This window comes from Rhodovulum sp. PH10 (genome assembly GCF_000293785.1).
Taxonomy (GTDB): Bacteria; Pseudomonadota; Alphaproteobacteria; order Rhizobiales; family Xanthobacteraceae; genus Rhodoplanes.
Window position 1 is genome coordinate 1 of the sequence record NZ_AKZI01000019.1, and the last position, 56211, is coordinate 56211.

The 56211-nt window shown below is 71.1% G+C and carries 52 protein-coding genes, 1 other RNA gene and 1 riboswitch (1 of these 54 only partly in view); of the genes, 34 read left to right on the plus strand and 19 right to left on the minus strand.

Annotation, left to right across the window (positions count from 1 at the left end; all coding sequences use genetic code 11):
* On the plus strand, nt 1–1493 hold a 1493-nt coding region (locus A33M_RS03715; RefSeq protein WP_237718265.1), incomplete at its 5' end, for an ammonium transporter.
* 131 nt (nt 1494–1624) lie between these two features.
* Here the strand turns inward: A33M_RS03715 and A33M_RS03720 are convergent.
* Both A33M_RS03720 and A33M_RS03725 read right to left on the minus strand, forming a co-directional pair.
* A complete protein-coding gene (locus tag A33M_RS03720) occupies nt 1625–2362 on the minus strand; it encodes a hypothetical protein (RefSeq protein ID WP_008383663.1) in 738 nt (245 codons plus the stop codon).
* A complete protein-coding gene (locus tag A33M_RS03725; RefSeq protein ID WP_052026832.1) occupies nt 2325–2861 on the minus strand; it encodes a DUF488 domain-containing protein in 537 nt (178 codons plus the stop codon). Before A33M_RS03725 ends, A33M_RS03720 begins: the two co-directional genes overlap by 38 nt.
* 199 nt (nt 2862–3060) lie before the next feature.
* Here A33M_RS03725 and A33M_RS03730 point away from each other — a divergent pair, with 199 nt between their 5' ends.
* The 4 genes from A33M_RS03730 to A33M_RS03745 all read left to right on the plus strand — a co-directional run bounded on the left by A33M_RS03730 (nt 3061) and on the right by A33M_RS03745 (nt 9271).
* Nucleotides 3061–4272 (plus strand): aminotransferase class I/II-fold pyridoxal phosphate-dependent enzyme, encoded by a 1212-nt coding sequence (locus A33M_RS03730; protein WP_008383665.1) that lies wholly within the window; start codon nt 3061–3063, stop codon nt 4270–4272.
* Nucleotides 4273–4290: 18 nt separating this feature from the next.
* The gene (locus A33M_RS03735) at nt 4291–6807 is read left to right on the plus strand and encodes an FtsK/SpoIIIE family DNA translocase (protein WP_008383666.1); all 2517 of its coding nucleotides are present in this window, start codon (nt 4291–4293) and stop codon (nt 6805–6807) included.
* Nucleotides 6808–6897: 90 nt separating this feature from the next.
* Nucleotides 6898–7557, plus strand: coding sequence for a cob(I)yrinic acid a,c-diamide adenosyltransferase (gene cobO / locus A33M_RS03740; RefSeq protein ID WP_008383667.1), 660 nt, complete (start codon nt 6898–6900; stop codon nt 7555–7557).
* Nucleotides 7558–7792: 235 nt separating this feature from the next.
* Nucleotides 7793–9271, plus strand: coding sequence for a cobyric acid synthase (locus A33M_RS03745; RefSeq protein ID WP_008383668.1), 1479 nt, complete (start codon nt 7793–7795; stop codon nt 9269–9271).
* Here A33M_RS03745 and cbiB read toward each other — a convergent pair.
* The gene (gene cbiB / locus A33M_RS03750; protein WP_008383669.1) at nt 9261–10241 is read right to left on the minus strand and encodes an adenosylcobinamide-phosphate synthase CbiB; all 981 of its coding nucleotides are present in this window, start codon (nt 10239–10241) and stop codon (nt 9261–9263) included. The two genes, A33M_RS03745 and cbiB, sit on opposite strands and share 11 nt — an antisense overlap.
* 42 nt (nt 10242–10283) lie before the next feature.
* On the opposite strand from cbiB, the gene cobD reads away from it, so the two are divergent.
* Nucleotides 10284–11306: a threonine-phosphate decarboxylase CobD gene (cobD, locus tag A33M_RS03755; RefSeq protein WP_040619206.1), complete on the plus strand. Its 1023-nt coding sequence runs from the start codon at nt 10284–10286 to the stop codon at nt 11304–11306.
* Here the strand turns inward: cobD and tcuB are convergent, their stop codons facing one another.
* Together tcuB and tcuA are read right to left on the minus strand one after the other, a co-directional pair.
* Entirely contained in the window at nt 11307–12458 is a 1152-nt protein-coding gene (tcuB, locus tag A33M_RS03760) for a tricarballylate utilization 4Fe-4S protein TcuB (protein WP_008383671.1), read from the minus strand.
* The gene (gene tcuA / locus A33M_RS03765; RefSeq protein ID WP_008383672.1) at nt 12442–13818 is read right to left on the minus strand and encodes an FAD-dependent tricarballylate dehydrogenase TcuA; all 1377 of its coding nucleotides are present in this window, start codon (nt 13816–13818) and stop codon (nt 12442–12444) included. The genes tcuB and tcuA overlap by 17 nt, the downstream gene beginning before the upstream one ends.
* Nucleotides 13819–13975: 157 nt before the next feature.
* Nucleotides 13976–14186, plus strand: a riboswitch (cobalamin riboswitch).
* 204 nt (nt 14187–14390) lie between these two features.
* Between tcuA and A33M_RS03770 the strand changes: the two genes are divergently transcribed.
* The 12 genes from A33M_RS03770 (at nt 14391) to A33M_RS03825 (ending at nt 23938) form a co-directional block, all read left to right on the plus strand.
* Complete coding sequence (locus A33M_RS03770; RefSeq protein WP_040619176.1) at nt 14391–14744, plus strand: cysteine-rich small domain-containing protein; 354 nt, start codon at nt 14391–14393, stop codon at nt 14742–14744.
* 10 nt (nt 14745–14754) lie between these two features.
* Nucleotides 14755–15273, plus strand: a complete 519-nt coding sequence (locus A33M_RS03775; RefSeq protein WP_008383675.1) for a bifunctional adenosylcobinamide kinase/adenosylcobinamide-phosphate guanylyltransferase — start codon at nt 14755–14757, stop codon at nt 15271–15273.
* Between the two features lie 187 nt (nt 15274–15460).
* Nucleotides 15461–16723 (plus strand): bifunctional cobalt-precorrin-7 (C(5))-methyltransferase/cobalt-precorrin-6B (C(15))-methyltransferase, encoded by a 1263-nt coding sequence (locus A33M_RS03780; RefSeq protein WP_008383677.1) that lies wholly within the window; start codon nt 15461–15463, stop codon nt 16721–16723.
* Nucleotides 16702–17103 (plus strand): cobalamin biosynthesis protein, encoded by a 402-nt coding sequence (locus A33M_RS03785; RefSeq protein ID WP_237718267.1) that lies wholly within the window; start codon nt 16702–16704, stop codon nt 17101–17103. Before A33M_RS03780 ends, A33M_RS03785 begins: the two co-directional genes overlap by 22 nt.
* Complete coding sequence (cobM, locus tag A33M_RS03790; RefSeq protein ID WP_008383682.1) at nt 17100–17861, plus strand: precorrin-4 C(11)-methyltransferase; 762 nt, start codon at nt 17100–17102, stop codon at nt 17859–17861. The genes A33M_RS03785 and cobM overlap by 4 nt, the downstream gene beginning before the upstream one ends.
* Nucleotides 17858–19174 carry a cobyrinate a,c-diamide synthase gene (locus tag A33M_RS03795; protein WP_008383683.1) on the plus strand — a complete coding sequence of 439 codons (1317 nt, stop codon included), beginning with the start codon at nt 17858–17860 and terminating at the stop codon, nt 19172–19174. The genes cobM and A33M_RS03795 overlap by 4 nt, the downstream gene beginning before the upstream one ends.
* Before the next feature lie 205 nt (nt 19175–19379).
* The gene (locus A33M_RS03800) at nt 19380–20432 is read left to right on the plus strand and encodes a FecCD family ABC transporter permease (RefSeq protein ID WP_008383687.1); all 1053 of its coding nucleotides are present in this window, start codon (nt 19380–19382) and stop codon (nt 20430–20432) included.
* Nucleotides 20429–21214, plus strand: a complete 786-nt coding sequence (locus A33M_RS03805) for an ABC transporter ATP-binding protein (protein ID WP_008383689.1) — start codon at nt 20429–20431, stop codon at nt 21212–21214. Before A33M_RS03800 ends, A33M_RS03805 begins: the two co-directional genes overlap by 4 nt.
* Nucleotides 21199–22029 (plus strand): ABC transporter substrate-binding protein, encoded by an 831-nt coding sequence (locus A33M_RS03810; RefSeq protein ID WP_008383691.1) that lies wholly within the window; start codon nt 21199–21201, stop codon nt 22027–22029. The genes A33M_RS03805 and A33M_RS03810 overlap by 16 nt, the downstream gene beginning before the upstream one ends.
* A 73-nt stretch (nt 22030–22102) precedes the next feature.
* The gene (locus A33M_RS03815) at nt 22103–22570 is read left to right on the plus strand and encodes a DUF4112 domain-containing protein (protein WP_083850296.1); all 468 of its coding nucleotides are present in this window, start codon (nt 22103–22105) and stop codon (nt 22568–22570) included.
* Between the two features lie 42 nt (nt 22571–22612).
* Nucleotides 22613–22903: an HlyU family transcriptional regulator gene (locus A33M_RS03820; RefSeq protein WP_008383695.1), complete on the plus strand. Its 291-nt coding sequence runs from the start codon at nt 22613–22615 to the stop codon at nt 22901–22903.
* A 318-nt stretch (nt 22904–23221) separates the two neighbouring features.
* Complete coding sequence (locus A33M_RS03825) at nt 23222–23938, plus strand: hypothetical protein (protein WP_008383697.1); 717 nt, start codon at nt 23222–23224, stop codon at nt 23936–23938.
* Nucleotides 23939–24049: 111 nt separating this feature from the next.
* On the opposite strand, the gene A33M_RS03830 is transcribed toward A33M_RS03825, so the two are convergent.
* The 4 genes from A33M_RS03830 to A33M_RS24365 form a co-directional block, all read right to left on the minus strand.
* The gene (locus A33M_RS03830) at nt 24050–24628 is read right to left on the minus strand and encodes a nitrile hydratase accessory protein (protein ID WP_008383699.1); all 579 of its coding nucleotides are present in this window, start codon (nt 24626–24628) and stop codon (nt 24050–24052) included.
* A 95-nt stretch (nt 24629–24723) separates the two neighbouring features.
* Nucleotides 24724–25590: a metal ABC transporter permease gene (locus A33M_RS03835; protein ID WP_008383702.1), complete on the minus strand. Its 867-nt coding sequence runs from the start codon at nt 25588–25590 to the stop codon at nt 24724–24726.
* A 7-nt stretch (nt 25591–25597) separates the two neighbouring features.
* The gene (gene aztA, locus A33M_RS03840; protein WP_040619216.1) at nt 25598–26341 is read right to left on the minus strand and encodes a zinc ABC transporter ATP-binding protein AztA; all 744 of its coding nucleotides are present in this window, start codon (nt 26339–26341) and stop codon (nt 25598–25600) included.
* A gap of 5 nt (nt 26342–26346) precedes the next feature.
* On the minus strand, nt 26347–26502 hold the full coding sequence (locus A33M_RS24365; RefSeq protein ID WP_008383706.1) for a hypothetical protein: 156 nt from the start codon (nt 26500–26502) through the stop codon (nt 26347–26349).
* A gap of 395 nt (nt 26503–26897) precedes the next feature.
* On the opposite strand from A33M_RS24365, the gene A33M_RS03845 reads away from it, so the two are divergent.
* Entirely contained in the window at nt 26898–27269 is a 372-nt protein-coding gene (locus A33M_RS03845; protein WP_008383708.1) for a hypothetical protein, read from the plus strand.
* Between the two features lie 39 nt (nt 27270–27308).
* Here A33M_RS03845 and A33M_RS03850 read toward each other — a convergent pair whose 3' ends face one another.
* Nucleotides 27309–29585 carry a heavy metal translocating P-type ATPase gene (locus tag A33M_RS03850; RefSeq protein ID WP_157223313.1) on the minus strand — a complete coding sequence of 759 codons (2277 nt, stop codon included), beginning with the start codon at nt 29583–29585 and terminating at the stop codon, nt 27309–27311.
* Between the two features lie 98 nt (nt 29586–29683).
* Between A33M_RS03850 and A33M_RS03855 the strand changes: the two genes are divergently transcribed.
* Together A33M_RS03855 and A33M_RS03860 are read left to right on the plus strand one after the other, a co-directional pair.
* Nucleotides 29684–30202, plus strand: a complete 519-nt coding sequence (locus A33M_RS03855; RefSeq protein WP_008383714.1) for a GNAT family N-acetyltransferase — start codon at nt 29684–29686, stop codon at nt 30200–30202.
* 375 nt (nt 30203–30577) lie between these two features.
* A complete protein-coding gene (locus A33M_RS03860) occupies nt 30578–32041 on the plus strand; it encodes a RimK family protein (protein ID WP_008383715.1) in 1464 nt (487 codons plus the stop codon).
* A gap of 189 nt (nt 32042–32230) precedes the next feature.
* Here A33M_RS03860 and A33M_RS03865 read toward each other — a convergent pair whose 3' ends face one another.
* Nucleotides 32231–32572, minus strand: a complete 342-nt coding sequence (locus tag A33M_RS03865) for a hypothetical protein (RefSeq protein ID WP_008383717.1) — start codon at nt 32570–32572, stop codon at nt 32231–32233.
* A 363-nt stretch (nt 32573–32935) separates the two neighbouring features.
* Between A33M_RS03865 and A33M_RS03870 the strand changes: the two genes are divergently transcribed.
* A complete protein-coding gene (locus A33M_RS03870; RefSeq protein ID WP_008383719.1) occupies nt 32936–33970 on the plus strand; it encodes an aspartate-semialdehyde dehydrogenase in 1035 nt (344 codons plus the stop codon).
* A 262-nt stretch (nt 33971–34232) separates the two neighbouring features.
* Here A33M_RS03870 and A33M_RS03875 read toward each other — a convergent pair whose 3' ends face one another.
* Nucleotides 34233–34574 (minus strand): hypothetical protein, encoded by a 342-nt coding sequence (locus A33M_RS03875; protein ID WP_008383721.1) that lies wholly within the window; start codon nt 34572–34574, stop codon nt 34233–34235.
* Between the two features lie 175 nt (nt 34575–34749).
* Between A33M_RS03875 and A33M_RS03880 the strand changes: the two genes are divergently transcribed.
* On the plus strand, nt 34750–36516 hold the full coding sequence (locus tag A33M_RS03880; protein WP_008383724.1) for a putative bifunctional diguanylate cyclase/phosphodiesterase: 1767 nt from the start codon (nt 34750–34752) through the stop codon (nt 36514–36516).
* Between the two features lie 128 nt (nt 36517–36644).
* On the opposite strand, the gene phaR is transcribed toward A33M_RS03880, so the two are convergent.
* Complete coding sequence (phaR, locus tag A33M_RS03885) at nt 36645–37283, minus strand: polyhydroxyalkanoate synthesis repressor PhaR (protein WP_008383726.1); 639 nt, start codon at nt 37281–37283, stop codon at nt 36645–36647.
* Between the two features lie 364 nt (nt 37284–37647).
* Here phaR and A33M_RS03890 point away from each other — a divergent pair, with 364 nt between their 5' ends.
* A complete protein-coding gene (locus A33M_RS03890) occupies nt 37648–38823 on the plus strand; it encodes an acetyl-CoA C-acetyltransferase (RefSeq protein WP_008383732.1) in 1176 nt (391 codons plus the stop codon).
* A 401-nt stretch (nt 38824–39224) separates the two neighbouring features.
* Complete coding sequence (locus tag A33M_RS03895; RefSeq protein WP_008383735.1) at nt 39225–39986, plus strand: class I SAM-dependent methyltransferase; 762 nt, start codon at nt 39225–39227, stop codon at nt 39984–39986.
* A gap of 36 nt (nt 39987–40022) precedes the next feature.
* Here A33M_RS03895 and A33M_RS03900 read toward each other — a convergent pair whose 3' ends face one another.
* Nucleotides 40023–40742, minus strand: a complete 720-nt coding sequence (locus A33M_RS03900) for a glutathione S-transferase (protein ID WP_008383736.1) — start codon at nt 40740–40742, stop codon at nt 40023–40025.
* A 216-nt stretch (nt 40743–40958) separates the two neighbouring features.
* Here A33M_RS03900 and A33M_RS03905 point away from each other — a divergent pair, with 216 nt between their 5' ends.
* Genes A33M_RS03905 through A33M_RS03920 form a run of 4 tightly spaced genes read left to right on the plus strand, consistent with a single transcriptional unit; the run spans nt 40959 to nt 45212 of the window.
* Nucleotides 40959–42149, plus strand: a complete 1191-nt coding sequence (locus tag A33M_RS03905; protein WP_008383737.1) for an efflux RND transporter periplasmic adaptor subunit — start codon at nt 40959–40961, stop codon at nt 42147–42149.
* 32 nt (nt 42150–42181) lie between these two features.
* Nucleotides 42182–42877 (plus strand): ABC transporter ATP-binding protein, encoded by a 696-nt coding sequence (locus A33M_RS03910; RefSeq protein ID WP_008383738.1) that lies wholly within the window; start codon nt 42182–42184, stop codon nt 42875–42877.
* Nucleotides 42874–44034 carry an ABC transporter permease gene (locus tag A33M_RS03915; RefSeq protein WP_008383739.1) on the plus strand — a complete coding sequence of 387 codons (1161 nt, stop codon included), beginning with the start codon at nt 42874–42876 and terminating at the stop codon, nt 44032–44034. Before A33M_RS03910 ends, A33M_RS03915 begins: the two co-directional genes overlap by 4 nt.
* A complete protein-coding gene (locus tag A33M_RS03920) occupies nt 44034–45212 on the plus strand; it encodes an ABC transporter permease (RefSeq protein WP_008383740.1) in 1179 nt (392 codons plus the stop codon). The genes A33M_RS03915 and A33M_RS03920 overlap by 1 nt, the downstream gene beginning before the upstream one ends.
* Nucleotides 45213–45225: 13 nt before the next feature.
* Here the strand turns inward: A33M_RS03920 and A33M_RS03925 are convergent, their stop codons facing one another.
* The gene (locus A33M_RS03925; RefSeq protein WP_008383741.1) at nt 45226–45900 is read right to left on the minus strand and encodes a carbonic anhydrase; all 675 of its coding nucleotides are present in this window, start codon (nt 45898–45900) and stop codon (nt 45226–45228) included.
* Nucleotides 45901–46035: 135 nt separating this feature from the next.
* Complete coding sequence (locus A33M_RS03930) at nt 46036–46779, minus strand: protein phosphatase CheZ (protein ID WP_008383743.1); 744 nt, start codon at nt 46777–46779, stop codon at nt 46036–46038.
* Nucleotides 46780–47046: 267 nt separating this feature from the next.
* On the opposite strand from A33M_RS03930, the gene A33M_RS03935 reads away from it, so the two are divergent.
* Nucleotides 47047–48327 (plus strand): glycosyltransferase, encoded by a 1281-nt coding sequence (locus A33M_RS03935; RefSeq protein ID WP_008383748.1) that lies wholly within the window; start codon nt 47047–47049, stop codon nt 48325–48327.
* 4 nt (nt 48328–48331) lie between these two features.
* Here A33M_RS03935 and A33M_RS03940 read toward each other — a convergent pair whose 3' ends face one another.
* Nucleotides 48332–49288, minus strand: a complete 957-nt coding sequence (locus A33M_RS03940) for an alpha/beta fold hydrolase (protein WP_157223314.1) — start codon at nt 49286–49288, stop codon at nt 48332–48334.
* Nucleotides 49289–49591: 303 nt separating this feature from the next.
* Between A33M_RS03940 and A33M_RS03945 the strand changes: the two genes are divergently transcribed.
* Nucleotides 49592–50341: a L,D-transpeptidase gene (locus A33M_RS03945; RefSeq protein ID WP_008383752.1), complete on the plus strand. Its 750-nt coding sequence runs from the start codon at nt 49592–49594 to the stop codon at nt 50339–50341.
* A gap of 253 nt (nt 50342–50594) precedes the next feature.
* Nucleotides 50595–53075 (plus strand): tetratricopeptide repeat protein, encoded by a 2481-nt coding sequence (locus tag A33M_RS03950; RefSeq protein ID WP_008383754.1) that lies wholly within the window; start codon nt 50595–50597, stop codon nt 53073–53075.
* A gap of 342 nt (nt 53076–53417) precedes the next feature.
* Here the strand turns inward: A33M_RS03950 and A33M_RS03955 are convergent, their stop codons facing one another.
* Complete coding sequence (locus A33M_RS03955) at nt 53418–54347, minus strand: DUF2076 domain-containing protein (protein WP_008383756.1); 930 nt, start codon at nt 54345–54347, stop codon at nt 53418–53420.
* Between the two features lie 268 nt (nt 54348–54615).
* On the opposite strand from A33M_RS03955, the gene A33M_RS03960 reads away from it, so the two are divergent.
* Nucleotides 54616–54987 carry a sensory rhodopsin transducer gene (locus tag A33M_RS03960; RefSeq protein WP_008383758.1) on the plus strand — a complete coding sequence of 124 codons (372 nt, stop codon included), beginning with the start codon at nt 54616–54618 and terminating at the stop codon, nt 54985–54987.
* Between the two features lie 17 nt (nt 54988–55004).
* On the opposite strand, the gene A33M_RS03965 is transcribed toward A33M_RS03960, so the two are convergent.
* Nucleotides 55005–55907: a YihY/virulence factor BrkB family protein gene (locus A33M_RS03965; protein WP_008383761.1), complete on the minus strand. Its 903-nt coding sequence runs from the start codon at nt 55905–55907 to the stop codon at nt 55005–55007.
* Between the two features lie 229 nt (nt 55908–56136).
* Between A33M_RS03965 and ssrS the strand changes: the two genes are divergently transcribed.
* Nucleotides 56137–56211: non-coding RNA, 6S RNA (ssrS, locus tag A33M_RS22720), on the plus strand (it continues 85 nt past the right edge of the window).

Sequence of the window (56211 nt, forward strand, 5' to 3'; positions counted from 1 at the left end):
CCAGCGAGCCCGCCGCCTCCACCGCGGCGCCGAGCGCCCCGGCGGCGACCACCCCGGCCGCCGCCCCGGCCGCCGCCGAGCAGGTCTCGGGCGGCACCGCGACCGCCGCGGTGACCCCGCCGGCCGCGCCCACGGTCAACAAGGGCGACAACGCCTGGATGATGACCTCGGCGGTGCTCGTGCTGCTGATGACCATCCCGGGCCTCGCCTTGTTCTATGGCGGCCTGGTGCGCACCAAGAACATGCTCTCGGTGCTCGCGCACGTGTTCTACACGGTGTGCGTCGTCATCGTGATCTGGGCGCTGTACGGCTACTCGATGGCCTTCACCGGCGGCACCACGCCGTATGTCGGCGGCTTCACCAAGATGTTCCTCACGGGCGTCACGCCCGAGGCGGCCACCGGCACCTTCACCGCCGGCGCCAACATCTCCGAGCTCGTGTTCGTCTGCTTCCAGATGACCTTCGCGGCGATCACCCCGGCCCTCATCGTCGGCGCCTTCGCCGAGCGCATGAAGTTCTCGGCGGTCGCGCTGTTCATCCCGCTGTGGGTCACCCTGATCTACTTCCCGATGGCCCACATGGTCTGGTACTGGGCCGGCCCCGACGCGATCGTCGCGGCGCACGCCGCGGTCCAGGCCGCGACCGACGAGGCGGCCCGCACCGCCGCCCAGGCCAATCTCGACGCCGTCCTCGCCGACGCCGGCCAGATCTTCCTGTGGGGCGGCATCGACTTCGCGGGCGGCACCGTGGTGCACATCAATGCCGGTATCGCCGGCCTGGTCGGCGCCCTGATCGTCGGCCCGCGCATCGGCTACGGCAAGGAGCTGATGCCGCCCCACTCGCTGGTGCAGACGATGATCGGCGCCACGCTGCTGTGGGTGGGCTGGTTCGGCTTCAACGCCGGCTCCGCCCTCGAGGCGTCGGGCTCGGCCGCGCTCGCGATGACCAACACCTTCATCGCCACCGCCGCCGCGGCGCTGTCCTGGATGTTCGCGGAGTGGATCACCAAGGGCAAGCCGTCGCTGCTCGGCGCGCTGTCGGGCTGCATCGCCGGCCTCGTCGCGGTCACCCCGGCGGCCGGCTTCGCCGGCCCGATGGGCGCCCTGGTGCTCGGCCTGATCGCCGGCGTGGTCTGCCTGTTCTTCGTCGCCGTGGTGAAGAACGCGCTCGGCTACGACGACGCCCTCGACGTGTTCGGCATCCACTGCGTGGGCGGCATCGTCGGCGCCATCCTGACCGGCGTGCTGGTCAACCCGGCGCTCGGCGGCACCGGCATCTACGACTACGTCGCGGGTGCGGTCGCCGACTACAACATGCAGACGCAGCTGATGGCCCAGATCAAGGCGGTCGCCTTGACGCTGGTGTGGTCGGGCGTCGGCTCGGCGGTCCTCTACAAGATCGTCGACGTCGTCGTCGGCCTGCGCCCGACCCCGGAAGCCGAGCGCGAAGGCCTCGACCTCTCCGACCACGGCGAGCGCGCCTACAACATGTGAGGCTCTCCTCTCCTCGCATCACCGGAAAGGACGGACACCCGGCACCGCCCTTTCCACCGGAGGCCCCGACCACCCGTCGGGGCCTCTTTTTTTCGGAGAGGCGGACCTTCGGCGCCGGACACGATCGGGAGTCAACCGAAAAGGTCCGGCTGACGCACTTCGTCGAGCCGCAGGACGCCGAGCAACTGCCACACGTGCGGGCGTTTCGCCTGATTGCCCACCACGAATGCCATGCCGCGTCCAGGATAGTGGTCGTTGTAGACGGCAGACATCCGGCTCAAGGCGCCGGCCTCGCCATGAGACATCCGCCACTTCCAGAACATCGTGTGGGTTTCCCAGTCGCCGCTCCGGAAGCTGTGGTGTCCGTCTCCGTCCTCGAAGTCGAAAATGAATTCGAAGGGTGACGGCTCGATCTCGGCAAGTTGTTTGTCGAAGAACGCCGTTTGCTTCGCGGCACGCTTGTAGGCGGCGCGCTCGTCGGCAATGTGGCCCGGCTTCTTCGGCTTCAAACGAAAGCAGGTGTTCTTCGGGCGGATGAGGGCGAGCGACCGGCCCTGCGCGGCGGCAGACGATATCGAAGGGACAACGAGCGGATCGAGCAGTCGAGCGCGCTCTCGAGGCGGCAGGCTCCCATTTCGGGCAATGGTGTCCTCGAATACGTGGCAGCTCTCCGAGCGGCTGTCGTGCGTCGGGCGCCGGTAGCGAAACGTGATGACGTCCCACCGGCCGAAACTGTGGCGCCCTTCGAGATGGCGGAAGCGGACCGGAAAGAGGCGCTTCCATTCGCGCTGCTCGGTCACACCGGCGCAGCAGACCGTCTCGCCGTACCTCTTACTCGGCTGCGGCAGCGCCTTGACCAGGACGACCACGCGTGAGGTCGGGAAACCGTCCTGCATACCGCTCGGGCTGGTCGCCATAGAGGTGAACCACCTGGATACCTTCAACCGACAGGTTATCCAAGATGAGGGAGCGATGACAATATTTCGCGTCACGTTCGAAGCACATCAGGCACGTCCGGTTCGTTCGCATCACCTCCAGGAGCGAACCGAGCTGGGCCTGGCCCGGGCGGCCAGCGAGATGACGTCGGTAAATGCGGTGAAAATCGTCGTAACGTCCCGCGCGGGCGGCGTCCCGTCCAGGCTTGGGGTCACCCAGCCCGACGAAGTGGACGTAGCCGATTCCCGCAGTCTCCAGCTGCGCTCGCAGGCTGTTCTTGGAAAATCCCTTCTTGCGCGAGACGGCGACGGCTCTCACGTCTGCGAGGACCTCTACGCCGACCGCCTGCAGCGTGGCGATGAACCGATCGATGTCGGTCGCTTCGTACCCGATCGTGAAAACGATGGATGGTGTCGTCTTCGATGCCTTCACGATGGCTCTCCCGCGATCGATCGACCCTTCCGGCCGCCGAAGCGGCCACACCCTAGACCGCACCCTGGCATTCGTCACCCGCCACCCCCCGCCCGCCGATGGTTAATCGCGCCTTAACCTCGCCGCCGCTATGGTCTTTCCGTGATCCGCAATCCGCCCGGCCGCCGGGCGGACGCAACCGTTCGAGTGCCGTCCCCCGATGTCCAGCTCCGCCGCCGACCCCGAGATCGTCTCCGCGCCCGGCACGGCGATCGGGCGCTCGCCCTTCGTGCGGCTGAACGAGCTTCTTTCGGACGTCGCGCCCGGCAAGCCGCCGATCGTGCTCTCGCTCGGCGAGCCGCAGCACCCGGTGCCGGGCTTCGTGGCAGAAATTCTCGGCTCCGACATCGCCTCGCTCGGCCGCTATCCGGCCGGCAAGGGAACGCCCGCCTTCCGCACCGCCGCCGCGCAGTGGCTCGCCGGCCGCTACGGGGTGCGGATGCCCGATCCCGAGACCGAAATCCTGGTGCTCAACGGCACCCGCGAGGGGCTGTTTCTCGCCGCGGTCGCCGCCCGCCGGTTCGTCGCACCGCGCCGCGGCACGCCCGCCGTGCTGGTGCCGAACCCGTTCTATGCCGTCTATCCGGCAGGCGCCGACGCCGCCGGCTGCGAGACCGTCTTTCTGCCGGCGACCCGCGAGACCGGCTTCTTGCCCGACCTCGACGCGCTCGACGAGGCGCTTCTCGCCCGCACCGTCGCCTTCTATCTCGCCTCGCCCGCGAACCCGCAGGGCGCGGTGGCCGAGCTCGCCTATCTGTCGCGGCTCGTCTCGCTCGCCCGCCGCCACGGCTTTCTCGTTTTTGCCGACGAGTGTTATTCCGAGATCTACACCCGCGAAAAACCGCCCGGAATCCTCGAGGCGGCGGGCGAAGACTTTGCCGACGTCGTGGTGTTCCAGTCGCTGTCCAAGCGCTCCAACCTGCCGGGGCTGCGGGTCGGCTTCGCCGCGGGCGACGAGCGGTTCCTGAAAACCTTCCTCGAGCTGCGCAACGTCGCCGCGCCGACGGTGCCGGTGCCGGCCCAGCTGGTCGGCGCCGCCGCCTATGCCGACGAGGCGCATGTCGACGAGAACCGCCGGCTCTATGCGAGAAAGTTCGAGATCGCCGAGGAGATCGTCGGCACCCGCTACGGCTGGGTGCGCCCGGCGGGCGGCTTCTATCTGTGGCTCGACGTCTCGGCGCACGGCGGCAGCGAGCAGGCGACGCTCGCGCTGTGGCGCGAGGCGGGGGTGAAGGTTTTGCCCGGCCGCTACATCGCGCGCGATCGGGCCGACGGCAGCAATCCCGGCGCGGATTTCATCCGCGTCGCGATCGTGCAGGACGAGGAGACCACGGCGGAGGCGCTGCGGCGCCTGGTCGCCGTGCTGGGATAGAGCCACCGCCGAGGGGTCATGACCGCACTGCGCCACACCGGGTCCATCGCTCTGCTGCCGGACGACCTTCGCGCCGCGGTGGCGCGCCGCGTCCGGCAGGCCGGCGGGCTCGTGCTGCTCGGCGCGGCGGCGCTGTGCCTGGCGGCGCTGATCACCTGGTCGGTCAAGGACCCGAGCCTGAGCCACGCCACCTCGGCGCCGGTGCGCAACCTGCTCGGCGTCCCGGGCGCGATCGTCTCCGACCTGTCGATGCAGCTCTTCGGCCTCGCGATTTTGGCGCTGATCGCGCCGATCGCGGTGTGGGGCTGGCGGCTCGCCCACGAGCACCGGTTCGGGCGCGAGCGCTGGCGGCTCGGCGCTTGGGTGCTCGGCCTGCCGCTCGCCGCCGGCTTCGCCTCCTGCCTGCCGAGAAGCGCCGCCTGGCCGCTGCCGACCGGGCTCGGCGGGGTGGTCGGCGACGGCATGGTGCACGGTCCGGCCTGGATCGGCATCGGCGCCAGCGTCTGCCTGGTGGTCTATGGCGCCGCCGCCGCCGCCGCGATCCTGTTCGCCTGCGGAGTCGGCTTCACCGCGACCGCGACCGACGCCCCGAAAAAGCCCGCCGCCAAGGCGAAGCCGGCAAAGCCGGTGGCCGCCCCGCTCGCGCCCGACGATCCGGACGAGGACGAGGAGGACGGCGACCGCGCCTCGGTGTCGATCGGCCTCGTGGTGCATGCGCTCCTGAGCCTCAAGGCGCGCGCGCTGCGGCTCGCCCGCGCCGGCATCGTCGCCGGGGTGAAGGCGTTGCGCGAGCGCGACAAGGAGCCCGACACGCTCGCCCGCGACCGCCGCGAGCCGCATTTCGGCGCGATGCCGCCGGCCGCCGATCCGGTCGCACCCGATGCGGACGCGCAAGGCGACGCGGCTTACGAGGACGAGCCGTACGACGAGAGCGACGAGGAGGTCGAGGACGCGCCCGCCCCCGCTCCCCGCAACGCCAGGAAGGCGGCGCCGGCCGGCCGCAAGCCGAAGAAGCCCGCCGAGTACGAGCTGCCGTCGCTGAACCTGCTCGCCGCGCCGAAGGCGTCCGACCGCAACGTGGTGCCGAAGGACGTGCTGGAAGCGAACGAGACCGCGCTCGAGACGGTCTTGTCCGACTTCGGCGTCCGCGGCGAGATTCTCGACGCGCACCCCGGCCCCGTGGTCACGCTCTACGAGCTGGAGCCGGCGCCCGGCATCAAGTCGTCGCGCGTCATCGGGCTCGCCGACGACATCGCCCGCTCGATGAGCGCGGTGTCGGCCCGCGTCGCGGTGGTGCCCGGCCGCAACGTGATCGGCATCGAGCTGCCCAACGCCACCCGCGAAAAAGTTCTGTTTCGCGAGATGCTGGCGTCCGAGCAGTTCCACGACTGCAACGCCAAGCTGCCGCTCTGCCTCGGCAAGACGATCGGCGGCGACGCGGTGATCGTCGATCTCGCCCGCATGCCGCATCTCCTGATCGCCGGCACCACCGGCTCGGGCAAGTCGGTCGCCATCAACACCATGATCCTGAGCCTCCTGTACCGGCTGCGGCCGGACCAGTGCCGGCTGATCATGGTCGACCCGAAAATGCTCGAGCTGTCGGTCTATGACGGCATTCCGCATCTCCTCACGCCCGTCGTCACCGACCCCAAGAAGGCCGTCGTCGCGCTCAAATGGGCGGTGCGCGAGATGGAGAGCCGCTACAAGAAGCTCGCAAAAGTCGGGGTGCGCAACATCGAGGGCTACAATGCCCGCCTCGCCGAGGCGAAGGCCAAGGGCGAGCGCCTCACCCGCACGGTGCACACCGGCTACGACAAGGAGACCGGCACCGCGATCTACGAGACCGAGGAGCTCGACCTCGAGCCGTTGCCCTTCATCGTGGTGGTGGTCGACGAGATGGCCGACCTGATGATGGTCGCCGGCAAGGACATCGAGGGTGCGGTGCAGCGCCTCGCCCAGATGGCGCGCGCCGCCGGCCTGCACGTGATCGTCGCCACCCAGCGCCCCTCGGTCGACGTCATCACCGGCACCATCAAGGCGAACTTTCCGACCCGCATCTCCTTCCAGGTCACCTCCAAGATCGACAGCCGCACGATTCTCGGCGAGCAGGGCGCCGAGCAGCTGCTCGGCCAGGGCGACATGCTCTACATGGCCGGCGGCGGCCGGATCAGCCGCGTGCACGGGCCGTTCGTCTCCGACGAGGAGGTCGAGAAGATCGTCCGCCACCTCAAGACGCAGGGCGCGCCGCAATATCTCGAGGACGTCACCGCCGAGGAGGAGAGCGGCGACGGCGAGGCGGTGTTCGACGGCACCGCGATGGGCCAGGAGGGCGACCTCTATCAGCAGGCCGTCGCCGTGGTGCTGCGCGACCGCAAGGCCTCGACCAGCTACATCCAGCGCCGCCTGCAGATCGGCTACAACAAGGCCGCCTCGCTGATGGAGCGGATGGAGGCCGAGGGCGTGGTCGGCCAGGCGAACCATGCCGGCAAGCGCGAGATTCTGGTCGGCGGCGACGCCGAGGAAGAAGCCTTTTGATTCTATCGCCGTCCGGGTTCCGGCTGCGCCGCACGCCGTTGCGCTCGCGGGCCGCAATGTGATCATGTCGGCCCCGACCACGGAGCCCGCATGACCGACCACACCCCCGACACCGTTTCCACCGACACCGTTTCCGGCACCGCCGTGCCCGACCCCGCCGAGGCCGCGCGTCATCGCGAAAAAATGCGCAAGCGCAAGGCGCTGCAGGACGCAGAAATCGCCGCGCGGACGGTGGAGAAGGGCCTTCTGATGGTCCACACCGGCACCGGCAAGGGCAAGTCGACCGCCGCCTTCGGGCTCGTGCTTCGCGCGCTCGGCCACGATGTGCGGGTCGGGATCGTGCAGTTCGTCAAGTCGCGCGACACCGGCGAGCGCGTCGCGCTGCAAGCCTTCGGCGACCGCGTGGTGTGGCACACCGCCGGCGAGGGTTTTACCTGGGAGACGCAGGACAAGGCGCGCGACATCGCCGCCTGCCGCAACGCCTGGACGCTCGCCGAACGCTTGATGGACGATCCCTCGATCGGCCTTCTCGTCCTCGACGAGCTGAACATCGCGCTGCGCTACGACTATCTGCCGCTCGACGAGATTCTGTCCCGCCTCGCCGCACGGCGGAAGGAGCTGCACGTCGTGATCACCGGCCGCAACGCAAAACCGGCGCTGATCGAGGCGGCCGACCTCGTCACCGAGATGACGCTGGTCAAGCACCACTTCAAGGCCGGCGTGAAGACCCAGGCCGGGATCGAGTATTGACGATGCCGCATCTTTCGATCCGCGCATTCGTCCCGATGGCCATGCCGATGCCCCCCTCCCGCAAGAGGGACGGGAGCCGGGTGTGGCACGGCGCACAAAATTCGGCAGCCACCGAGCGAGCGGCTCTCGCTGCAGAAGCGGTCGTCAAAGTGGCGACGCATCGGCTCCGTCGTTCCCTCCCCCCTCGTGGGGGAGGGACAGGGAGGGGGGCCAGACCGTCGTTCGGCCTCGGATCATGACCCGCGCGCTGATGTTCCAGGGCACCGGGTCGGACGTCGGAAAGTCGCTGATCGTCGCAGGTCTCTGCCGGCTGCTGGCGAATCGCGGCGTCTCGGTCGCACCGTTCAAGCCGCAGAACATGTCGAACAACGCTGCCGTCACCGCCGACGGTGGTGAGATCGGCCGGGCGCAGGCGCTTCAGGCGCGCGCCGCGCGGATCGCGCCGAGCGTCGACATGAACCCGGTGCTGCTGAAGCCGCAGAGCGAGGTCGGTGCCCAGATCGTGCTGTGCGGCAAGGTGATCGGCAGCGCGGGCGCGCGCGATTATCAGTCGCGCAAGGCGCTGCTGATGCCCGCCGTGCTGGAGAGCTTTTCGCGGCTTCGTGAGAGCGCCGAGATCGTGCTGGTGGAGGGCGCGGGTTCGGCCTCGGAAGTGAATCTTCGTGACAACGACATCGCCAATATGGGCTTTGCCCGCGCCGCAAGCGTGCCGGTGGTGCTGATCGGCGACATCGACCGCGGCGGGGTGATCGCGAGCCTCTGCGGCACCGCCGCGGTGATCGATCCCGCCGACGCCGCGCTGATCCGCGGCTTTCTGGTCAACAAGATGCGCGGCGACCCGGCGCTGTTTGCCGCCGGCATGGCGTTCGTCGCCGAAAGAACCGGCTGGGCGGCGCTCGGGCTGGTGCCGCATTTTGCAAATGCCTTCCGGCTGCCGGCGGAAGACAGCATGGCGCTCGACGGTCTGCCGGCCGCGCGCCCGCCGGGCGCGGCGCAGCGCGCAAAAATCGCGGTGCCGGTGCTGCCGCACATCGCCAATTTCGACGACCTCGATCCGCTAAAGCTCGAGCCCGCGGTCGAGCTGGTGATGCTGCGGAACGGCACGCCTCTGCCGGCCGACACCGACCTGGTGATCCTGCCGGGCTCGAAGGCGACCATCGCCGATCTCGCCGCGCTGCGCGCCGCCCGCTGGGACATCGACATTCTCGCGCATGTGCGCCGTGGCGGGCGGGTGCTCGGCCTGTGCGGCGGCTATCAGATGCTGGGCCGGGCGATCGCCGACCCCGACGGCCTCGAGGGCTTGCCGGGCACCGCGCAGGGGCTCGGTCTCCTCGACGTGACGACCACCCTCGGCGGCGACAAGTCGCTGGTCGCGGTCACCGGAAAGACGGTCGCCGACGGCGTGCCGCTCGCCGGTTACGAGATGCATATGGGCCGCACCGAAGGCCCCGGCACGCGCCGCCCGCTGGTGCGGCTCGACGACGGCTCGTCCAGCCGCGACGACGGCGCGGTGTCGCCGGACGGACGGGTCGCCGGCTCCTATGTGCACGGCTTCTTCGCCGACGACCGCCAGCGCGCCCGCTGGCTCGAAACGCTCGGCGTGCCGAGTGCTGCGGGCTCCTACGAGGCGATGGTGGACGCGACGCTCGATGCGCTCGCCGATCACCTCGCCCGCCATGTCGACGTGGAAAAGCTGCTCGCCCTCAGCCGCTGACCAGAAGGCCGAGCACCGCCAAAATGCCCAGCGCGCCGAGAAACGCCGCCCGGTAGAGCGTCAGCGCGCGAAAAATGTCGGCCGGCGTCGCCTCGGCGCGGCCGTCGCCCATCCAGGCATCGTCCACCCGCACGCCGCCATACACCCGCGGGCCGGCGAGCCTGAGCCCGAGCGCCCCGGCCATCGCCGCCTCCGGCCATCCGGCATTGGGCGAGCGGTGCCTTTTCGCATCGCGCAGCACGGCGCGCAGCGCGCCCGATGCCGAGGCGCCCGGCACCACCGCGGCGGCGGCGATCAGCATCAGCCCGGTCAGCCGCGAGGCCGGCAGGTTGACGAGATCGTCGAGCCGCGCCGCCGCCCAGCCGAACGCCCGGTATCGCGCGGTGAGATGGCCGATCATGCTGTCGGCGGTGTTGATCGCCTTGTAGGCGAGCATGCCCGGCAGGCCGAGAACGAGATACCAGACGGCGGGCGCCGTCACGCCGTCGGAGGAATTTTCCGCGAGGCTCTCGATTGCGGCGCGGCACAGCGCCGGCCCATCGAGCGTCTCCGGATCGCGGCCGACGATTTTTGCGATCTCCCGCCGCCCGCCGGGCAAGCCTTCGCGTTGCAGCACCACCGCGACCGCCCGCACGTGACGATCGAGGCTGCCGCCGGCGATCAGCGTCGCCGCGGTGACCACCAGAAGCACGATGCCGAGGAGCGGCACACCCGCCGCGAACCCTTCCAGCACGAGGCCGCCGAGAAGGCCGATGCCGAGCAGCACGACCACGGTGGCGATGCCGCCGGCGCGGCGAAACGTCTCGGGCAGCGCGGGCCGATTGAGCGCCGCATCGAGCGCCGCGATCAGCCGGCCGATCCACGAGACCGGATGGCCGATTGCGCGAAACAGGGCGTCGGGATACCCCACCACCGCCTCGAGGCCGGCGGCGAGAACCAAGATCAGCAAGCGGTCGGTGAGGTCGAGCACGGGCGGACGCTTCTTTTCGCGGGTGACGTTTTGCGGGTGACGATGGAGACGAGCGAGGATTTACGCGCGCATGGCGGGCGAATCGATCGGGCGGCGCGATTGTATCCCGGCGCGCCGGTGCCGTGGGTGGACCTGTCGACCGGCATCAATCCCGAACCGTTTCCGGTGCCGGCGATCGAGCCGGTGCTCTATCATCGGCTGCCGCTGGCGGCCGATCTGTCCCGCCTGACCGAGGCGGCGGAGGCGGCTTATGGCCGCCCGGCGGGCACCGTGCTGCTGCCGGTGCCGGGCAGCGAGATATCGATTCGTCTGCTGCCGCTGGTGGCGGGCGGCCGCCGGGTCGGCATTCTCGGCCCCACCTACGGCTCGCACGGCGAGGCGTGGCGCGCCGCCGGCCGCGAGGTTGCGGTGCTTTCGGACTTGCCCGACCCGGAGACGAGCGGGCTCGACACGGTCGTCCTGGTCAATCCGAACAACCCGGACGGGCGCCGCTTCTCGCGCGATGCTTTGCTGGAGTTCGCGGACCGTTGGACCGCACGGCCCGACGGGCGGCTGGTGGTCGACGAGGCGTTTGCCGACGTCGCGCCCGAGATTTCGCTGCTCGCGACGGCGCGGCTGCCGGCGGGGGTGACGGTGCTGCGGTCGCTGGGCAAATTCTTCGGGCTCGCCGGGCTCAGGCTCGGCTTCGTCGCCGCATCCGAGCGCGACGCACTGGCGTGGCGCAACCTGCTCGGCGACTGGCCGGTGTCGGGCCCGGCCTGCGCGATCGCCGCCGATGCGCTCGCCGACGACGCCTGGACCGCCGCGACGCGCGCCCGGCTCGCCGCCGACCGTCGCCGCCTCGAGGCGCTTCTGACGCAGGCGGGCTTTTCCCTGCGTGGCGGCTGCGACCTGTTCGTGCTCGCCGATGATTGTTCCGGCCTCGACCCGATCGACCGGTTCGCCCGGCACGGGATCCTGGTGCGCGGCTTTGCCGATGCGCCCACCCGCTGCCGCTTCGGCCTGCCGGGCGACGAGGCGGCATGGCAGCGGCTCGAGACCGCCTGCGCGACAAAGCCCGGCTGATCACTCGCCGCCGCTGCGGCGGGGCGGCGCCACGATGCGGTCGATCGCGGCGCGCAGCAGCGCCACCGCGCGGAACGGCGCGTGGATCATCTTCGACATCGGCAGCGCCAGGAAGAAGCCGGTCACCAGCCCGAGATGCAGCGTCAGCACGAGGCCCATCAGGCCGGTCTCGCGAAGGAGCAGCACCGCGAGGCCGCTCGCCGCCACCAGGGCCAGCAGTGCCAGAAACACCGCGTTGTGCCGCCGCTCGGTGGCGAGGGTGGGATCGCGGTCGCCGCGCAGCTCGATCGCCGCGAGCCCGCCGATGCCGGCGAGCATCGCCACACCGCCGAGCGTGCCGGACAGCACCGGCAGGCTGAACCAGCCATAGGGCGCGGCCAGGCCTGCGAGGTGGTGCAGCGCGGCGGCCGAGACCGTGGCGACGAGCGTGCCCAAAAGTCCGCCGACCAGCAGATGGTGGCTCCAGCGGCGCTCCCGCGAGAAGCGGCCGTCGACGTCGTTGCAGCCGTGCCCGCCGCCGCCGAGATTCTTCAAGATCACGATGTCGCGCAGCGCGGGCTTCAGCGCCTTTCGCAGCACCCCGCGCTTCACCCGCGGATCGACCGCCCGCCAGAACGCCAGCGTCGACCAGGCGAGCGACACCACCGCCCACAGGAGCGAAAGCCCGGCGGCGCCGCTCATCAGCGGCAGCGGCACGATTTCGTAGAACGCCCCCTCGCCCCGATGGACCGCGAAAAGCTCGGCCGACGGCACCGCGATCAACACCCCGAGAACCATCGCCAGCGTCGTGATCAGCACCACCGCGACGGCGACCATCGGCCGGTCGAGAGCCGGCGCGAGACAACGCGGGCGCACGAAGCCGGCATAGGACGCTTCGCGCGCCGCGGCGAGCGCCTGCGGCAGGTTCACCGCGAAGGGGTGCGGCGGGGCGTATTGGCAGGCGTACCAGCAGCCGCGGCAGGCGTGGCAGAGATTGGCGAGGTGGGCGACCTCGACGAGCGAGAAGAACGCCTTGCCGGCGATCGCCGGAAACACCGCGCAGAAGCCGTCGCAATACATGCAGGCGCTGCACAGCCGCAGCACCCGCTCGGCCTCCTCGTGAGTCTCGGCCCGGCGAGTGTCCGACGTGCGCGTCTCAGACGGTCGTTGCACGGGCGGCCTCCTCGCCGGCGATCCGCCCCGACACGGCGGCGAGCGTCACCCCGAGCCCGGCGAGATAGCCGCGCCCCAAAATGTTCGCCTGCACGAGCGTGCCGGCAGCGAACAGCCGTGGCGCCGCCGTCCCGTCGCGCATCACCACCCGCATGGCGCCGTCCACCCGCACGCCGTAGCGGGTGAAGGTGAGGCCCGGCAACAGCGGCCAGGCCGCGAGCGGCGGCTCGCGCACCGGGCGGGTGGCGGGCTGCAGCGCCAGCGCCGCCGTGTTGAAGCGCTCCACCGTGTCGGCGAGCGCGGCCGCGTCGACCTCGAGCCTGCGAGCGAGATCGGGAAGCGCTTGCGCGGTCACCGGCGGCAGCGCGGTCGGGCCGGCGCGGCGCAGGCCGTCGCGGTCGACGATCAGATAGGCGATGTGGCCGGGTGCGGCGGCGATCCGCGGCCCCCACTGGGCATAATGGGTGCGGCGGGTGTCGGCGCGCTCGTCGGCGATCCGCCGGCCGGTGCGGTCGACCACGATGCCGTAGGGGATGCCGGTGATGCGGGTGACGATGCCGCCGTCGAAGCGCGGCCCGCGGGCATCGACCGCCACCATGTGGGCCGAGCCCGGATCGCCGATCGCCTGTGCGCCGAGGCCGAGCAGCAGGCGCAGGCCGCGCCCGTCGGCGTACGGCGTGCCGCGGATCACCAGCCGGCCGGCCGCCTCGCCGAAATCCTCGCGCAGCCAGTCGAGATCGGCCTGGTGGCCGCCGGTCGCCATCACGATCGTTTTCGCCCGCAGGCGTACCCGAACCCGCTCGCGCTCGCGCGCACCGTGCCGGACGATCTCCGCCTCGCACCCGTCGTCGTGCGTGCGCACCGCCGCCACCTCGGCGTCGTAGGCGACGCGCACGCCGAGCCGCTCGGCGGTCGCGTACAGCGCGTTCACCATCGCCTTGCCGCCGCCGAACAGGAAGGCGGTGCGCCGCGAATAGGGCAGCACGCCGGCGTCGCGCGATTGCAGCGCCACGCCGTTGTCGGCGAGCCACGGCGCGATGCTCGCGGAGGCGCGGACCAGATGGCGGGCGAGCGCGAGGTCGCACTCGCCCTCGGTCACCCGCTCGAGATCGGCGACGAACTCGTCCTCGCGATAGGCGTCGGGCACCCAGTCGGCCGGGCCGTCGTGGACGATGCGGAAATTGCGGGCGTGCCGGGTGTTGCCGCCGCGCAGCGCGAGCGGCGCGCGCTCGGCGAGCAGCACCGAGGCACCGCGGCGGCGGGCGGCGATCGCCGCGCACAGGCCGGCGGCCGCGCCGCCCGCGACCAGCACGTCGACCGCAACATCGTCGACCGGAAAATCTTCGGCACGAGGAATCATGAGAACGCGCCCACGGCAGACGCACGCCGTCCGGTCGCACGAGAGGTCGGAGGGCGCCGTCATGAAAGCTCCGCCCGCCGAAGTCAACGCCCCTTGCGCGCCGTCCGTGCCATCGCGGCGGCCGGCCGCTCGCCTTGCGCCGCGGCGCGCTTCGTGCTCAGGTGACGCCGTCTTCGGTGCCTCGAAAGAGGTGAAACGGGAACGCGGTGCGGCGACCGCCTTCGGGTCTCGCTCATGCCGCGGCTGCCCCCGCAACTGTAGGCGGATCGCCGCCGGTCGACGGCCACTGAGCGTTTCTCTCGCTCGGGAAGGATGACCGGCAGCCATGATCCGTGAGCCAGGAGACCGGCCGGAGACACGGGGTTCAGTTCGTTCGACGGCGGGTCGAAGGGAGAAGCCGATGCCCATCCGAAGCTGATCGTCCTTCCATTCGCCATCCGCCGGCGTGGCTCGCACGCCCGCCGAACCCGCTCGCGCCGCGATCCCCGTGGTCCGGGCGGCGGATCGTCCGTGCTCGCGTCGTCCGGCCTCGGCGTCGCGTGAAAAGCCTCGCTCCGCATCGGACGCCGTTCATGCAGCCGAAGGACACCACGACCAACGAGGCCTTCAAGGGCTTCACCAACACGGCCTGCCCGTTCCTGCCCTGCCATGCCGGGGTGCGGGGCGACTTCAACTGCCTTTTTTGCTACTGCCCGCTGATCGCTTACCGATGCCCCGGCCCCTATCAGGTGTTCACCGACCGCCACGGCCTTCACCGCAAGGACTGCTCGGCCTGCACGCTGCCGCACAACGGCTTTCGTGGCGCGTGGAACTTCATCCAGAAATGGCTGGAGCGACCGGTGGTGTGGGACGGCAGCGCGCAGACGCGGCGCTATCGCCAAAAACCCGTGCGGCCGCGCGAGACCGCCATGAAAGAAGAAGCGTGAGCGAAAGATCTTGGGCGAGCTGATCCATCTCACCGGGCCGGTGCGCAGCGGCAAGAGCCGGCGCGCCGTCGATCTCGCCCGCGGGTTCGGCGACGGCGTGGTGTTCGTCGCGACCTACCGCCGCGATCCCGACGACGCCGAGATGGCCGAGCGGGTGCGCCGCCACCAGGCCGAGCGCCCGTCGGGCTGGCGCACACTCGAGGCGCCCGAATGCGTGTCGGAAGCGCTTCTGGCGCTCGACCCGCCGCCCTCCGGCGTGGTGATCGACAGTATCGCGCTGTGGCTCGCCGACCGCATGGAGATGACCGACGACGCGGTGCTGTCGGCCTGGAGCGCCGACCTCGAGGCGTTCCGCACAGCACCCTTTCCAGTCGTGGTGATCGGCGACGAGGTCGGCTGGAGCCCGGTGCCGATGGACCCGGTGGTGCGGCGGTTTCGCGATCTCGCGGGATTTCTCGGCCAGCGCACGGCGGCCAAGGCCACCGAGGCGTGGCTGATGGTCGCCGGCTGCCCGGTGCGGCTGAAATGAGAGCTCGCTCTTTGTTACGGGAGACGCCCAAAACTCCGCTCGTTCCCGCGCAAGCGGGAACCCGGAAGGGCGTCGGCGACAGGCGCTCGTTTCGTGACGCCACTGGGTCCCCGCCTTCGCGGGGACGAGCGGATGGTGTCGCCCGGCGTATCCTTTGGGCGGCCGCACGCTTCGAAAAGGTCCTGCCATGAGCTCGCCCACCGCCCCCCTCTCCGAAGCGCGCTCGGACACGGCCGACCGGCCCGGCCGCTGGCTGTCGCTGGTCGGCATCGGCGAGGACGGGATCGACGGCCTGTCGCCGGCCGCGCGGACGCTGGTCGAGAGCGCGGTGCTGGTGGTCGGCGGCGACCGCCATCTCGCCCTCGCCGAAACCTTGGTGCACGGGGAAACGCTCGCCTGGCCGCGGCCGATGCGCGACGCCTTTCCGGCCATCACCGCGCGACGGGGCCGGCCGGTGGCGGTGCTCGCGACCGGCGATCCGTTCTGCTACGGCGTCGGCCGCATGCTCGGCGAGGTGATCCCGGCCGACGAGATCTTTTGTCTGCCCCAGCCCTCCGCCTTCAGCCTGGCAGCGGCGCGGCTCGCCTGGTCGCTGCCCGATCTCGCCACCGTCACGCTGCACGGCCGGCCGCTCGAGACGATCGTCCGGCATCTCCAGCCGGGCGCGCGCGTGCTGGCGCTGTCGTGGGACGGCACCACCCCGCAAAAGCTCGCCGAGCTTCTGGTCGCGCGCGGCATGGGCGGCTCGACGCTGCACGTGCTGGAAGCGCTCGGCGGTCCGCGCGAAAACGTTCGGTCGGCGCGGGCCGACGTCTTTCGCCTGGAAAACATCGACCCGCTGAACCTGATCGGCCTCGAGGTGGTCGCCGACCCGAACGCCCTCGTGGTGCCGCTCGCCTCCGGCCTCGACGACGATCTATTCGAGCACGACGGCCAGCTCACCAAGCGCGAGATCCGCGCCGTCACGCTGTCGGCGCTGGCGCCGCGCGCCGGCGAGCTTCTGTGGGACGTCGGGCTCGGCGCCGGCTCGATCGCGATCGAGTGGCTGTTGTGCCACCCCGCGATGCGGGCGATCGGCATCGAGGCGCGGCCCGACCGGGCGGCGCGCGCCGCCCACAACGCGGCGAATCTCGGCACGCCGGACCTGACGATCGTCGAGGGCCGCGCGCCCGACGCGCTGAAGGACTTGCCCGCCCCCGATGCCGTCTTCGTCGGCGGCGGCTTTTCCGTGCCCGGCGTGTTCGAGACGGCGTGGGCGGCGCTGAAGCCGGGCGGCCGGCTGGTCGCCAATGTGGTGACGCTGGAGGCGGAGGCGCGCCTCCTCGATCTCCACCAAAGGCACGGCGGCGAGCTGATCCGCCTCGCGGTCGCCCGCGCGGAACCGGTCGGCACGCTGTCGGGCTTCCGGCCGGCGATGCCGGTGACCCAGTGGCGGGTGAGAAAGCCGTGATGGTGGCGGGTGTCGGCTTTCGCCGCGGCACCTCCGCCGCGGCCATCATTGAAGCGGTGCAGGCCGCCTTGGCGGATGCCGGCCGGGCGGGCCAAAAACCCGACGCGCTCGCCACCGCCGCCTTCAAGGCCGACGAGCCGGCATTTTGCGAGGCCGCAGAAAAGCTCGGCGTGCCGCTGGTCGCGGTCACGACAGCGAAGCTCGAGAGCGTGGCGGAAAAACTCCTCACGCGGTCGGAGCGGGTAAAAGACGCGGTCGGCACGGCCTCGGTCGCGGAGGCCGCGGCGCTCGCCGCCGCCGGCCGCAACGCCCGGCTCGCCGGTCCGCGTGTCGCCACGAAAAGCGCCACCTGCGCGCTCGCCATCGGAGACGGCCCGTGACCGTGCATTTCATCGGCGCCGGCCCCGGCGCGCCCGACCTGATCACGGTGCGGGGCCGCGACCTGCTCGCCCGCTGCCCGGTCTGCCTTTTTGCCGGATCGCTGGTGCCGGCGGCGCTGCTGTCGCACTGCCCGAAGGGCGCGCGCATCGTCGACACCGCGCCGATGTCGCTCGACGAGATCGCCGCCGAGTTCTTTCGCGCCCACGAGGCGGGCCACGACGTCGCCCGGCTGCACTCCGGCGACCTTTCGGTGTGGAGCGCGCTCGGCGAGCAGCTGCGCCGGCTCGACGCGCTCGGCATCCCCTACACGGTGACGCCCGGCGTGCCCTCCTTCGCCGCCGCCGCCGCCGCCCTGAAGACCGAGCTGACGCTGCCGGAGGTGGCGCAGAGCGTGGTGCTGACCCGCACCTCGGGGCGCGCCTCGGCGATGCCGGAGAGCGAGTCGCTCGCCGCCTTCGCCGCCACCAAGGCGACGCTGGCGATTCACCTCTCCATTCACGTGCTCGACCGGCTGGTCGAGACGCTGATCCCCGCTTATGGCGAAAGCTGCCCGGTGGCGATCGTCTATCGCGCGACCTGGCCGGAGGAGCGCATTCTTCGCGGCACCCTCGGCACCATCGTCGCGGAGGCGCAAAAATCGCCGATGGAGCGCACTGCGCTGGTGCTGGTCGGCGAGGTGTTGGGCTCAGGCGATTTCCGCGACAGCGCGCTCTACGACGCCGGCTATCAGCGCCGCTTTCGCGGACGCACCGAATGAGCACGCCGGGCCTTTTGATCGCAGCCCCGCGCTCGGCGAGCGGCAAGACCACCGTCACCCTCGGTCTTTTGCGCGCGCTACGCAAAAGGGGCCTTTCGGTGCAGCCCTACAAATGCGGCCCGGATTACATCGACCCCGCCTGGCACGCGGTCGCGGCCGGCCGGCCGAGCTTCAATCTCGACGGCTTTTCCATGCGCCCGGCGCTCCTCGCCGATCTGCTGGGCGAGACGGCGGGCGCCGACGTCGCGGTCGCCGAGGGCGTGATGGGTTTGTTCGACGGCGCCCCGGCAGACGGGCAGTCCGGCAACGGCGCTTCCGCCGACATCGCGGCGCTCACCGGCTGGCCGGTGGTGCTGGTGCTCGACGTCTCCGGCCAGACCGAGACGGCGGCAGCGGTCGCGCTCGGCTGTGCAAGATACCGGGACGACGTGACGGTCGCCGGCGTGATCCTCAACAAGGTCGCGAGCCCGCGCCACCTCGCGGCGGTGACGCCGGGTTTCGCGAGGATCGGCCTGCCGGTGCTCGGCGCAGTGTTTCGTGACGATACGTTGGCGCTGCCGGAGCGGCATCTCGGGCTGGTCCAGGCGGCCGAGACGGAGGAGATCGAGGCGCGGCTCGACCGGCTCGCCGACGTCGAAAAGGTCGATCTCGATGCGATCTTGTGCGCCGCACGGCCGCTCGTGGCGCCGCTCCAACGACCCGGTGCCGCCGCGCTGCCGCCGCCCGGCCAAACAATCGCGCTGGCGCAGGATGCGGCGTTCTCCTTCGTCTATCCGCACCTTTTGCGCACATGGCGGGCCGCCGGGGCCGAGCTGAAAATGTTTTCGCCGCTCGCCGACGAGCCGCCGGATTCGTCCGCCGATGTCGTCTGGCTGCCGGGTGGCTATCCCGAGCTTTTTGCCGGCCGGCTCGCGAGCGCCGAAAATTTTCGCGCCGGCATGAAAGCGCTCGCGGAGAAGAGTACAAAAATCCACGGCGAGTGCGGAGGCTTCATGGTGTTGGGCGCGGGCCTCGTCGATGCGGAGGGCACGCGGCACCAGATGCTCGGCCTGCTGGGCCTCGAGACGTCGTTCGCCGTGAAAAAGCTGCATCTCGGCTATCGCCGGGCAAGCCTGCTCGCACCGTGCGTGCTCGGAGAGGCGGCCGCGCGCTTCCTGGGGCACGAGTTCCATTACGCGACCGTGCTCGCCTGCCCCGACGATCCGCTCGCCACCTGCCACGACGCCACGGGCCGGCCGGTCGCCGAGAGCGGCGCCCGCCGCGGGTGTGTGACGGGCACCTTCTTTCACCTGATCGACCGGGTGGCGGCATGAGAGAATACCCCGTTTGCCACGCCCACATCCGTCATGCGCGGGCTCGACCCGCGCATCCATCGAACGCAAGAAAGTTCTTGTTGTTTGGTTTGATGGATCGCCGGGTCGAGCCCGGCGATGACGGCAGAGCCCGTGGCCCGATCTCGACTCTCACGGCACCGGGGACCAGCACGCGCGCACCCCGCCACAAAGGCGTTCGCCTCCGATGAAAGCCGACGGCAGGACGAGAGCCAAAACCTTCGGCGCCGCCGCCGCGCTCGGCACCGGCGGGCCGACGCTCGCGCTGACGGCCGTGGTGCTCGTGCTGTTCGTCGGGTCGCTGGCGATCGGTCCCGTAAAGCTGTCGCCGCTCGCGGTCGCCGAGGCGCTCGCCGGGCAGGGTAGCGAGACCGCCCGCATCATCGTGCAGGAGATCCGGCTGCCGCGGGCGATATTGTCGGTGGCGATCGGCGGTGTTTTGGGCCTTTCGGGCGCGGCGCTGCAGGGCTTGCTCAGAAATCCGCTCGCCTCGCCGGCGCTGTTCGGCGCGCCGCAGGCGGCGGCGTTCGGCGCGGTTTTGGCGATCTCGCTCGGGCTCGTGAACGTGCTGTCCTTCGCGCTGCCGATCGCCGCCATTCTCGGCGCCTTCCTGTCGGTGTTCGTGCTGCTCGCGGTCGCCGGCCGCAACGCCAACCTGCTTCTGTTGATCCTCGCCGGCCTCGCGCTGTCGAGCCTCGCCGGGGCCGGCACCTCGCTCGCCATGAACCTCGCGCCAAATCCCTTCGCGGTGCTGGAGATCTCGTTCTGGCTTTTGGGCTCGCTCGAGGACCGCAGCTTTCGCCACGTCGCGCTGGCGCTGCCCTTCATCGTGGTGGGGGCAACGCTCCTGATGGCGCAGCGGCAAAAATTCCGCGTGCTCGCGCTCGGCGAGGAGACCGCCCAAAGCCTCGGCGTCGATGTCGAGCGCTTGCGGCTGCTGGTCGTGGTCGGCGTCGCGCTCGGCGTCGGCGGGGCGGTGGCGGTCGCCGGCACGATCGGCTTCATCGGGCTGGTGGCGCCGCATCTGATGCGGCCGCTGGTCGGCTGGGACCCGGCGAAACTGATGGTGCCGAGCGCGCTCGCCGGCGCCGGCCTGCTGACCGCCGCCGATATCGCGGTGCGGCTGATCCCGGCGGCGACCGACGTGAAGGTCGGCGTGCTCACCGCGATCATCGGCGTGCCGTTCTTCCTGTGGCTGATCGTGCGCGAGCGCCGGGCGCTCGGCGGAGGGGTGTCGTGAGCACGGCGGCGCCGTATCTGGTCGCCGAAAAGGTCGGCGTCGCGCTCGGCCGCCGCGAGGTGCTGGCCGACGTCTCGCTGTCGCTCGAGCGAAAAAGCCTGGTGGCGCTGGTCGGGCCGAACGGCGCCGGCAAGACCACCCTGTTGCGCGCCTTGGCGGGGCTGGTTCCCGCGAGCGGCACGGTCTTCGCCGATGGAGAAGCGGTCGCCGCGCTGTCGGTGAAGGAGCGGGCGCGCCGCTTCGCCTATCTGCCGCAGGGGCATGCGGTGCACTGGCCGCTGCCGGTGCGCGACGTGGTGGCGCTCGGCCGCTTCCCGCACGGCGCGACCGACCCGTCCCGGCTCGGCCCGGCCGATCTCGCCGCGGTCGAGCGGGCGATCGCCGCGACCGACCTGAAAACGCTCGCCGACCGGCGGATCACCGAGCTGTCCGGCGGCGAGCGGGCGCGCGTCGCCCTCGCCCGCGTGCTGGCGGTGGAGGCGCCGGTGATCCTCGCCGACGAGCCGGTCGCCGCCCTCGACCCGCATTATCAGCTCGAGGTGACGGGCCTCTTGCACGCCGCGGCCGCGAACGGGGCGCTGGTGATCGTGGTGACGCACGATCTCGGCCTCGCCGCCCGCTTTGCCGACAAGGTGCTGGTGCTCGCCGACGGCCGCCTCGTGCTGCACGGCCCGCCCGCCGAGGCGCTGGCGCCGGAGATTTTGGCGAGCGTCTTCCGGATCGCCGCCTTTCACGGCGGGCACGACGGCCAGCCGGTGGTGGTGCCATGGTCCGCCACCTAGTCGCCGTCCTCCTGACGCTGCTGATCGTGGCTCCGGCACATGCTGCCGGGCCAAAGAGAATCGCCTCGCTCAATCTGTGCACCGATCAGCTCCTGATGGCGCTCGCCGATCCCGAGCAGATCGTCGGCCTGAGCCCGTATGCGCGCGACGCCGACCGCTCCTTCATGGCGGAGGAGGCCAAGAAATTCCGGCTCCTGTCGGGCACCGCCGAGGACGTGCTGATGCTGGAGCCGGACCTCGTGGTGGCCGGGCGGTTCGCCCGCCGGGCGACCCGCATGCTCCTGAAGGGCTCCGGCCTGCCAGTCGCCGAGTTCGACATCGCCCGCTCGATCGCCGAGGCCAAGGCGGACATTTCGCGGATGGGCGAGCTGGTCGGCCATCCCGAGCGCGCCGCGGCGGCCAATGGGCGGATCGACGCCGCCCTCGCCCGCGCCCGGGCGGCGGCGACGGGGCACGCGCGCACGGTGCTCGCGGTGTCGCGGCGCGGCTGGGTGCCGGGCGGCCAGACGCTGACAAACGATCTCCTGAACGCCGCCGGCCTCGTCAATATCGCGCCAAAACTCGGGTTCCGCACCGGCGGCTTCGCGTCGCTCGAGACGATCGTCGCGGCGCGCCCCGACGACATTCTGGTGGCCGGCGGCGGCGACACCCCCGAGGACCAGGGCCAGGCCTTTCTGCTGCACCCGGCGCTGACCCGGCTCTATCCGCCGGCCCGGCGCATCGTGATGCCCGAGCGGCTCACCGTGTGCGGCGGGCCGATGCTCGCCGATGCGCTCGACCGGCTCGCCGCGGCAGCCGGCCGGCTGCCGCCGTGACGCGGGGCCCCCGGCCGGCGGGTCCTCTCGAGGATCCACTTGAAGCAAGCCGGCGTCACACCATTTGCGGGTGATGACCACCTGGGATCACCGCAGAAACGATCGCGACGACGCCGACTTTTTCGCCCGCGCCGCCGGCACCGACCGGGCCGCGCGCGAAAACGCCTATCAGCGCGAAAACGCCCATCAGCGGGTGCGGCGGCTGGAGTCGCTCGCCCATCTGCTCGACACCGCGATCGTCGTTCCGGGCCTCGGCGTGCGGGTCGGCATGGACGCGCTGATCGGGCTGGTGCCCGGCATCGGCGATGCCGCCACCACGCTGCTGTCGCTGTGGATCGTGCGCGAGGCGTGGGCGCTCGGGGCGCCGCGCCACGTGATCGGCCGCATGCTGGCCAATGTCGCGGTGGACGGCGCGGTCGGCGCGGTGCCGCTGGTCGGCGACGCCTTCGACGTGATGTGGCGGGCCAACCGCCGCAACGTTCGTCTGCTGCGCGATTGGCTCGACCGCGAGGCGTTTTCGCTCCGCCGCGAAGGGTGGTAAGTCCCGGCCGACCGGCACGGGCCGGCGGCGGTGGAGATCGTCATGTCGTTCCTGAAGAAGCTGTTCGGCGCCGGCGGGGGGTCCGCTCGCGAGGCGGCGCCGGCGAGCGAGCCGGTCGAGTACCGGGGCTTCGTCATTCGCGCCGCGCCCTACCGCAACCACGCCGGCCAGTATCAGACCGCCGGCACCATCGAGAAGACGATCGACGGCGTCGTGAAGGAGCACCGCTTCGTGCGGGCCGACAGCCACGCCTCGCACGAGGACGCGGTGGCCTTCAGCATCACCAAGGCGCGCCAGATCGTCGACCTGCAGGGCGATCGCCTGTTCGGCTGACGCCCGCATACTTTGTCGGGACCGACCTTGCCGCACCGCACCATTGTCGCGGCCGGGTCCAGTCGAGCGTCAATACTCGCACCCCGTGCGACGAATACATCGTCTCTATCGAAAAAATTGCCGACGACTTCTTTCGCAAAGCGGGATCGAAACGGCCCCCTCGTGCGTTGTCGTGGGACGACGGGGACTTCGCACATCCATCCCGGGTGACGCCGCCGTCCCCCGCGCGAAAAATCTTTTCGACAATGGCCTCGATCCCGGTTCGCCGAGAAACGGTTCGCCCGTGCGGTGACCGAGCGCCGGCCGGAAGGTGGTGACATGCAGGAGCAACAATACCTCGACGACCTCGCGGTCCGCGCCGCGGTCGCGGGTTGGCAAGGCGGCGAGGCGGCGTTCTCGGCGTCTTTCAAGTCGAAGACCATCGTATCGGCGGAGCTGCTGAATCGATGGCTCGCCTTCTGGGGCCTCGGCGACCGGCTCCGGCGCGATCAGCGCGAGCAGTTCCGCGATTTTCTGGAGCGAGCCGCCCGGCCGGCGCTGTGCAACATCCTCGATGCCGGGCCGGACGCCTGGGCACTGGTCGACGATCTGAATTTCCAGGCGGTGCAGGAAAAGCTCACGACCGCCTCGCTGATGTCGCTGCTCACCCGCTTCGCCTGCTCGTGCGAGCCGACCGTGTTCGCCCCGGCGACCCAGCACAGCCGGCGCGGCATCCAGGTTCTCTGCCGCAACCACCCGGACGGCCGCAAGCTCTCCGACATGAGCTATCGGTCCTTCATGATCGCCTTCATGCGCGAGCAGGAGCGGTTCGCCAGCCGGATCGCGACGGCGCTGCTCAAGCTGCCGTCGACCGCGGCGAACGGCACGCCGCTGCCGGCCGACGTGATCACCATGCGGGCGTTCGACCGGCGGCTGATGCTGCTCGGCGGCTACACGCCCGCGCGGATGGAGCAGGAGGTCGCCCGGCTGCAGAGCGCCGGCGGCACCCGCCCGGCCGAGCGGCGCTCGCGCAGCGCCGCCGCGGGCAAGGCGTGAGGCTCGCCCGTCGTCCGCGCTCCTCCGGGGCATGATCGCGGCCGGGCGAGATCGCGGCAAGCCATGCCTCCCGGCCGGTGCCCGGCCGGGAGAGCGCACCCGAAATATCTTCTATTGAAAATCCTCCGGCCGCAGCCGGATCGGCGCCCCCTGCGGGGTGCGGGCGGCCGCCTCGTCCCAGGCGTGGCGATAGCGGGTGAGTGCCGCCGCATCGGCGAGGCCCTTGTGCGCCGCCATGCTCTCCAGCGCGTCGAGCCACACCTCGTAATAGCTCGCCTTCTCGGTCGCCGGATCGCCGCGCAGACGGCGGAGGGTGCCGCCGAGCACCGGCGCCCATTCCGCCCACGAGAAGACGCCGCGCTGCTCGAGCACGGTCGCCAGCACGAAGGCGTGCGCCTCCCAGCGGTCGCGGAACAGCGGGCCGACGGAATCGCGCGGGATCGCCATCATCGCCCGGGCGCCGAGGGTGGCGTCCGGCAGGCCGGCGTCGCCGTCGGCCGGTGCGGCGGCGGCCGCGGCCTCCGCCTCGGCGGGGACGACCCGCGTCATGTAGACGTCGACGAAGCCGTCGAGCGCGCCCGCCTCGACGCAGCCCTTGTCGGCGACGAGGCTCGCGAGCGCCCGGATCCGCAGATCGGGATCGGACAGCTCGGAGCCGGCGGCGGAGGTCGTGTCGCGGTGCTCTGTCATCCGGGAAGCGTAACGGAGCGCACGCGGCGACGCTACCGCCGATCGACACGAAACCGCATCCGCAATCGCACGCCCCGCGGGCCGGACCGGTGGGGTCACGCCTCGAGGTGGCGGCGCGGCAACAGGCCGGTGACGATGCCGCCGACCCGGCCGAACAGCACCGAGAGGACATAGAGCCCGCCGGCCACCAGGATGATCGCCGGGCCCGAGGGCACGCCGGTGTGGTACGACAGCAGGAGCCCGCTATAGGCCGACAGGATGCCGGTCGCGATCGCCACCACGATCATGCCGGTGAGGTCCTTTGCCCAGAACCGCCCGACCACCGCCGGCACGATCACCATGCCGACCGCGAGCAGCGTGCCGAGCGCCTGGAACCCGCCGACCAGATTGAGGACCAGCAGCCCGAGAAAGGCGATGTGAGCGAGCGCGCCCGCCCGGCTCACCGAGCGCAGGAACACCGGGTCGACGCATTCGAGCACCAGAGGCCGCCAGATCACCGCCAGCACGACGAGCGAGACGGTGGCGATCGAGGCGATCAGCAGCAAGGTCTCGTCATCCAGCGCCAGCACGCTGCCGAACAAAAAGTCGAGCAGATCGACATTGGTGCCGCGCATCGACACGATCACCACGCCGAGCGCGAGCGACATCAGGAAGAAGGCGGCGAGCGCCGCGTCCTCCTTGATGTGGGTGAGGCGGGTGACGACGCCGGTCAAGAGCGCCACCAGAAGCCCGGCGGCGATGCCGCCCGCGGTCATCGCGAACAGATCCAGGCCGGCGACCAGGAAGCCGATCGCCGCCCCCGGCAGGATCGCGTGCGCCATGGTGTCGCCGACCAGGCTCATCCGCCGCAGCATCAGGATGACGCCGACCGGCGCGGCGCCGAAGGCGAGCGCCACCGTGCCGGCGAGAGCGCGGCGCATGAACTCGAACTCGAGGAACGGCGCGATCAGGAGGTCGTACATCCGAAGCTCACTCGGCCGCCACCCGGCACGGGCCGGCGCTCTCGTCGAACGCCTCGCACATGCGCCGGGCCTTTTGCAGGTTCTGCTCGGTCAACACCTCGGCGGTGTCGCCCCACGCGACCTTCTCCCGCGCCAGCAGGAGGACTTCCGGAAAGCGCGTGCGCACCATCTCGAGGTCGTGCAATGCGGCGAGCACGGTGCGGCCCTCGTGATGCCAGCGGCGCACCAGCTCGAACAAATCGGCGGTGGTCTTCGCGTCGATCGCGTTGAACGGCTCGTCGAGCACGATCAGCGCGGCGTCCTGCAACAGCAGGCGGGCGAACAGCACGCGCTGCATCTGCCCGCCCGACAGCGCGCCGATCGGGCGCGTCTCGAAGCCCGACAGCCCGACCGCGGCGATCGCGGCAAACACCCGCTCGCGCGCCGCCCGGCCGATGCCGGAGAAGAGGCCGATCTGCCGCCACAGGCCCATCGCGACGAGGTCGTAGACGGTGATCGGGAAGGTGCGGTCGATCTCGGCGAGCTGCGGCAGATAGGCGATGTCGCGGCGGCGCAGGCCGAGCCGCTCGACCCGCCCCGAAAGTGGTTTCACGACCCCGACGATCCCCTTGAACAGGGTCGACTTTCCTGCCCCGTTCGGGCCGACGACGGCGATCAAGGCGCCCTTCTCGACCGCGCCGTCGAGATGGTGGACGGCCGGATGGCGCTCGTAGCCGAGGGTGAGGTCGCGGAAGGCGAGCTGTGCCGGCATCGTCGTCAGCCCCACAGCATCGCCCAGGCGACCAGGCCCCACACCAGGCCCGCCACTCCGGCGACCAGCAAGAGCCTGCGCGCCAGCGACAATCGCAGCAGCGACGGCGACAGCGGCGGCGACGGATGGGCGAAACCCGGGTCGTGGTGATGGTGCGTCATGGGGCCTTTTTGGCCGGCGCGTTGCGGGCGTGCGGGGGATCGCGGCGCCCGGCGGGCGCCAGATATTGTTATAGTATCACAGGATCGCTGCCAACTGCCGTGTGGCGAAACCGGGCGGGCGGCCGAAAGTGCCCATTTTCGTGCACGAAGGTCGCTCGCGACGCTCCTCCGGCCGAAAACCCGCGGCGGCGGAGCGTGCACCGGCCACATCTCGTGCGAGATGAGAAGTAACGGTAACAACCTATTAAATGATTTGGTGAATTCTTGTGCCGTTCAGATGCGGCCACCCGGTTCGGGGGATCCGCTCGGGACGACGGCGGGTCCGCCCGGACGCCCGCCGCCCGCACCGCATTGCACACCGACCGGGCGCAAATTTTCAGCCGGAGCGCGCCGCCATGCGGACCCTGTACGCCCTTCTCTGCCTCACCCTCGTCCTGTTCGCGACCGGCAAGCTGCCGATGCAGCAGCACCGCCCGCACCTCACCGCGGCCCCGGTGGTTCAGGCGGTGATGGCGAGCGCGGTGACGCCGGCCGAAGCCGCGGTGACGACGCCCGCCCCGGAGGCCGCGAAGCCGGCCACCGACACGAAGGCCGCCGATGGGAAGGCCGCCGATGCGAAGGTCGCGGCGATGTCCGCCACCCCGGCTCCCGCCGCCGCGCCGGTTCCGCAAGCGCCGAAGCTTCGCACCGTCACCGTGCGCCAGTGCGCCGTGCGCGGAGCGTTCGGCGGCCGCAACTGCACCGAGACGGTCAAGATCCTGAACTGACGGGCGGCCGCTCCGGGTCGCCGGTCTTTTCCGGGCGATCTACTCGCCGGACGAGAAGCGCGGGCGCCAGCGCTTCAGCCACAGCGAGTTGGTCACCACCGAGACCGACGACATCGCCATCGCCGCCCCGGCGAGCGCCGGGGTGAGGAAGCCGGCGGCGGCGAGCGGAATGCCGATCACGTTGTAGACGAAGGCCCAGAACAGATTCTGCCGGATTTTTCTGACCGTCCGGCGGGAGATGTCGAGGGCGGCGGCGACGAGCCGCGGATCGGGCCGCATCAGGGTGACGCCGGCGGTCTCCACCGCCACGTCCGCCCCGGTGCCGAGCGCGATGCCGACCTCGGCCGCGGCGAGTGCCGGCGCGTCGTTGATGCCGTCGCCGACCATCGCCGGCTTGTGCCCGGCCGCGGCGAGCGCCGACAGCGCGCCCGACTTGTCGGCCGGTTTCACGGACGCCTTGTAGTCGGTGAGGCCGAGCGCGCCCGCGACCTTTGCCGCCACCGCCTCGGAGTCGCCGGTCAGCATCTCCGAGCGCACGCCGCGCCGGGCGAGCAGCTTCACCGCCTCGGCCGCTTCCGGCCGCACCGGATCGGCGATGCCGAGCACACCGATCGCCGCGCCGTCGGCCGACACCACCACCGCGGTGCGAGCCTCGCTCTCGATCTTTGCCAGCACCGGCTCGACCGGGCCGATATCGACGCTCTGCTCGCGCATAAGGTCGCGGTTGCCGATGGCGATCCGCTTGCCCTCGACCGTGCCGACCACACCGCGCCCGACCTGCGCCTGAAAATTTTCCACGTTTGGCAGCGCGCCCTGCGGGGCCGCGGCGAGCACCGCCTTGGCGAGCGGGTGCTCGCTCGCCGACTGGACGGCGGCGGAGAGGCGCAGCAGCGTGTCCTCGTCGGTGCCGGCGAGCGGCACGGCGTCGGTCAGCGCCGGGCGGCCTTCGGTCAAGGTGCCGGTCTTGTCGAACACCACGGTGTCGACCGCAGCCGCCCGCTCCAGCGCCTCGATGTCCTTCACCAGGATGCCGGCGCGGGCCGCCGCCCCGGTCCCCGCCACCAGGGCGGCGGGTGTCGCGAGGCCGAGCGCGCACGGGCAGGCGATGACGAGCACCGAGACGGCAGCGATCAGCGCATTTTCAAAGCCGTGGCCGGCGAGCATCCAGCCGGCAAAGGCGAGAACCGCGATGCCGATCACGGTCGGCACGAACACCGCGGACACCTTGTCGACCAGGCGCTGCACCGGCGCCTTGCCGGACTGGGCGTTCTCCACCATCCGGATGATGCGGGCGAGCGTGGTGTCCTCGCCGACCGCGATCGCCTCGATGGTCAGCCGGCCGACGCCGTTGAGCGCGCCCGCGGTCACCCGGTCGCCCGGCCGCTTCACCACCGGCACGCTCTCGCCGGTGATCAGCGATTCGTCGGCCTCGCTCTCGCCCTCGATCACCGTGCCGTCGACCGGCATGCGCTCGCCCGGCCGCACGATCACGCTGTCGCCGGCCCGCACCTCCTCGATGCCGATCTCCACTTCCGCGCCGTGCCGCAGCACGCGGGCGCGCTCGGGCCGCAGCGTCATCAGCGCGCGGATCGCCGCGGTGGTGCCGCGCTTGGCCCGCGCCTCCAGCCACTTGCCGAACATCACCAGCGTGATGACGGCGGCCGCCCCCTCGAAATAGAGATGGCCGGCGGCAGCATGACCGCGGTCGAGCAGCATGTAGAGGCTGAACAGATAGGCCGCCGAGGTGCCGAGCGCGACCAGGAGGTCCATGTTGCCGGAGCCGGCCCGCACCGCCTTCCAGGCCGCCTTGTAGAAGCGGGCGCCGACGAGAACCTGCACCGGGGTGGCGAGCGCAAGCTCGACCCACGGGTCGAGATGCAGCGACAGGCCGAACGGCGCCGCCATCATCGGCAGCACCAGCGGCAGCGTGAGAAGCGCGGAGACGATCAGCAGGAGCAGCTGGCGGCGCTCGGCGGCGGCGCGCTCGGCCTCCACCGCCTGCTGCTCGGCGCGCCGCTCGGCGGCGGACGGCGGACGCGGATGGGCGCCGAAGCCGGTGCGCTCGACCGCGGCGGCGAGCGCTTCGGGGGTGACGTCCGCGGAGGTGAGGTCGACGTCGGCCCGCTCGAGCGCCAGATTGACGCTCGCCAGCGACACCCCCGGCACGCGCGACAGCGCCTTCTCCACCCGGCCCGCGCAGGCGGCGCAGGTCATGCCGGTGATGTCGAGCACCACGTGGCCGGCGGGCTTTTGGGAGGTTGCGGGAGCGGCGGGGGACGCGGACACGTCGGACTTGCGGTCGAGGGCGAGAGACATCAGCTAAACCTCCGTTGCGACCAAGATGGCGTCCGGTGCCCGCTTCGGCAACGCCGCATACGCCGCACGCCCGGTCCCCGCGCGAGGCTCTTTCCACCATGACGGTGCCAGACTACGTGGTTCGGCCGGCGACCCGCGCCGATCTCGACGCCCTGGTCGGGCTGGAGGCGGCGGTGTTTGCCGGCGACCGGCTGTCGCGCCGCAGCTTTGGCCGGCTGGTCGAGGCCCCCTCGGCGGCCGTGCTGGTGGCCGATGTCGGCAACGCGGTCGCCGGCGCCACGGTGGTGCTGGTGCGGCGAAACAGCCGGACGGCGCGGCTCTACTCGATCGCGGTCGCCCCGCCCTTTGCCGGCCGCGGCATCGGCCCGGCGCTGCTCGCCGCCGGCGAAGATTTTGCCCGCACCCGCGGTGCCGACCGCATGCGGCTGGAAGTCCGGACCGACAACGATCGGGCGATCGCCCGCTACCACAAAGCGGGATACCTGCCGTTCGGCCGGCGCGTGGACTATTACGAGGACGGCGCCGACGCGCTGCGCTTCGAGAAGCCGCTCGCCGCCGGCCCGGACGACGCGCCTGCAAAAAGCGTGGCAGCCCGATCACACGCGCCGACGTCGTGAGCCGGGGGCGCCAGAAGCGCCACGGCTCACTGCTCGCCGGCAGCAGAATCTGTTATGAGAGCAGCACGTGGCGCGCCGGCACGGCGAACGCCCGATCTCAGGACATTGCATGCCGACCCGCGGCGCGCCGCACCGGGTGTTCGTGGTCAGACGCGTGGCCCGGCCTGGGCACCGACCTGGGCACCGATCCGGGCACGCGTGGCGGAACATGCATGCCTCGTCACGGTCCCGTGCCCGGATGCCGTCTCGCCTGCATCTCACAAAACCTCGGCAGACGAAGAACATGCCATGCGGTTGCCGCCATTCGGGCGGATTCCACGCCGCGGATCGGCCCCGTCCGGGGCGGCGGTCCGTGCATGAAAAAGGGCTCTCCTCATGACCGGCTGGGTCATCCTGGTCGACCAGCCTCGCGACTTTCCGAACGCCGACACGCCCCACAAGGTGATCACCACCAGTGATTATCTCGCCCGACCGCGCCTGTTCGACTCGGCACGTCCGAAGATCGTCAACCTCTCACGCTCCTATGCCTACCAATCCAAGGGCTACTACGCGTCACTGCTCGCCGAGGCGCGCGGCCACCGGGTGATCCCCACCGTCGAGACCATGCTGGAGCTTCGCGAATCGAAGCTCTACGAGCACGCGCTGCCCGAGCTCGAGGACGAGCTGAACCGCTGCGCCAGGCGGGCCGACTTCGTGCCGGACGGCGAATTGAAGCTGTTCGTCTGCTTCGGCCTGCCGCAGGACGCCCGCTTCGAAGGATTCGGCCGGCTCCTGTTCGACTGGTTTCGCTGCCCGACCCTCGAGGTGACGGTCGACACCGGCGACCCGTGGCTGACCATCGACCGCATCCGGATGCGCAACGCCACCCGGCTGATCAACGGCGAGGCCGCCTTCTTTCGCGATTCGCTGCACGCGCACACCAAGCGCGAATGGCGCTCGCCGCGCGCCCGCACCTCGGCGAAATACGACCTCGCGGTGCTGTACGACCCGAACGAGAAGCTGCCGCCGACCTCGCGAAGCTCGATCAAGCATTTCGCCCGGATCGCCGAGAAGATGTCGGTCGACATTGCGCCGGTCACCAAGCGCCAGCTCGCCCAGCTCGCCGAGTACGACGGCCTGTTCATCCGCGAGACCACCTCGATCGACAACCACACCTACCGCTTCGCGCGCCGCGCGGTGCAGGAGGGGATGCCGGTCATCGACGACCCGATCTCGATGATCCGCTGCACCAACAAGGTCTTTCTCATGGAGCTGATGGACCAGCACGGGGTGGCGATGCCGCCGACCGTGATGGTCGCCGAAAAAGCCGACATGACGCGGGCGATGGACGAGCTGGGGCTGCCGCTGGTGGTGAAGATCCCGGACGGCTCGTTCTCGCGCGGCGTTCACAAGGTGGCGACGCAGAAGGAGTTCGAGCGGGTCGCCGACGAGCTTCTGGAGGAGACCGACCTTCTGCTCGCGCAAAAATTCATGCCGACCGACTTCGACTGGCGGGTCGGCGTGCTCGGCGGCGAGCCTCTGTTCGCCTGCCAATACCGGATGGCGCGCGGCCACTGGCAGATCGTCAAGCACCGGCCGGACGGCACCGCGCAGGAGGGCGGGTTCGAGACGTTCGATCTCGACAAGGTGCCGGAGGCGGTGCTCGACCTCGCGGTCAGGGCGGCCAAGCCGATCGGCACCGGCCTCTACGGCGTCGACCTGAAGGAGACGGAAAAGGGCATCGTGGTGATGGAGGTGAACGACAACCCCAACCTCGAGCACGGCGTCGAGGACGCGGTCGGCAAGGACGAGGTGTGGCGCAAGCTGTTGTCGTGGTTCATCGCCCGGATGGACCGGTGAGGCCACACACCCGTTCAGACACACAAAAGGCGGCCCGCGTGGCCGCCTTTTTCGTCGAACGTCCTGGTGTCGAACGTCTCGGTCGTGCGCCGTCGTCACGCGTCCCGTTCGGCACACTCGTCCGAGCCGGCCGCCAGCACCGATACTCCGGGCTTCTGTCCGGAGCGGCGTCGGCGACCGAAGCGCCGATCAGTAGCGCTGGTAGCCCGGGACGTCGAAAGCGCCCGGCAGCGGCATGCGCGAATACGAGCCCGGCGCCGTGCTGTAATCGAAGAAGCTCGGATACACCGTGAAGGCCGGCGACAGCGCGTAGTCCTGATAGTGGTAGGTGCCGGGGATCTGGTGCGGACCGGGGTCGAGGAACGAGCGGCGGCGCACGGTGATGCGGGTCGGCGCGCGGCCCTCTTCCTTGATGATCACGGTATCGTGCGAGGCGGCGGTGCGGCGCGGCGCGGCCTCGGCCGGCGCGGCAAGGAGCGCGGCCGCCAGTCCGGCGGCGGCGGCGCAGGCGGCAAAGGTCATCAGGCGCATGGGTCCTCGCAAAGAAATTCGAGCGCTGTCCGGCACCGGTCGAGGCCCTCGAGGGCACGGCGGACCCGGAAGCGCGACCACCACAGGGAACGCGAGCACGATTGTCGCACTCTTACCCGCGATTCTCATAGCACCACAAGGAAACGAGCATGTTAACGCCACGGTTCCAGGCGACCTGTGGCCGCAGGGCAGCACATCGCTTTGCGCCGCGCCCCCGACCGTGCGGCGGCACCGGCGGCCGCCCGCCGCATGGCTGCACGCCGGCATCGACCGGGCCGGGCCGTTGAATTGCCGGCCGGTCTCGCCTAGAACGCCGTCGCTTCGGCCTTTTCGAGAAAGGCCGCAGGATCCGGAGAGAACACCATGGGTTACAACGTCGCGGTCGTCGGCGCCACGGGCAATGTGGGCCGCGCGATGCTCGAAATCCTCGCCGAGCGGCAATTCCCCGCCGACGAGGTCACGGCTCTCGCCTCGCGGCGGAGCATGGGCACGGAAATCTCCTATGGTGACAAGACGGTAAAAGCGAAGGCGCTGGAGCACTTCGACTTCTCCGACGTCGACATCTGCCTGATGTCGGCCGGCGGGTCCGTGTCGAAGGAGTGGTCGCCCAAGATCGCCGCGCAGGGCGCGGTGGTGATCGACAACTCGTCGGCCTGGCGCTACGACCCCGACGTGCCCTTGGTCGTTCCCGAGGTGAACGCCGACGCGGTCGACGGCTTTCGCAAGAAGGGCATCATCGCCAACCCGAACTGCTCGACCGCCCAGCTGGTCGTCGCGCTCAAGCCGCTGCACGACCGTGCGACCATCAAGCGCGTGGTGGTGGCGACCTATCAGTCGGTGTCGGGCGCCGGCAAGGACGCGATGGACGAGCTGTTCTCGCAGACCAAGTCGGTCTTCACCCTCGACGAGATGGAGGTGAAGAAGTTCCCGAAGCGGATCGCCTTCAACCTGATCCCCCATATCGACGTGTTCATGGAGGACGGGTACACGAAGGAAGAGTGGAAGATGATGGCCGAGACCAAGAAGATTCTCGACCCGAAGATCAAGCTCACCGCGACCTGCGTGCGGGTGCCGGTGTTCGTCAGCCACTCGGAAGCCGTCAACATCGAGTTCGAGAAGCCGATCACCGCCGACGAGGCGCGCTCGATCCTGTCCAGCGCGCCGGGCTGCCTGGTGATCGACAAGCACGAGCCGGGCGGCTACGTCACGCCCTACGAGGCGACCGGCGAGGACGCGACCTATATCAGCCGCATCCGCGAAGACGCGACGGTGGAGAACGGCCTCGCGCTGTGGTGCGTGTCGGACAATCTGCGCAAGGGCGCGGCGCTCAACGCGGTCCAGATCGCCGAGTGCATGCTCAAGCGCAAGCTTTTGACCGCCAAGAAGAAGGCGGCCTGAGGCCGACGGCCGGGCTCGCTCTCGTCCAGCGAGGCACTCCGAAGAAGTGCGTCTCGAAGGGCGGGGGCGGCCTGATGGTTCGAGACCGGCCTGCGGCCGCTCCTCGGCACGAGGGGAGAGTTGCGGCACGCGTGCCGCGTCGTCGGCTCTCCTCGCTGGCGCGACGGGATGCACACGAGGGCGACGACCATTTGCGCGGGCCGAAACCCGCGCACGACGGCTGCGGCTGCGCGCATCCGGGGACGAAAAACGCCGAAGACAATCAAGCGGTAACGGCGATCCGGGCGTAATTGGCCGGGCCGGTGGCGCGCACCGTCGCGCCATAGGCGGCCTGCACCTCCTCGGGCTCGGCGCGGCGGCGGTCGCGGGTCTGCGGCACGCCGTCCTTGGTCGCGATCAGATGAGCGAGGAAGCCGGCGTCGTGACGCCCGACCGGACGCGGCGCGCGCGGGGCGCGGGCGGGCTCGAGCGGGACCAGGGCACGACCGAACGGCGGCACCGCGCGGGTATCGGCAGCCGAGGTCGCCGCGGCGTCCGCCGCCCGTTGGTGCGGGGCGTCGCGCGGGATCGGGGCGTAGGTACCGACGCGCTCGATCGGGCTCATGGACGACTCCTGTACCGAGACGGGACAGGGTCCCGCCGATACCGTGTGTCACCGCAACGCCCGTGCCATGCCCTCGGTTCTCCACCGCCGGCCCGGCACACGATTTTCCAATTGTTTAATCCTGTCGTGTACGCCTGCGGAATACACTCGTGCGTTATCCGAGGACCGTGACGACGTGACCTTCCCCGACCCGCAGCCGCGGCCCCCCGCCGCCGACCTTCCCCGCGCCGAAAACCCGCCGGATCACAGCGATCCGAGCGGTTGCCTGGACGCCTGGAAGATCCTCGTCTCGATCGGGGACGTGCCCTATTGCTGGGACGTCGCCAGCGACGCGATCGCCTGGGGCTCCAATGTCGGCCCCGTGCTCGGGGTCGACGATCCGGCCGCGATCGCCTCCGGCCGCGCCTTCGCCCAGCTGCTCGCGGCGGACAACGCCTACACCCGGTTCGACGCGGTGATGCGATCGTCCCAAACCGATACGGGTCGGGGCGTTCCCTACTGCGTCCAGTACGCCCTGACCGCCCCGTTCCGCGACGGTGGCGCTTTGTGGGTCGAGGACGTCGGCCGCTGGTTCGCCGGCCCGCACGGCGAGCCGGCCCGCGCGCACGGCGTGGTGCGGGTGATCAACGAGCGCCGCGCCCACGAGGAGCGGCTCGCCTATCTCTCGCGCTACGACGACCTCACCGGCGAGATGAACCGCTGGCACCTCACCGAGGTGTTGAGCGCGACGGTCGAGGAGACCGTGCGCTACCGGGCGAGCTGCGGGTTCCTGCTGCTGGCGATCGACAATGTCGGCCGCATCAACGAGGCCTACGGCTTCGAGATCGCCGACGACGTGGTGGCGGCGGTCGCCAAGCGGTTGCGCGCGCGAATGCGCGGCGGCGACGATCTCGGCCGGTTCTCCGGCAACAAGTTCGGCATCATCCTGCGCCAGTGCTCGCAGGACGACATCAAGGTCGCCGCCGAGCGGCTGCTCGCCGGCGTGCGCGAGGGGGTGGTGCAGACCCGGGTCGGCCCGGTCGCGGTCACCGCCTCGATCGGCGGGGTGGTGGTGCCACGCCACGCGCGAAACCTGCAGGAGGTCCTGAGCCGCGCCAAGGAGGCGCTCGACCTCGCCCAGTCGAAGCGCTCGGGCTCGTTCCACGCCTATCAGCCGAGCATCGAGCGCGACGCGCTCCGCCGCGCCAGCATGCGCACCTCCGACGAGATCGTCACCGCGCTCAACGAGCGGCGGGTGCGCATCGCCTTCGAGCCGGTGGTCGACACCGTGACGCGAAAGCCGGCCTTCTACGAGTGCCTGCTGCGCCTCGCGCGGCCGGACGGCACGCTGATCGGCGCCGGCGAGGTGGTGCCGATCGCCGAGAAGCTCGGGCTGGTGCGGCTGCTCGACCACCGCGTGCTCGAGCTGATCATCGAGGAGATGCACCAGGCGCCGACGCTGCGCGCGAGCGTCAACGTCTCGCCCGCCTCGACCTCCGATCCCGAATGGTGGGACTGCCTGTCGGCCAGCCTGCGCGCCCATCCCGAGCTGGCGGACCGGCTGGTGATCGAGATCACCGAGACGGCGGCGATCCAGGACATCGACGAGACCCGCGGCTTCGTCGCGCGGGCGAAGGATCTCGGCTGCCGGATCGCGATCGACGATTTCGGCGCCGGCTACACCTCGTTCCGCAGCCTGCGCAAGCTCGGGGTGGACATCGTCAAGATCGACGGCGCCTTCGTGCAGCACCTCACCCGCTCGGACGACGACCGCGCCTTCGTCCAGACCTTTCTCGACCTCGCCCACCGGCTGCGGCTGAAGACGGTCGCCGAATGGGTGCAGGACGAGACGTCGGCCGGCCTGCTCGCCGACTGGGGCTGCGACCACCTGCAGGGCGCGCTGATCGGCCTCGCCTCGCTGGAGCGGCCGTGGCGGGCCGACACGACGGCCGCGGCGGGCTGACCGGCGCGACGCGCCGCAGGACCGCATCGCAGGACCGTCTTCGGCCTCTCACGGCAACGGCGGCGTGGACACGCCGCCGTGCCGGTCGAACCGTCGGCTCCCGCAGGAGCCGGACGTCGCGCCTCGGCCTACTCCTTCGGCTTGTCGCCCTCGCTCAAGCGGTCGATGCGCTTCTGCATCTCCTCGAGCTGGCGGCGCAACGCCTCGATCTCGCCGGGCTGGGGCGGCGCCTCGCCGGCCGCGGCCGGCTGGCCGTGCGCCTCGGCGGACGCCGCGCCGGTCGGCGCCTCGCCGGCCGTGCCGTCGCCGGGGCGCGTCGCGAACGGCGTGAACATCGTGAAGGCGCGCTGGAACATCTCCATGTTCCGCCGCACCTGGTCCTCCATCGTGCCGAGCCCGCCGACCCCCCAGGCCTGGGCCATCTGGTCGCGGAACTTCGACTGCTCGCGCGAGAACATGTCGAGCGAGCTCTCGAGATAGCGCGGCACCAGCATCTGCATGCTGTCGCCGTAGAACCGGATCAGCTGACGCAGGAAGGTGATCGGCAACAGGTTCTGGCCCTGCTTGCCCTCCTGCTCGAAGATGATCTGGGTCAGCACCGAGCGGGTGATGTCCTCACCGGTCTTGGCGTCGTAGACGACGAAGTCCTCGCCGGTCTTGAGCATGCCGGCGAGATCCTCGAGGGTGACGTAGGTGCTCGTGCCGGTGTTGTAGAGGCGCCGGTTGGCGTACTTCTTGATGATGACCGGGGCGTCGGACTTGGCCATGCGCGTTTCGCTCTGCAAACGGGATCACGGGAATTCTCGGTGCAAAGGCATCGACCTCGCCCCGATTTGAGCTCAGCCGACAAAAATTAGGCGAATTCCATTCCCGCGGCTACCGTTTTCGTGGATCTCCCGCGGTCGCCGTGGATCTCGTGAAACGTCCGTCGCCCGGTCGACGTTCCGGCGCGAAGACGGTTGTCGAGTGCATGGATGTCGTGCCAACCTCGCAACCGACGGGAGCGAAGAACCACCCGCGAGTATCGAGCGCCGAGAACGAGGTCGCGAGCGAACGCGGCCGCGGCACCCTTTCGGCACGCCCGGCAGGCGCCGCGGCGGCCGGCCAGAACGCAACCAGGGAGTTCACCCAATGTCGGACGAGATCGTCATCGTCGGGGCCGCCCGCACGGCGGTCGGCAGCTTCAACGGAGTGTTCAGCACCTTGCCGGCGCACGAGCTCGGCAAGATCGCGATCAAGGCCGCGCTCGAGCGCGCCGGGGTCGAGGCCAAGGACGTCGACGAGGTGATCGTCGGCCAGATCCTCGCCGCCGGCCAGGGCCAGAACCCGGCTCGCCAGGCGTCGATCGGCGCCGGCATTCCGGTCGAGGCGCCGGCCTGGGGCGTCAATCAGCTGTGTGGCTCGGGCCTGCGCACGGTGGCGCTCGGCGCCCAGCAGCTGCGCGATGGCGGCGCCGACGTGGTGGTCGCCGGCGGCCAGGAGTCGATGACGCTCGCCCCGCACCTCGCCTATCTGCGCTCCGGCGTGAAGATGGGCGCGCTCGACCTCGCCGACTCGATGCTCAAGGACGGCCTGTTCGACGCCTTCCACGGCTATCACATGGGCGTCACCGCCGAGAACGTCGCCAAGAAGTGGCAGATCACCAAGCAGGAGCAGGACGAGTTCGCGGTCGGCTCGCAGAACAAGGCCGAGGCGGCGCAGAAGTCGGGACGCTTCAAGGACGAGATCGTGCCGGTGACGATCAAGTCGAAGAAGGGCGACACGGTGGTCGACACCGACGAGTTCCCGCGCCACGGCGCGACCATCGAGCAGATGGCCAAGGTGCGGCCGGCGTTCGACAAGGAAGGCACCGTCACCGCCGCCAACGCCTCCGGCATCAACGACGGCGCCGCCATGGTGGTGCTGATGCGCCGCAGCGACGCCGAGAAGGGCGGCCACCCGATCCTCGCCCGCATCGCCTCCTGGGCGCATGCCGGCGTCGACCCGGCGATCATGGGCACCGGCCCGATCCCGGCCACCCGCAAGGCGCTGGAGAAAGCCGGCTGGACCCACGAGGACCTCGACCTGGTCGAGGCCAACGAGGCGTTCGCCGCGCAGGCGATCGCGGTCAACAAGGACCTCGGCTGGGACACCTCCAAGGTCAACGTCAATGGCGGGGCGATCGCGCTCGGCCACCCGATCGGCGCCTCCGGCGCGCGCGTGCTGGTGACGCTGCTGCACGAGATGCAAAAGCGCGACGCCAAGAAGGGCCTCGCGACGCTGTGCATCGGCGGCGGCATGGGCATCGCCATGTGCGTCGAGCGCTGAGGGCCCTGGTGCCGAGGGCCCTGGCGCCGAGGGCGTCGGCCTCGCACCTCCACGACCGGCCGGCGGCCTCGCGCTGCCGGCCGGCTCTCGCCCGGTCCCGCCCCGGCCTCGCACCACCGATCGCACCCCCGGTCGACCACTCCGTCGCCGGTCCGCGCCGTCACTTCGCCACAGGAGCCCGATTCGCCGCCGCCGCGGCCGTCCCCGCAGCCCGATGGTGCGGCCGAGCGCCGAATCCTCGTGTATAGGAGGCTTTGAGGCGCGGCACCGCGACCCGGCGCGATCGTGGAACCAGAGACCGTGGAACCGGAGACCGTGGAACCGGTGCCCGCGGGTCGGCGCCGGAGCGCCGAGAGCACGCACGACGCCGGGCCGGGACCGGCCGCTGATGGCAGAGGAACATGTCGCTCGACGTCGTCGATCTCCGCAACTTCTACGCCCACCCGCTCGGCAAGGTGGCGCGCCGCTTCGTCGGTCGCGGGATCCGCACGCATTGGGGCGACACCCGCGGCCAGCGGGTGCTCGGCATCGGCTACCCGACGCCCTATCTCGGGCTCTTTCGCGAGCAGGCCGAGCGCTGCCTCGCCTTCATGCCGGCCTCGCAGGGGGTGGTGCGCTGGCCGACCGCCCGCCCGGCGCTCGCCGCGCTGGTCGAGGAGTACGACCTGCCGCTGCCGGACGCGACGATGGACCGGGTGCTGCTGGTCCATGCGCTGGAAAACACCGCCGACGGGCTGTCGCTGCTGCGCGAGGTGTGGCGGGTGCTGGCGCCGAGCGGCCGCATTCTGGTGGTGATCCCCAACCGCCGCGGCCTGTGGGCACGGATGGACACCACGCCGTTCGGCCAAGGGCGGCCCTATTCGCGCTCGCAGATCGTCACCCTCCTGCGGGAGACCTCGTTCACCCCGACCTCGTGGGGCGAGGCGCTCTACATGCCGCCGATCGGCAAGCGCTGGTTCATGCGCTCGGCGTTCGCCTGGGAGCGCACCGGGGCGACGCTGTCGGCGCCGTTCGCCGGCGTCCACATCGTCGAGGCGACCAAGCAGGTGTTTCGTGCGATCCCGGCCGCCAAGCGCGCCAAGCGCCGTCTGGTGCCGGTGCTGGAGCCCGTGCTGGAGCCGGTGCCGGGCGGCCTGCGCTGCGATCCTCTCCGGGCGGAGTAGCCGGCGCGCCGCCGCCGTTCCGTCCGCCGTCCGGCCTCAGCCGTCGAGCTCCTCGTAGCGCCGAAAAATGCCGGTCTCGTTGAAGGCGAGCCGGCGCTCGGAGGCGAGATAGGCGGCGATCCGCGGGCGCGCGGCCACCGCGTCGTGCAGCGCGACCAGGCGGGGCGTCGTCTTCTCCACCTTTCTCGCCGTCTTCGGGAAGGCCCATCGCAAGCCCTCCACCACCTGGAACAGCGAGAGATCGGCATAGGTCGCGCGCCGGCCGCCGACGAAGTTTCCGCCGCTCCGCTCCAGCACCGTCTCGAACCAGCCGTAGAATTTCTTCATCCGGGTCTTGCGGAAATCGGCGGCGCGGCGGGCGGCCTCCGCCTTCTGCTCCTCGTAATAGAGCGACGCGCCGATCGGGTGGTGGGTGTCGTGCGCCTCGGTGACGAGATCGGCGATGGTGAGCTGCACCTGGTGCACCCACAGCCGGCCGCCCTCGGTGTTCGGCGCGAGCCCGTGATGGTCGCCGAGAAACAGGAGAATGTTGGCGGTCTGGCCGATCAGCAGCCGACCGGCCTTGAGGAACGGCGGGGCGAACGGCGGGTGCGGCACGGTGTCGCCACCCATCAGCGCCAGCATCGCCGGGGCGCCGCCCTTCGGCTCGGGCAGGCGGGCGACGTCGTGGTACGGCACGCCGGCCTCCTCGAGCGCGAGGCGGACGAACTCGCCGCGGCCCTGCAGCGTCGGCCAGTAATAGAGCTCGTAGGCCATGCGGTCGCTCCTTTTTTGCGCGCGCGAGAGGTGGAAGGGGTGGGGGCTCGGGGGTGGGCCGTCGGCGCGGACCGGCCCGTCGCCGGCGGGACGTCGCGCCGCACCCCACCCGACAACCATGCCGACGTCACGATGTTGCACTAGGGGGCTCACAACCCGTATGTCAGGCCGAGACGCCCCGGGCGATCCCGGAGCCGCGGCCGCCGGAAGGCGAGAATGGACGACCGGACGAGACTGCTGAAGTCGCTGACGATCGATCGGAGCGAGGCGGCGGTGCCGCCGCGGCGGAGCTTTCGCGGGCCGCTGATCGCCCTGGTCGCGGCGTTCGCCGGCGTGCTGGCGGTCGGCGTGTGGCTGCTCGACCCGTTCGACCCGGCGCGCGCCCCCGCCGCCCCGCCCGACCGGACCGCGGCGACCGGCGCCACCCGCACCGCCTCCGCCGATCCCACCACCGCGCCGGCCACCGCCCCGCGGGCCGACACCGCCCCGGCTTCGCCGCCCGCCGCCCCGCCGGTGCGGGCGCGACCAAAAGGCCTCGCCGCCTCGGGCTACGTGGTCGCCCGCCGCAAGGCGACGGTCGCCGCCGAGATCACCGGCAAGGTGACGGACGTCCTGGTCGACGAGGGCATGGTGGTCCACGCCGGCGAGATCCTCGCAAAGCTCGACTCGACGCTCGCCGAGACCGACCTCGCGCTCGCCAAGACCAAGGCGGAGGCCGCCGAGGCCGCCCGCCGGGCGATCGCCGCCGACCTCGCCGACGCCGAGCGCATCTTCGCCCGCACCCAGAGCCTGTCGAAGCGCGACTTCGCCACCGAGGCCGAGCTGACCCGCACCGAGGCGCGGGTGAACGTGCTGCGCGCCCAGCTCGCCCAGGCGCAGGCCCAGCTCGAGACCGCCAAGCTCGAGGCGCAGCGCTACGGCGAGGTGCTCGACAAGCACGCCATCAAGGCGCCGTTCGGCGGCGTGGTGGTCGATCGCAGCGCCCAGCCGGGCGAGATGATCTCGCCGATGTCGGCCGGCGGCAGCTTCACCCGCACCGGCATCTGCACCATCGTCGACATGGGCTCGCTCGAGGTCGAGGTCGACGTCAACGAGGCCTTCATCGGCCGGGTCCGCGAGGGCGGCGCGGTGCGGGCGGTGCTCGACGCCTATCCCGACTGGACGATCCCGGCGCACGTCGTCGCCATCGTGCCGACCGCCAACCGCGAGAAGGCGACGGTGCGCGTGCGCATCGGGCTCGGCGAGACCGACCCGCGCATCCTGCCCGACATGGCGGTGAAGGTGACCTTCGTCGAGGACGACGGCGCGGCCGCCGCCTCGCCGTCCGGCGCGTCGTCCGCCGGCGCGTCGTCCGCCGACGCCACGGCGACCACCGCCGCCGCTCCGAAAACATCCGCGGCCCGGTGATCCCGACCGATCCGCCAAGCGGAGACAGCTCGATGAACGATTCCGCCCTGGTCCGCCTCTCGGGGGTCGGCAAAGGCTTCGTCAAGGGCCGCGACGCGATCTCGATCTTCGAGCATCTCGACCTCGCGATTCCCGAAGGCGACTTCGTCGCGGTGATGGGGCCGTCGGGCTCCGGCAAGTCGACGCTGCTCAACCTGCTCGGCGGCATCGATCGCCCCGACACCGGCGCGATCGAGATCGCCGGCACGCGGATCGACGGGCTCTCCGAGGGCCGGCTCTCGCGCTGGCGCGCGGCGACGATCGGCTTCGTCTTCCAGTTCTACAATCTGATGCCGATGCTCACCGCCGCGCAGAACGTCGAGCTGCCGCTCCTTTTGACCCGGCTCGGCGGGCGCGAGCGGCGCGCCCATGTGGCCGCCGCCCTCGAGGTGGTCGGGCTGGCCGACCGGGCCAAGCACTATCCGCGCGAGATGTCGGGCGGGCAGCAGCAGCGGGTGGCGATCGCCCGCGCGATCGTCTCCGATCCGAAGCTCCTGTTGTGCGACGAGCCGACCGGCGACCTCGACCGCGGCTCGGCCGACGAGATCCTGGCGATGCTGAAGTCGCTCAACGCCGATCTCGGCAAGACCGTGGTGATGGTCACCCACGACCCGGCGGCGGCGCGCTACGCCAAGCGCACGCTGCATCTCGACAAGGGCCACTTCGAGGAGAAGGAGCTCGCGGCGTGAACGACGGGGTGCTGATCGCCAAGAACCTCTTCCGCAAGAAGCTGCGCGCGATCCTGATGATCGTGTCGATCCTGATCGCCTTCGCGATCTTCGGCGTGCTGGCGGCGTTCGAGCGCGCCTTCAATGCCGGGCAGGAGGTCTCCGAGGACGACCGGCTGGTGGTCGTCAACAAGATCAACTTCACCCAGCCGCTGCCGATCTCCTACTTCAACCGGATCGCCGCGGTGCCGGGCGTCCGTCAGGTCACCTATGCCAACTGGTTCGGCGGCTATTATCAGGACCCGAAGAACTTCACCATCGTGATGGCGGTCGAGCCGGCGACCTATCTCGACATCACCGCGAGCGACTTCGCCTATGACGGCGCGATGCGCGAGCGGTTCGAGCGGACCCGCACCGGGGCGCTGGTCGGCCGCCAGCTCGCCGCCAAATGGGGCTGGAAGGTCGGCGACCGCATCCCGATCTCGTCGAGCATCTTCCAGCAGAAGGACGGCTCGCACAGCTGGGAGGTCGAGATCGTCGGCGTCTTCGACAAGAACAAGCCGCAGGTCGACACCAATTTCATGCTGATCCGCTGGGACTATTTCGACGAGACCCGCTCGTTCGGCAAGGACACGATCGGCTGGCTGATCCTCAAGACGGACTCGCCGGCGATCAACGACAGGGTGTCCGAGACGATCGACAAGATGTTCGAGAACTCCTTCTACGAGACCGCGACCGACACCGAGAAGGCGTTCAACAAGGCGTTCATGGCGCAGCTCGGCAACGTCGCGCTGATCGTCACGCTGGTGGTCGGCGCCGCCTTCGTCACCATCCTGATGATCGTCGGCAACACCATGGTGATGGCGGTGCGCGAGCGCACCCGCGAGATCGCGGTCCTCAAGACGCTCGGCTTCTCCGGCGCGCGGGTGCTGCGGCTGGTGCTCGGCGAGACGCTGCTCTTGGCGCTGATCGGCGGCGGCATCGGCATCGCGATCGCCGCGGCGATCACCGCGAGCATGCGCGACAGCCTCTCGACCTTCGTGCCGAACCTCGAGGTCGGCCCGGGGATCGTGCTGTCGGCCGTCGGGCTGATGGTGGCGCTCGGCCTCGCCACCGGCCTGGTGCCGGCCTGGAACGCCTTTCGCCTGAAGATCGCCGACGGCATGGGACGCGGCTGATGCTGAAGCAGATCGCCGCGGTGACGCGGATCAATCTCCGCAGCATCCCGCAACGCTTCTGGCCGTCGCTGTCGACGGTGGTGGCGGTCGCGCTCGTGGTGATGGTGCTGCTGTCGTTCCTGGCGATGTCGGCGGGCTTCCGGCAGACGCTGGCGAGCTCGGGCGCCGAGGACGTCGCGATCGCGCTGCGGGCGGGCGCCCAGGCGGAGATCAACTCGGCGATCACCCGCGATCAGGTGCGCCTGCTCGAGGACGCGCCGGGCATCGCCCGCGGGCCGGACGGCAAGCCGCTGGTCTCGGCCGAGCTCTATCTGATCGTCGACGGCATCAAGCGCTCGACCGGCACCAAGGCGAACCTGCCGCTGCGTGGCATCGGCGAGGCGGGGCCGGCGCTCCGCAAGGGCGTCCATGTCGTCGCGGGCCGCATGTTCGCCCCCGGCAGCAACGAGGTGGTGGTCGGCAAGAGCTTGCTCGCCGAGTTTTCCGGCTTCGGGCTCGGACGGACCGTCAAGTTCGGCACGGCGCGGTGGACGGTGGTCGGCGTGTTCGAGGCCGACGGCAGCGTGTTCGAGTCGGAGATCTGGGGCGACCTGCCGGTCGTGCAGAGCCTGTTCAACCGCAACAACACCTTCCAGACGGTGCGGATGAAGCTCGACGGGCCGGGCGCGCTCGCCGCGCTGAAGGCCTACAGCGACCACGACCCGCGGCTGAAGCTCGAGGTGAAGTCCGAGAAGGAGTATTTCTCCGAGCAGTCGTCGCAGACCAACGACTTGATTCAGAAACTCGGCTGGCCGCTGGCGATCGCGATGGCGTTCGGCGCGCTCGCCGGCGCCTTGAACACCATGTATTCCTCGGTCGCCTCGCGCGCGGTGGAGATCGCGACGCTGCGGGCGATCGGCTTTTCCGGCTTTCCCGCCTTCGTCGGCACGCTCGCCGAATCGCTGGTGCTCGCCGGGATCGGCGGGGCGATCGGCGCGGTGGCGACGTGGCTGGTGTTCGACGGCTTCACCGCCTCCACGCTCGGCGCCAATTTCGCCCAGGTGGTGTTCTCGTTCCGCCTGACCCCGGCGACGATCGGCCAGGGCGTCGTGCTGGCGCTGGTGGTCGGGCTGGTCGGCGGCCTTCTGCCGGCGATCCGCGCCGCCCGCATGCCGATCGTCAAGGGCTTGCAGGGCTGAGAGACCGCCGCGCTCAGAACCGAGGCGCGGCAAAAATCTTCGCATACTCGGCGGCGGCGACCGGGGCGAACGCGCCGTCGGCGGCGTCGTAGGCCATCAGCTCGCCGGTCGCGACGCCGAAATAGGCGGCGTGCAGCGCGAGCTTGCCGCGCTCGACCAGGATGCGCACGCACGGGAAGGTCATCAGATTGTCGAGCGCGACCTGGAGCGAGGCCTGCTCGAGCTCGGCGGCATAGACCGAAAGCGGCATGTCGCCGCGCGGCCCGAGCTTTCGGGCGGCGGGCGCGAGCAGCTCCATCCACTTGCCGATGAAGTCGCCCGGCGACAGCGGCGGTCCGCCCTCGGCGAACGCCCGCACGCCGCCGCACTGGGCGTGGCCGAGCACCACGACGTGCTTCACCTTCAAGGCCTGCACGGCGAACTCGAGCGCGGAGGAGACGCCGTGATAGGCGCCGTCCGGCGCATAGGGCGGCACCATGTTGGCGACGTTGCGCACGACGAACAGCTCGCCCGGCCCGGCGTCGAAGATCACCTCCGGCGAGACCCGCGAATCGCAGCAGCCGATCACCATGATCTCGGGCGATTGCCCGTGCTCGGCGAGCGCCCGGTAGCGGCTCTGCTCGGTCGGCAGCCGCCCCGTGAGAAAGGCCCGATAGCCCTCGGTCAGCCTTTGTGGAAAGCCCGTCATCGTCACGCCTCCGAACGCCGCCCACGGCGACGCCCGCGGGCGTGTGCGACAATACTCCACACGGCGGAAAATCAAACCGTCATGGAGGGCCGGCCGAGGTCGTGCCGGCCGAGGTCGTGGCGTCGGCGATCGACGTCAGTCGAACAAGGCGTCGATGTCGTTCTGCGAGACGTGGCCGACATCGCCCTCGAGCTTCGGCCCGTTGAGGAGCTTGTCCTCCTCGGCCTTCTCGGCGACGTCGACCGGGGCGTAGCCCTCGAACGACTCGATGCCGCCCCAGATCTCCTCCATCCGCTGGATGTGGGCCTCGATGAACTTCAGCACGGCGACCACCTTGCTGATGCGTTGCCCGGTGAGATCCTGGAAATTGCAGGCCTCGAACACCTTGACGACCGAGTCCTGGATCAGCTGCACCGCCGCCTGATCGGCCTCGCTCTGGACGGAGCCGGCCAAGACGTTCGCCTGCTCGTCGATCTGCTCGACCAGGCCGAGGATCGCCTCGGTGGCGTGCTCGGTGTCCTCGACCACGGTGTCGAGCTCGTTCGCCACCCGCGACATCTCCTGGCCGTTGAAGCCGGTGACGTGGATGGTGGCGAGCTCGCGCTTGGTCTCGGTGATGGCGTGCTCGATCACGTCGAGCTCGGCCTTGACCTTCTGGTACTCGGCGAACTGGGCCTGGAACTTCTCGAGCGCCCGCTGCGCATCCAGCGCCCGGCCCTCGATCAGCGCGCGTACGCCGCGGATCTCGGTGACGATCTCGAGATGACGCAGCACCGCGTCGGCATCGGTGGCGGAGGCCGGCGGGATCTGCTCGCCCGGGGTCTCGACCTCGACCGGCGCACGGAATTGCTCGACCCGGAAAGTTTTGCGCGGCTGCATGGATTTATCGCATTCGATTCGGCCTTTAGCGTTCTACGCGATCATTCTTTAACGGGTGGTTCACGGGGTGCGGCAAAGGCCGTCGAACCGCCCGGTCCGATCGCGGCCGGAACGCGTGCCCGCATGCCGTAGCCGAGCTCCGGCGACCCGACAAGGGGCCGGCGGTTGAAGCAGCCCCGGAGTTTTGGCAAGGAGATGGTCGCGCCCGTCCGTCCCGGCCCGCGCGAGGGTGCGACCGGATGCGCACACCATGACCCCCGACCCGACATGAACGCAGAAGGCCGCGCGGCCCCCCTGACGATCGTCGTCGTCGCCCTCGGCAGCGCCGGCGACGTCCACCCCAATGTCGCGCTCGCCGCCGAGGCGGCGCGGCGCGGCCACGACGTGGTGCTCGCCGCCCCCGCGGTGTTCGCCACCGTCGCAGCGCGCGCAAAACTGCCGTTCGTCCCCTTGGTCGACGAGGCGCACTATCGCCGCACCATCGACGACCCCGACCTGTGGCACCCGATGCGCTCGGTGCGGGTGTTCGCCGAGGGCTTGATCCTGCCGGCGCTGCGCCCCGTCTTCTCGCTGATCCGCGAAAAGTACCGGCCCGGCCGCACGGTGGTGGCGGCGCCCGGCTTCGCGCTCGGCGCCCGCATCGCCCACGACGCGCTCGGCGTGCCCTTGGCGAGCGTCCATCTGCAGCCGGCGGTGATGCGCAGCATCGAGGCGCCGCCTTGCTACGGCTTTCCGGATCTGCTCGGGATGGGGCCGCGCTGGTTCCGCCGGTCCTATTTCGAGCAGGCCGACCGCTTCATCGACGCCCATCTCGCCGGCCCGACCAACGCGCTGCGGGCCGAGCTGAACCTGCCGCCGGTCGCCCGGCTGTTCGATGCCTGGTTCCATTCGCCGCAGGCGGTGATCGGCTTCTTCCCCGAGTGGTACGGCCCGCCGGTGCCGGGCTGGCCGGACAATCTGGTGCTGGCCGGCTTTCCGCTGTGGGACGGCCGCGACCAGTGGGCGCCCTCGCCCGCGCTCGAGCGCTTCCTCGCGGACGGCGAGCCGCCGATCGTGTTCACCGCCGGCACCGCGATGACCCATGCCGAGCGCTTCTTCCGGACCTCGGTCGCGGTGTGCGAAAAGCTCGGGCGGCGCGGGATTCTGCTCACCCAGTTTTCCGCGCAGCTGCCCGAGCGGCTGCCAGACGGCGTGCGGGCGTTCGACTACGTGCCGTTCGGCGTGGTGCTGCCGCGGGCGGCGGCGCTGGTCCATCACGGCGGCATCGGCACCACCGCGCAGGCGCTCGCCGCGGGAGTGCCGCAGCTCGTCGTGCCGGCGACCCACGACCAGCCGGACAATGCCAAGCGGGTGAAGCGGCTCGGCGTCGGCGACTATCTCACGCCCCGCGCCTACCGGCCGCGCGCGGCCGCCAAGAGGCTCGCCGCGATCATGGGCCCGCAGGTGCGGGAGGCGTGCCGCAGGCGCGCCGCCGATCTGTCGACCAACCATGCGGCGGCGACCGCCTGCGACGTGCTGGAGACGCTCGCCGGCAGCGATCTGCGCTGAAGGCTCAGGCCACCGGCACGGCGGGGCAGTCTGGAAAGAGGCCGGCGAGAAACGGCCGCACCCGCGCTTCGATCTCCGCGTGGTGGGTGAAGAGGCAGGAGTGCTCGCCGCCCGCGATCGTCATCGTCTCGGCGCCCGGTATCGCCGCCGCCAAGATCTCGGCATGGGCGAACGGCACGTAGGGGTCGGCGGTGCCGTGCACCACCAGCACCGGCACGGCGATGCGGGCGAGCGGCAGGTCGGTCAGCGCGACGAGCCGGGCGTGGTCGGCGCGCGAGCCCGGCAGCCGGGCGGCGAGCCGGTTCATCCCGCTCTGCAGATTGGCGGCGAACAGCGCCGCCGCCTCCGGATCGGCGAGGAGGCGCGCCCGCATCGCCGGGTCGGCGATCGGCCGCACCGCGGCGCGCTCGAGGTTCTGCACCGCCTGGCGGGCGAGCCAGCGGGCGAGCGGCGGAATTTTGGAGATCAGTGCCAGGACATGCAGCCAGCCCGGCGCCGCGGTGTCGAGCCGCGCGGCGCACGCCGAGACCAGCACCAGCCCGCGGCAGCGGTCGGGATGGCGCACCGCAAACTCGAAGGCCGACAGGCTGCCGGCGGAGAACGCCGCGACCGCGACGCTCGGGATGTCGAGGGCATCGAGGAGATTTGCCCAGACGTCGGCCTGCTCGGCGGGCGAAGCGCCGACCGAGAGCGGCGTGCCGAGATAGCCCGGCCGGGACGGCGCGACGATGCGATAGCCGTCGCCGAGGGCGCAGGCCGCGTGCAGCGCCGCCTGGTCGTAGCCGGCGAGCAGCCCGTGCAGCGCCAGCACCGGCGGCGCACCCGTCCCGTCGCCGACCACCGCGCACTCGACGTCGCCGCCGCGGGTGGCGATCCGGCGCGGCGCCGGGGTGCGGGCGAGAACCGCCGCCGCCCGCGCCACGACGTCGGCGGCCGCGAGCGGGCGCACCGGCTCCCTCACCGGTCCCCCCACAGGTCCACCCGGCGACGGTCCCGTCTCGGCATCCATCGGTCGCCCCCCTCGTCGCCCGTCACGCGTTTACCTTGCGTTTACCACGATCTTTCGCCGAAGTCGTCATTAACCACGTTTCTTCATGTTTACGACCTGCAAACCATAGACGTCCAAACATCGTCACCGAAGGCTTCACAGTAAAGACAACGGCGCCCGTTTTTACGACTTGGTTTCCATTGATCCCGTTTACTCGAAATGCACCAAGGAATGGTGTCCAGAGTCTTGTCGGCGTATCGCGTACAGAGCCCCCACATGGTCCGCATTCTCATCGCAGCCCTGGCCTCGACGGCGCTGGTCGGCGTCGCCTCGGCCCAGACCTATTACGTCCCCGGTCCGAACGGCGGATCGGGCGCGCGTGTCGCGCCGATGCCGGTGCGCCATCAGCCACGCTCGGCGCTCGGCGGCGGCCTGCTCGAGGCGATCTTCGGCGGCGCCGAATCGTCCGGCGGCTCGCTCGACCGCGCCGCGGTGCCGGTCTACGGGTCGGCCACCTCCGGGTCGCCCTACGGCGCCCAGGCGTCGCTGCCCGACCCTTCGGCTTACAGTCGCAACGCGGTCGATCCGCGCTACCTGCCGCAGGAGGTCGCCTATGACGGCCATCAGGCGCCCGGCACCATCGTGATCGATACCGACCGGTTCTTTCTCTATCTCGTGGAGGGCAACGGCCGGGCGCGGCGCTACGGCGTCGGGGTCGGCCGGCCGGGCTTCACCTGGGCCGGCACCCACGAAATCTCCGCCAAGCGCGAATGGCCCGACTGGCGGCCGCCGCCGGAGATGCTGCAGCGCCGCCCCGATCTGCCGACCTTCATGGCCGGCGGGCCGGAGAACCCGCTCGGCGCCCGCGCGCTCTATCTCGGCTCGACGCTCTACCGCATCCACGGGTCGAACGAGCCGTGGACGATCGGCACCCGCATCTCCTCGGGCTGCATCAGGATGCGCAACGAGGACGTGATCGACCTCTACGGCCGCGTGAAGGTCGGCACCAAGGTGGTGGTGCTCTAGGCACCACCACGATGTTCTTCCTTGCCGCCCGCGGGCGGCGCAACGAGGGAGCTCCGACGGCACGGGTTCACCCGAAAGCACACGACGACGTACTGGCGCGGGGCGCGTCCGATTTCATCCGAATCGGGCGCGTTCCTGCTTTCGCGTCCCGAGGGGCGGCGGCGACGAAAAGTCGGCGACCGACACGGCGGGGCCAAATTTCGGACGTTCAGTGTGTCGGGGAACAGCCGATGCGGGGACCGAGGGGCAGCAGGTGAGCGAGCACACCTATCGGGCATTCGTCGTGCACACGCCGGTCGACGAGGCGTGGGCCGACACCATTCGACGCGGCTTGGAGAACACCCGCGTTCCCTGGCGGCTGGCGGGTCGCGAGACCCCGGCGGGCCGGGTGCCGGCGACGCTGGTGCCGCTGTTCCGCTTCACCGCCGAGCCGTCCCCGGCGGACTTCTTCGATTTCCTGCAGGCCGACGACGAGCTCGAGCCGGACGACGCGCCCGCCGCCGCGGACGAGAGCGCCGAGACCGAGCCGAAGGCCCAGGGGACGGCCGACGCCAAGGCCGGGAGCACGGCCGACGCCGAGGCGGTGCGGCCGCTGGTGCCGGACGCGGTCGGCGCGGCGCTCGCCGATTCGCAGTCGCTGATCGTGCTGTGCTCGCCGGAGGGCGCCGACAATCCGCAGCTCGACGAGATCGTCCGCCGCTTCAAGGCGCTCGGTCGCGGCGCGCGGATCGTTCCGGTGATCGTCGCCGGCGGCCCGCTGACGGTGTGGACCGACTGCTGCCCGCCCGCCCTGAAATTCCGCCTCGACGATGCCGGCCGAATCACCGACCGGCCCGACCCCGCAGCGCCGGCGCCGATCGACGCGCGGGTCGACGAGCCGGACGGCTTGGTCGCCGAGATCGCCGCCCGGCTGACCGGCCTCGCTCCGGACGATTTCCTGAAGCCCGCGGCGCGGGCGCAAAAGCTCCGGCGCGGCGTCGCCGATCTCGCCGCGGGAGCGGCGGTGCTGGCGCTGCTCGCCGGCGGCATCTGGGGGCTCGGCCGGTTCGTCCTGCCGAACACGCCGACGACGCTCGACGCGCTCCTGTCGGCCGGCACCGGGGTCACGGTGCGGGTGATGGAGGGGGCCGACCGGCTCGGCCTGTCGCACGCGGCGATCGGCGCGGTGGCCGGCCCGGCCGAGCGGACGCTGCAAACGCTCGCCGAGAACGGCGCGGCCTCGCCGCGCATCCGCTATCGGCGGGCGGCGATGCTGCTCGCCTTCGAGCGCCGCGCCGAGGCGCTCGGCCTCTATGCCCGGTCGGGCGACCGCACCGCGGCCGCCGCCGGGCTGCTCGAGGATCTCGCCCGCCACGCCGACGATCTCGATCCCGCGCTGCTGCGCGACGTGGCGATGGAGACGCTGACGCTCGCCCGCCAGCGGCGCGCCCACGGCGAGACCGAGGCGGCGCTGGTCGAGGCGCGCCGGGCGCTCGCGCTGCTCGAGCGGCTCGCCTCGCGCACCCCCGACGACACCGGCCGGCGGCGCGACGTGTCGGCAGCCCAGGTCGCGGTCGGCGACGCGCTGCTCGCCGCCGGCGAGCCGGACGCGGCGCTGGTGCCGTATCGTGACGCGCTGGTGATCCGCGAGGCGATCGCCACCGTCGATCCGGCGAGCGGCGCGGCCAAGCGCGACGTGGCGCTGGCCGAGGAGCGGATCGGCGACGCGATGGTGGCGAAGCACGACCCCGCCGAGGCGGAGAAGAGCTTCCGCCGGGCGCTCGCGCTGCGGCTCGCGGCGGCCGGGCCCGACCCCGGCTGGCAGCGCGCGCTCGCGGTGGTCTACGACCAGCTCGGCGACGTCCAGGCGGCGCAGGGCGCGACCGCCGACGCGCTCGACAGCCACCGGGCGGCGCTCGCGGTGCAGCTCGCCGCCGCCGGCCATGCCGATCCGGTCGCGCAGGACGCGCTCGCGGTGACGCAGGAGCGGATCGGCGACGTCGAGAAGCGGCGCGGCCGCCTCGCCGAGGCGCTCGCCGCCTATCAGGATTGCCTGGTGATCCGCGAAAACCTCGCGGCCTCCGTGGCCCCGGCCGATCCCCGCGGAAAACGCTGGCGACGCGAGCTCGCGGTGACCCACGAGCGGATCGGCGACGTGCTGGCGGCGCAGGGCATGCCGGAGATGGCGCTCGCCGCCTACCGCACCAGCCTCGCCGGCCGCGAGCGGCTGGCGCAGGTCGAGCCGTCCGACCGCCTGTTGCGGGACATCGCGGTGGCCGAGACGCGGATCGCCGACGTTCTGGCCGAGCTCGGCGAGCCCGACCAGGCGATGGCCGGATACCGGCGGGCGCTCGCGCTGCGCGACCGGCTGATCGCCGCCGCCGCCGCGTCGGCCGCGTCTGCCGGCAGGATCTCGGACACGCCCGACCGGGCGGCCGCCGACGATATCGCCACCGGCAGCATCGCCACCGCCAGCGCCGACCCGGCGGCACGCTTCGCGCCGGACTTTTCCGCACGACGTGCCACATCGGTTCCGGCGGCGGTCGGCGGCGACGTGTGGGAGCGGGTGGTGGTGGAATGGCGGCTCGCCGGGCTCGGCGATCGCCCGGCCGAGCGGTTCGCCACGATCGTGCGGTCGCTGCAGGATCTCGACGCCGCCCACCGGCTGACCGTCGAGCAGGCGCGCTGGCTGCCGCTCGCCGAGCAGGCGCTCGAGCGGGCCGGCGGTCGGCACGAGGCGGCCGAGCGGCCCTGACACGAGAGAGGCGGGCGGGGGACCTCGCTCGCGCCCGCGCTCGTACCGGCGGCGACGGAGATCGACCTCGTCGAGGCGCACTCCGCAGGCGCGCGTCTCGCAGGACGAGGACACTGTCCTCGGGCCGGGCCTCGTCATTCTCGAGGCCGCCCGTGGCGGCGCTCTGAATGAGGGAGCCGCCGGTGGCGGCGCTCGGAATGGGGAGCCACCCGTGGCGGCTCCCGGGACATTCGGCGGACGGCGCGGCCCGCTCCGGCCCGGCTCGGGCCAAGTCGGAGTCGGGCCAAGTCGGAGTCGGGCCAAGTCGGAGTCGTGCCAGGTCGGAGTCAGGCCAGGTCGGAGTCAGGCCAGGTCGGAGTCGGAATCGCCGAAATCGCCGCCGTCGTCGTAATCGGCGTCGTCGCTGTCGTCCGTGTCCGGATCGTCGAGCGCGGCATGGCGGTCCACGCCGATGTCGCCGAGCCCGGCATCGCGCGCGAGGTCGCCACCGCCGCCACTGCCGCCCCACGGCGAGGCCGCCGCCGCGGCGCCCGGATCGAGCGCACCGTGCCCGGTCGCACCGCCCGCCGCATCGCCCGCATGCGCCGTGCCGGTCATCCCGCGGAGACTGTCGAGCAGCAGCGAGCCACCGATCACGCCGGCCGCGGCGGCCGCCGCGGTGCCGAGGAACGAGCCGCGGCCCCCGCCCCCGAAGGCGCCGGGAGCGGCGCCCTGCGCGTAACCGCCCTGCCCGTACCCGCCTTGGCCATAGCCACCCTGGCCAAAACCGCCCTGGCCATAGCCGGCCGGCGGCACCTCGCCCTGAGAAAATCCCGGATCCGCACGGCGGCCGAACACCGGCTGCCCCGAAGATTGTCCGGGCGACTGGCCGGCCGGCTGGCCGGCCCCGCCCCAGCGCGAGTCGTGCCAGCGCGGATCGGACGGCGGGTCGCGATCGTCGTGGGGATCGGCCGCGCGCACCGAGGGCACCGAGCCGCGCCCGCGCGGCGCGTCGCCCTCGCCGAACATCGCGCTGCGCAAGCTGTCGAGGAACCCGCCCTGCGGCGCGCGCTCCTCGGCATGGCCGGCCTCCAGCTCGGCGATGCGCTCGTGGGCGCGGCGCAAGGCCTCGTCCTGGAGGAGCGCCGTCTGCACCAGCGCGTAGACGGCGTGCGGCGCGCGGCCGAGGCCGTCACGGATGGCCTGCTCGGCATCGGGGTCGCGGGGCTCGCGCTCGAGCGTCGCCAGACGGTCGAACAGTGCGGCGACGAGCGTCTTTTCCTGCGGAGTCATGGGTCTCTCCTCTGGCCGATCGTGTCGGCCCGGTACGCAGGCGGAAACACGGGGTTTTGCGGCGGCGTGCACGCGGCGTGCGCCGCCCGTCGCTCGATATGGGAACGCATCCGCGGCGGCAAAATGACGATCTTGTCGCACCGGGCTTGTCGCACCGGGCGGCGCCGCCGTCGGTCCGGCAGCGCACCACCGCGCGCCACGGCGCCGAACGGGGCCGGCCGCCGGTGCGTTCCCGCTCGGCGGGGGCGAGCGAGCCGAGGAGCACGAAATGATCGAGGTCGGGCGCAAGGTGTGGGCGATCGCCGAGGGCTACATCCCGGGGCAGAGCGTCAGCCAGGAGCACGCGCTGGTCTCGCACGAGGCGGCCTGCATGCTGAACGCCGGCAACGAGGACGCCGAGGTGACGATCACCCTGTTCTTCACCGACCGCGACCCGGTCGGGCCGTATCGCGTCACCGTGCCGGCGCGGCGCACGCTGCATCTGCGCTTCAACGATCTCGACGATCCCGCGCCGGTGCCGCGCGACACCAGCTACTCCGCGGTGATCGTCTCCACCGTGCCGATCGTGGTGCAGCACTCGCGGCTCGATTCGCGCAACCCGGCGATCAGCCTCCTGTCGACCGTCGCCTTTCCGGTGTGAGCGGGGCGGAACGAAGGTCAGGCGGGCGTCGCCTCTTTTTCGGGCGCTCCCCGCGCCTCCTCTCCACGCGATCCCCGGGCCTGCGGCTCGCCGGCCCGGCGGCGGCCGACCGCGGCGTCGACCTCGGCGCCGATCAGCACCGCGAGCGCCGATCCCCACAGCCAGAACATGAAGGCGACGATGCCGCCGAGCGAGCCGTAGAGCCGGGTGTAGCCGCCGAACCTGCCGATGTACCAGGAGAAGGCGAGCGCGAAGCCGAGCCACAGCAGGGTGCCGACCGCGCTGCCGAGCAGGATGTGCGGCCAGTCGGGGTTCTTGCGGTTCGGGCCGAAGCGATAGAGCGTGGCGATGGCGAGCGCCGCCACCAGGAAGAGAATCGGCCAGCGGGCGAGCCGCACCGCGGCGGCGACGTCCTCCGCGGCGAAGATGCCGAGCAGCGACGGCAGCACCAGGATTCCGAAGGTGGCGAGCGAGAGAAACACCACCCCGCCGACCGTCAGCACCAGCGAGACGGCGTAGCGCTGCCACATCGGCCGGCGCTCCGCCCGGTCGTAGATCAGCGCGAGCGCGGTGACGAAGCTGCGGATCGCCCGGCTGGCGCTCCACAAGAGCAGCAGGAACCAGCCGACCGAGCCGGCGAGCGTGCGCCCGTCGGTGGCGTTCGACAGGAGCCCCTGCCGGATCTGCTCGTCCAAGACCTTTGCCGCCGGCGGCGGCAGCAGCTCCTTCAGCGAGGAGGCCAGCCGGGTGATGTCGTGCGGATCGGCGACCACCGAATAGGTCGAGACGACGGCGGCGATCGCCGGCACCACCGCCAGCATCGTGTAGAACGCGACGCTCGAGGCGGTGGTCGTCAGCCGGTCGTCGCGGAACCGGAGAAAGGCCCCGAGGGCCAGGGTTTTGCCGTCGGCGAGCCGCATGGCCCCTCCTTTCGCCGTCCGCATGTCGTCGCTGTCGGATGCCGGCCCGCGCGAGCCCCGTGGTCGCCGTGGCGGCCATCGGGGAAACCGCCGAGCGGCACCGCGGTTTCCTGGTGCCGTGCCGGCATCCCGAGAGACCGGCGTGCGCCCTTTCACCCCGCCGACAAAATCGTCCGCCCGGCGCATGCCGCCGCTGGCGGCGCAGCGGGCGAGCGCCTACATTGGCCGGGCGGGGCTGCGGGGTGCGTTTGGGGTCTTTAATCCCCGGGGCCTTATCGATCCTGAAGGGAGCTGTCCCTGACCG

Bases quoted from the DNA above. Each gene is read 5' to 3' on its own strand.
- A33M_RS03960 (WP_008383758.1), top strand. From the start codon at position 54,616: ATGATCGAGGTCGGGCGCAAGGTGTGGGCGATCGCCGAGGGCTACATC.
- A33M_RS03930 (WP_008383743.1), bottom strand. From the start codon at position 46,779: ATGCAGCCGCGCAAAACTTTCCGGGTCGAGCAATTCCGTGCGCCGGTC.
- A33M_RS03815 (WP_083850296.1), top strand. From the start codon at position 22,103: ATGACCACCTGGGATCACCGCAGAAACGATCGCGACGACGCCGACTTT.
- A33M_RS03875 (WP_008383721.1), bottom strand. From the start codon at position 34,574: ATGAGCCCGATCGAGCGCGTCGGTACCTACGCCCCGATCCCGCGCGAC.
- A33M_RS03730 (WP_008383665.1), top strand. From the start codon at position 3,061: ATGTCCAGCTCCGCCGCCGACCCCGAGATCGTCTCCGCGCCCGGCACG.
- A33M_RS03820 (WP_008383695.1), top strand. From the start codon at position 22,613: ATGTCGTTCCTGAAGAAGCTGTTCGGCGCCGGCGGGGGGTCCGCTCGC.
- A33M_RS03955 (WP_008383756.1), bottom strand. From the start codon at position 54,347: ATGACTCCGCAGGAAAAGACGCTCGTCGCCGCACTGTTCGACCGTCTG.
- A33M_RS03795 (WP_008383683.1), top strand. From the start codon at position 17,858: ATGAGCACGCCGGGCCTTTTGATCGCAGCCCCGCGCTCGGCGAGCGGC.
- A33M_RS03835 (WP_008383702.1), bottom strand. From the start codon at position 25,590: ATGTACGACCTCCTGATCGCGCCGTTCCTCGAGTTCGAGTTCATGCGC.
- cobD (WP_040619206.1), top strand. From the start codon at position 10,284: ATGGAGACGAGCGAGGATTTACGCGCGCATGGCGGGCGAATCGATCGG.
- A33M_RS03905 (WP_008383737.1), top strand. From the start codon at position 40,959: ATGGACGACCGGACGAGACTGCTGAAGTCGCTGACGATCGATCGGAGC.
- A33M_RS03900 (WP_008383736.1), bottom strand. From the start codon at position 40,742: ATGGCCTACGAGCTCTATTACTGGCCGACGCTGCAGGGCCGCGGCGAG.
- A33M_RS03945 (WP_008383752.1), top strand. From the start codon at position 49,592: ATGGTCCGCATTCTCATCGCAGCCCTGGCCTCGACGGCGCTGGTCGGC.
- A33M_RS03825 (WP_008383697.1), top strand. From the start codon at position 23,222: ATGCAGGAGCAACAATACCTCGACGACCTCGCGGTCCGCGCCGCGGTC.
- A33M_RS24365 (WP_008383706.1), bottom strand. From the start codon at position 26,502: ATGACGCACCATCACCACGACCCGGGTTTCGCCCATCCGTCGCCGCCG.
- A33M_RS03855 (WP_008383714.1), top strand. From the start codon at position 29,684: ATGACGGTGCCAGACTACGTGGTTCGGCCGGCGACCCGCGCCGATCTC.
- A33M_RS03890 (WP_008383732.1), top strand. From the start codon at position 37,648: ATGTCGGACGAGATCGTCATCGTCGGGGCCGCCCGCACGGCGGTCGGC.
- A33M_RS03920 (WP_008383740.1), top strand. From the start codon at position 44,034: ATGCTGAAGCAGATCGCCGCGGTGACGCGGATCAATCTCCGCAGCATC.
- phaR (WP_008383726.1), bottom strand. From the start codon at position 37,283: ATGGCCAAGTCCGACGCCCCGGTCATCATCAAGAAGTACGCCAACCGG.
- A33M_RS03735 (WP_008383666.1), top strand. From the start codon at position 4,291: ATGACCGCACTGCGCCACACCGGGTCCATCGCTCTGCTGCCGGACGAC.
- A33M_RS03830 (WP_008383699.1), bottom strand. From the start codon at position 24,628: ATGACAGAGCACCGCGACACGACCTCCGCCGCCGGCTCCGAGCTGTCC.
- A33M_RS03780 (WP_008383677.1), top strand. From the start codon at position 15,461: ATGAGCTCGCCCACCGCCCCCCTCTCCGAAGCGCGCTCGGACACGGCC.
- A33M_RS03800 (WP_008383687.1), top strand. From the start codon at position 19,380: ATGAAAGCCGACGGCAGGACGAGAGCCAAAACCTTCGGCGCCGCCGCC.
- A33M_RS03770 (WP_040619176.1), top strand. From the start codon at position 14,391: ATGCAGCCGAAGGACACCACGACCAACGAGGCCTTCAAGGGCTTCACC.
- A33M_RS03850 (WP_157223313.1), bottom strand. From the start codon at position 29,585: ATGTCTCTCGCCCTCGACCGCAAGTCCGACGTGTCCGCGTCCCCCGCC.
- A33M_RS03895 (WP_008383735.1), top strand. From the start codon at position 39,225: ATGTCGCTCGACGTCGTCGATCTCCGCAACTTCTACGCCCACCCGCTC.
- A33M_RS03870 (WP_008383719.1), top strand. From the start codon at position 32,936: ATGGGTTACAACGTCGCGGTCGTCGGCGCCACGGGCAATGTGGGCCGC.
- A33M_RS03925 (WP_008383741.1), bottom strand. From the start codon at position 45,900: ATGACGGGCTTTCCACAAAGGCTGACCGAGGGCTATCGGGCCTTTCTC.
- cobO (WP_008383667.1), top strand. From the start codon at position 6,898: ATGACCGACCACACCCCCGACACCGTTTCCACCGACACCGTTTCCGGC.
- A33M_RS03860 (WP_008383715.1), top strand. From the start codon at position 30,578: ATGACCGGCTGGGTCATCCTGGTCGACCAGCCTCGCGACTTTCCGAAC.
- A33M_RS03745 (WP_008383668.1), top strand. From the start codon at position 7,793: ATGACCCGCGCGCTGATGTTCCAGGGCACCGGGTCGGACGTCGGAAAG.
- aztA (WP_040619216.1), bottom strand. From the start codon at position 26,341: ATGCCGGCACAGCTCGCCTTCCGCGACCTCACCCTCGGCTACGAGCGC.
- A33M_RS03910 (WP_008383738.1), top strand. From the start codon at position 42,182: ATGAACGATTCCGCCCTGGTCCGCCTCTCGGGGGTCGGCAAAGGCTTC.
- A33M_RS03935 (WP_008383748.1), top strand. From the start codon at position 47,047: ATGAACGCAGAAGGCCGCGCGGCCCCCCTGACGATCGTCGTCGTCGCC.
- A33M_RS03810 (WP_008383691.1), top strand. From the start codon at position 21,199: ATGGTCCGCCACCTAGTCGCCGTCCTCCTGACGCTGCTGATCGTGGCT.
- A33M_RS03865 (WP_008383717.1), bottom strand. From the start codon at position 32,572: ATGCGCCTGATGACCTTTGCCGCCTGCGCCGCCGCCGCCGGACTGGCG.
- A33M_RS03845 (WP_008383708.1), top strand. From the start codon at position 26,898: ATGCGGACCCTGTACGCCCTTCTCTGCCTCACCCTCGTCCTGTTCGCG.
- tcuA (WP_008383672.1), bottom strand. From the start codon at position 13,818: ATGATTCCTCGTGCCGAAGATTTTCCGGTCGACGATGTTGCGGTCGAC.
- A33M_RS03965 (WP_008383761.1), bottom strand. From the start codon at position 55,907: ATGCGGCTCGCCGACGGCAAAACCCTGGCCCTCGGGGCCTTTCTCCGG.